Origin of the sequence: Salegentibacter lacus, assembly GCF_020164555.1 — a bacterium.
In the GTDB taxonomy this organism is placed as follows: domain Bacteria; phylum Bacteroidota; class Bacteroidia; order Flavobacteriales; family Flavobacteriaceae; genus Salegentibacter; species Salegentibacter lacus.
Window position 1 is genome coordinate 57,672 of sequence record NZ_JAIQZB010000017.1, and the last position, 42,311, is coordinate 99,982.

The 42,311-nt window shown below is 35.0% G+C and carries 46 protein-coding genes (1 of these 46 only partly in view); 34 read left to right on the forward strand and 12 right to left on the reverse strand.

The features are described 5' to 3' along the window. The 3 genes in view from LB465_RS13870 to LB465_RS13880 are tightly spaced (at most 22 nt apart) and all read left to right on the forward strand, a layout consistent with a single transcriptional unit that may run on beyond the window. Positions 1 to 165, forward strand: the final stretch of a protein-coding gene (locus LB465_RS13870; RefSeq protein ID WP_224470465.1) for a hypothetical protein. Its footprint begins 288 nt before the window's first position; the window shows 165 of its 453 coding nt (coding positions 289-453); its start codon lies beyond the left edge, outside the window; it ends in the stop codon at positions 163 to 165. Between the two features lie 3 nt (positions 166 to 168). Next, positions 169 to 696, forward strand: coding sequence for a DUF4252 domain-containing protein (locus tag LB465_RS13875; protein WP_224470466.1), 528 nt, complete (start codon positions 169 to 171; stop codon positions 694 to 696). Between the two features lie 22 nt (positions 697 to 718). Further along, positions 719 to 1,264: a DUF4252 domain-containing protein gene (locus LB465_RS13880; protein ID WP_224470467.1), complete on the forward strand. Its 546-nt coding sequence runs from the start codon at positions 719 to 721 to the stop codon at positions 1,262 to 1,264. Between the two features lie 95 nt (positions 1,265 to 1,359). Here LB465_RS13880 and purB read toward each other — a convergent pair whose 3' ends face one another. Both purB and LB465_RS13890 read right to left on the reverse strand, forming a co-directional pair. Then, entirely contained in the window at positions 1,360 to 2,697 is a 1,338-nt protein-coding gene (gene purB / locus LB465_RS13885) for an adenylosuccinate lyase (RefSeq protein WP_224470468.1), read from the reverse strand. Between the two features lie 97 nt (positions 2,698 to 2,794). Continuing rightward, entirely contained in the window at positions 2,795 to 3,478 is a 684-nt protein-coding gene (locus LB465_RS13890; protein WP_224470469.1) for an SIR2 family NAD-dependent protein deacylase, read from the reverse strand. A 148-nt stretch (positions 3,479 to 3,626) separates the two neighbouring features. Between LB465_RS13890 and LB465_RS13895 the strand changes: the two genes are divergently transcribed. From LB465_RS13895 to LB465_RS13905, 3 genes are all read left to right on the forward strand, one after another. Further along, positions 3,627 to 5,606 (forward strand): superoxide dismutase family protein, encoded by a 1,980-nt coding sequence (locus LB465_RS13895; RefSeq protein ID WP_224470470.1) that lies wholly within the window; start codon positions 3,627 to 3,629, stop codon positions 5,604 to 5,606. Positions 5,607 to 5,786: 180 nt separating this feature from the next. Next, a complete protein-coding gene (locus LB465_RS13900) occupies positions 5,787 to 6,446 on the forward strand; it encodes a TrmH family RNA methyltransferase (protein WP_224470471.1) in 660 nt (219 codons plus the stop codon). Positions 6,447 to 6,468: 22 nt separating this feature from the next. Beyond that, the gene (locus tag LB465_RS13905) at positions 6,469 to 7,011 is read left to right on the forward strand and encodes an SRPBCC family protein (protein ID WP_224470472.1); all 543 of its coding nucleotides are present in this window, start codon (positions 6,469 to 6,471) and stop codon (positions 7,009 to 7,011) included. Here the strand turns inward: LB465_RS13905 and LB465_RS13910 are convergent. The 4 genes from LB465_RS13910 to rlmH all read right to left on the reverse strand — a co-directional run bounded on the left by LB465_RS13910 (position 7,008) and on the right by rlmH (position 10,753). After that, entirely contained in the window at positions 7,008 to 7,763 is a 756-nt protein-coding gene (locus LB465_RS13910) for a carboxypeptidase-like regulatory domain-containing protein (protein ID WP_224470473.1), read from the reverse strand. The genes LB465_RS13905 and LB465_RS13910 overlap by 4 nt on opposite strands. A 76-nt stretch (positions 7,764 to 7,839) precedes the next feature. Then, positions 7,840 to 9,633 (reverse strand): DEAD/DEAH box helicase, encoded by a 1,794-nt coding sequence (locus LB465_RS13915; protein WP_224470474.1) that lies wholly within the window; start codon positions 9,631 to 9,633, stop codon positions 7,840 to 7,842. 63 nt (positions 9,634 to 9,696) lie between these two features. Next, the gene (locus LB465_RS13920) at positions 9,697 to 10,269 is read right to left on the reverse strand and encodes a non-canonical purine NTP diphosphatase (protein WP_224470516.1); all 573 of its coding nucleotides are present in this window, start codon (positions 10,267 to 10,269) and stop codon (positions 9,697 to 9,699) included. A 10-nt stretch (positions 10,270 to 10,279) separates the two neighbouring features. Further along, positions 10,280 to 10,753 carry a 23S rRNA (pseudouridine(1915)-N(3))-methyltransferase RlmH gene (rlmH, locus tag LB465_RS13925; RefSeq protein WP_224470475.1) on the reverse strand — a complete coding sequence of 158 codons (474 nt, stop codon included), beginning with the start codon at positions 10,751 to 10,753 and terminating at the stop codon, positions 10,280 to 10,282. A gap of 51 nt (positions 10,754 to 10,804) precedes the next feature. Here rlmH and nadC point away from each other — a divergent pair, with 51 nt between their 5' ends. From nadC to priA, 5 genes are all read left to right on the forward strand, one after another. Continuing rightward, entirely contained in the window at positions 10,805 to 11,662 is an 858-nt protein-coding gene (gene nadC / locus LB465_RS13930; protein WP_224470476.1) for a carboxylating nicotinate-nucleotide diphosphorylase, read from the forward strand. A gap of 3 nt (positions 11,663 to 11,665) precedes the next feature. After that, on the forward strand, positions 11,666 to 12,583 hold the full coding sequence (locus tag LB465_RS13935) for a YihY/virulence factor BrkB family protein (protein ID WP_224470477.1): 918 nt from the start codon (positions 11,666 to 11,668) through the stop codon (positions 12,581 to 12,583). A gap of 26 nt (positions 12,584 to 12,609) precedes the next feature. After that, positions 12,610 to 13,173, forward strand: a complete 564-nt coding sequence (locus tag LB465_RS13940; RefSeq protein WP_224470479.1) for a chalcone isomerase family protein — start codon at positions 12,610 to 12,612, stop codon at positions 13,171 to 13,173. 12 nt (positions 13,174 to 13,185) lie between these two features. Then, on the forward strand, positions 13,186 to 13,623 hold the full coding sequence (locus LB465_RS13945; protein WP_224470480.1) for a DUF2147 domain-containing protein: 438 nt from the start codon (positions 13,186 to 13,188) through the stop codon (positions 13,621 to 13,623). A gap of 165 nt (positions 13,624 to 13,788) precedes the next feature. Continuing rightward, complete coding sequence (priA, locus tag LB465_RS13950; protein ID WP_224470481.1) at positions 13,789 to 16,242, forward strand: replication restart helicase PriA; 2,454 nt, start codon at positions 13,789 to 13,791, stop codon at positions 16,240 to 16,242. Between the two features lie 187 nt (positions 16,243 to 16,429). Here the strand turns inward: priA and LB465_RS13955 are convergent, their stop codons facing one another. Then, positions 16,430 to 17,143, reverse strand: coding sequence for a LytR/AlgR family response regulator transcription factor (locus tag LB465_RS13955; RefSeq protein ID WP_224470482.1), 714 nt, complete (start codon positions 17,141 to 17,143; stop codon positions 16,430 to 16,432). A gap of 269 nt (positions 17,144 to 17,412) precedes the next feature. Here LB465_RS13955 and rpsF point away from each other — a divergent pair, with 269 nt between their 5' ends. The 4 genes from rpsF (at position 17,413) to LB465_RS13975 (ending at position 19,219) form a co-directional block, all read left to right on the forward strand. Then, on the forward strand, positions 17,413 to 17,754 hold the full coding sequence (gene rpsF, locus LB465_RS13960) for a 30S ribosomal protein S6 (protein ID WP_224470483.1): 342 nt from the start codon (positions 17,413 to 17,415) through the stop codon (positions 17,752 to 17,754). A 2-nt stretch (positions 17,755 to 17,756) separates the two neighbouring features. Further along, positions 17,757 to 18,056 carry a 30S ribosomal protein S18 gene (gene rpsR, locus LB465_RS13965; protein WP_075327082.1) on the forward strand — a complete coding sequence of 100 codons (300 nt, stop codon included), beginning with the start codon at positions 17,757 to 17,759 and terminating at the stop codon, positions 18,054 to 18,056. 12 nt (positions 18,057 to 18,068) lie between these two features. Further along, on the forward strand, positions 18,069 to 18,518 hold the full coding sequence (rplI, locus tag LB465_RS13970; RefSeq protein WP_224470485.1) for a 50S ribosomal protein L9: 450 nt from the start codon (positions 18,069 to 18,071) through the stop codon (positions 18,516 to 18,518). Positions 18,519 to 18,742: 224 nt separating this feature from the next. Continuing rightward, entirely contained in the window at positions 18,743 to 19,219 is a 477-nt protein-coding gene (locus tag LB465_RS13975) for a DUF6495 family protein (protein WP_224470486.1), read from the forward strand. Positions 19,220 to 19,291: 72 nt separating this feature from the next. Here the strand turns inward: LB465_RS13975 and LB465_RS13980 are convergent, their stop codons facing one another. Then, positions 19,292 to 20,539, reverse strand: coding sequence for an ABC transporter permease (locus LB465_RS13980; protein WP_224470487.1), 1,248 nt, complete (start codon positions 20,537 to 20,539; stop codon positions 19,292 to 19,294). Between the two features lie 168 nt (positions 20,540 to 20,707). Between LB465_RS13980 and hisS the strand changes: the two genes are divergently transcribed. Further along, complete coding sequence (gene hisS / locus LB465_RS13985) at positions 20,708 to 22,078, forward strand: histidine--tRNA ligase (protein ID WP_224470517.1); 1,371 nt, start codon at positions 20,708 to 20,710, stop codon at positions 22,076 to 22,078. A 172-nt stretch (positions 22,079 to 22,250) separates the two neighbouring features. On the opposite strand, the gene LB465_RS13990 is transcribed toward hisS, so the two are convergent. From LB465_RS13990 to LB465_RS14000, 3 genes are all read right to left on the reverse strand, one after another. Continuing rightward, positions 22,251 to 23,207 carry an aldo/keto reductase gene (locus LB465_RS13990; protein ID WP_224470488.1) on the reverse strand — a complete coding sequence of 319 codons (957 nt, stop codon included), beginning with the start codon at positions 23,205 to 23,207 and terminating at the stop codon, positions 22,251 to 22,253. A 142-nt stretch (positions 23,208 to 23,349) separates the two neighbouring features. Then, entirely contained in the window at positions 23,350 to 23,559 is a 210-nt protein-coding gene (locus LB465_RS13995) for a hypothetical protein (RefSeq protein WP_224470490.1), read from the reverse strand. 676 nt (positions 23,560 to 24,235) lie between these two features. Continuing rightward, positions 24,236 to 24,898: a haloacid dehalogenase type II gene (locus LB465_RS14000; protein WP_224470491.1), complete on the reverse strand. Its 663-nt coding sequence runs from the start codon at positions 24,896 to 24,898 to the stop codon at positions 24,236 to 24,238. 299 nt (positions 24,899 to 25,197) lie between these two features. Here LB465_RS14000 and LB465_RS14005 point away from each other — a divergent pair, with 299 nt between their 5' ends. From LB465_RS14005 to LB465_RS14090, 18 genes are all read left to right on the forward strand, one after another. Then, positions 25,198 to 26,403, forward strand: a complete 1,206-nt coding sequence (locus LB465_RS14005; RefSeq protein WP_224470492.1) for a tyrosine-type recombinase/integrase — start codon at positions 25,198 to 25,200, stop codon at positions 26,401 to 26,403. Positions 26,404 to 27,272: 869 nt separating this feature from the next. After that, positions 27,273 to 27,452 (forward strand): tyrosine-type recombinase/integrase, encoded by a 180-nt coding sequence (locus tag LB465_RS14010; protein WP_317198442.1) that lies wholly within the window; start codon positions 27,273 to 27,275, stop codon positions 27,450 to 27,452. Positions 27,453 to 28,016: 564 nt separating this feature from the next. Further along, entirely contained in the window at positions 28,017 to 28,535 is a 519-nt protein-coding gene (locus LB465_RS14015) for a hypothetical protein (RefSeq protein WP_224470493.1), read from the forward strand. 188 nt (positions 28,536 to 28,723) lie between these two features. Beyond that, on the forward strand, positions 28,724 to 29,671 hold the full coding sequence (locus tag LB465_RS14020; protein ID WP_224470494.1) for a hypothetical protein: 948 nt from the start codon (positions 28,724 to 28,726) through the stop codon (positions 29,669 to 29,671). A gap of 179 nt (positions 29,672 to 29,850) precedes the next feature. Beyond that, entirely contained in the window at positions 29,851 to 30,084 is a 234-nt protein-coding gene (locus tag LB465_RS14025) for a hypothetical protein (RefSeq protein WP_224470495.1), read from the forward strand. A 199-nt stretch (positions 30,085 to 30,283) separates the two neighbouring features. Then, positions 30,284 to 30,913 carry a DUF2306 domain-containing protein gene (locus LB465_RS14030; RefSeq protein ID WP_224470496.1) on the forward strand — a complete coding sequence of 210 codons (630 nt, stop codon included), beginning with the start codon at positions 30,284 to 30,286 and terminating at the stop codon, positions 30,911 to 30,913. Positions 30,914 to 31,046: 133 nt separating this feature from the next. Further along, complete coding sequence (locus tag LB465_RS14035; protein ID WP_224470497.1) at positions 31,047 to 31,739, forward strand: hypothetical protein; 693 nt, start codon at positions 31,047 to 31,049, stop codon at positions 31,737 to 31,739. A gap of 170 nt (positions 31,740 to 31,909) precedes the next feature. After that, entirely contained in the window at positions 31,910 to 32,650 is a 741-nt protein-coding gene (locus LB465_RS14040; RefSeq protein WP_224470498.1) for a hypothetical protein, read from the forward strand. Between the two features lie 153 nt (positions 32,651 to 32,803). Continuing rightward, a complete protein-coding gene (locus LB465_RS14045; RefSeq protein ID WP_224470499.1) occupies positions 32,804 to 33,946 on the forward strand; it encodes a DUF3800 domain-containing protein in 1,143 nt (380 codons plus the stop codon). Positions 33,947 to 34,103: 157 nt separating this feature from the next. Then, positions 34,104 to 34,394 carry a hypothetical protein gene (locus tag LB465_RS14050; RefSeq protein ID WP_224470500.1) on the forward strand — a complete coding sequence of 97 codons (291 nt, stop codon included), beginning with the start codon at positions 34,104 to 34,106 and terminating at the stop codon, positions 34,392 to 34,394. A gap of 628 nt (positions 34,395 to 35,022) precedes the next feature. Next, positions 35,023 to 35,511: a hypothetical protein gene (locus LB465_RS14055; RefSeq protein WP_224470501.1), complete on the forward strand. Its 489-nt coding sequence runs from the start codon at positions 35,023 to 35,025 to the stop codon at positions 35,509 to 35,511. Positions 35,512 to 35,751: 240 nt separating this feature from the next. Beyond that, positions 35,752 to 36,126: a PadR family transcriptional regulator gene (locus tag LB465_RS14060; protein ID WP_224470502.1), complete on the forward strand. Its 375-nt coding sequence runs from the start codon at positions 35,752 to 35,754 to the stop codon at positions 36,124 to 36,126. Beyond that, on the forward strand, positions 36,123 to 36,542 hold the full coding sequence (locus LB465_RS14065) for a hypothetical protein (protein WP_224470504.1): 420 nt from the start codon (positions 36,123 to 36,125) through the stop codon (positions 36,540 to 36,542). The genes LB465_RS14060 and LB465_RS14065 overlap by 4 nt, the downstream gene beginning before the upstream one ends. 153 nt (positions 36,543 to 36,695) lie before the next feature. Next, positions 36,696 to 37,799, forward strand: a complete 1,104-nt coding sequence (locus tag LB465_RS14070; RefSeq protein ID WP_224470505.1) for an LEM-3-like GIY-YIG domain-containing protein — start codon at positions 36,696 to 36,698, stop codon at positions 37,797 to 37,799. Between the two features lie 228 nt (positions 37,800 to 38,027). Then, positions 38,028 to 38,915, forward strand: coding sequence for a hypothetical protein (locus LB465_RS14075; protein ID WP_224470506.1), 888 nt, complete (start codon positions 38,028 to 38,030; stop codon positions 38,913 to 38,915). Between the two features lie 163 nt (positions 38,916 to 39,078). Continuing rightward, positions 39,079 to 39,669, forward strand: coding sequence for a hypothetical protein (locus LB465_RS14080; RefSeq protein ID WP_224470508.1), 591 nt, complete (start codon positions 39,079 to 39,081; stop codon positions 39,667 to 39,669). Positions 39,670 to 39,901: 232 nt separating this feature from the next. Beyond that, on the forward strand, positions 39,902 to 40,444 hold the full coding sequence (locus LB465_RS14085) for an outer membrane beta-barrel protein (protein ID WP_224470509.1): 543 nt from the start codon (positions 39,902 to 39,904) through the stop codon (positions 40,442 to 40,444). A 259-nt stretch (positions 40,445 to 40,703) separates the two neighbouring features. Further along, positions 40,704 to 41,546, forward strand: a complete 843-nt coding sequence (locus tag LB465_RS14090; RefSeq protein ID WP_224470511.1) for an alpha/beta hydrolase — start codon at positions 40,704 to 40,706, stop codon at positions 41,544 to 41,546. Positions 41,547 to 42,209: 663 nt separating this feature from the next. Here the strand turns inward: LB465_RS14090 and LB465_RS14095 are convergent. After that, entirely contained in the window at positions 42,210 to 42,278 is a 69-nt protein-coding gene (locus tag LB465_RS14095; protein ID WP_237690532.1) for a hypothetical protein, read from the reverse strand. Positions 42,279 to 42,311: the final 33 nt, after the last annotated feature.

A 42,311-nucleotide genomic window follows, 5' to 3' on the forward strand; every position in this document is an offset into this window, starting at 1 on the left:
ATGAATCAAAGCGATCTTGGCACTATTCAGGATAAAGAAGAAGCATTGCAAAAAAGTATGGAGGCTTTAAAAATGGTTTCCGAATTAATGAACGAGGGCAAAGAAAACCTTATTTACCTAAAAGAATTTAATAACACCAAAGATAAATTTATCAAAACTGAATAACCCATGAGAAAGATAGCAATAGTTATTATTATTGGACTTTTACCAATAATAACGCAGGCCCAGTCGTTTGCCAAGTATGAAAACATGAAGGATGTTGATGCGATGGTGATGACCAGCAAGATGTTTAAAATGCTTGCTAAAGTAGATTTAAGTGAAGATAATCCTGAAGCCCGGGAATATCTAAAGCTTATAGAAAACCTTGATGAGATTAAAATGTTCACCAGTACCACGGCGTCGGTTAGAAGTGAGATGCAAAAAGACGTAGAGAGCTATTTAAGCTCAAATTCTTTAGAGCAGTTAATGCGGATAAATGAAGACGGTAAGAACATTCGGTTTTATTCAAAAGGAGGAAAAAACGATAATTATGTAAGCGAGCTGTTTATGTTTATGGAAGGTGAAAAAGAAGGAGAACTAATTTCTGTGATCTTGAGTATTACCGGGGAAATAGACCTTTCGCAATTATCGCGCTTAACATCAGACCTTAAAATTCCCGGTGCTGAAGAGCTTAAAAATGTAGAAAATAAATCTTAGAATAACTTTTAATTCATATAAAATGAAATCAATAAAAATTTTAGGTCTGGCTCTGGCTGCTGCTGCATTTGTTTCCTGTGCAAACGAGCCGAGTTTACAGGAATACTATGTAGAAAATCAGCAGGATAATAAGTTCATAGCTTTAGACGTCCCTACCAGTATGTTTACAAATACTGAAGAGCTGGATGAAAATCAAAAAGCAACACTGGAAAGTGTGAAGAAGATAAATTTGTTGGCTTTACCGGTGAAAGAAAACAAAGAAGAATATGAAGCTGAAAAAACAAAATTAAGCAGTATTCTTCAGGATGAAAAGTATCAGCTTTTAATGAAATATGGCTCAAACGACCGTAGAGCGGAAATCTATTTTACCGGAAATGAAGATGCGATAGATGAAATTATCGTATATGGTTATGATGACACCAAAGGAGTTGGAGTAGCCCGTGTTCTAGGTGAAGATATGAATCCACAGAAACTAATGGAATTAATGAAATCCCTGGATAAAGGAGATATAGATGTAAACGGCCTTAAGGGAATTACAGGAATGTTTAAAACTGAAATTGAAGAATAGTTTTTTAGTTGAAAACTATTGAAGAGGTTGTTTAATGGAGATTCGTCACCCTCATCTTGTTTCAGGGTCTACCTTCAAACAACCTCTTTTTAATTTTAAATCCCCGTATAATTCTGTGGGGTGATTTTTTTAAGTTCTTCTTTTACAGATTCAGAAACATCTAAGGTTTCAATAAAATCTGCGATGCTCTTTTTATTGATTTTTTCGTTAGTTCGTGTTAGACCTTTCAAGGCTTCATATGGATTTTTAAATCCTTCCCGGCGCAGAATTGTCTGAATAGCTTCAGCAACCACAGCCCAATTCGCTTCCAGATCTTCATTCAGCTTTTCTTTATTAAGTAATAATTTATCCAGGCCTTTTAAAGTGCTTTTAAAAGCGATACTGGTATGTCCCATTGGTACGCCAATATTTCTTAGCACCGTACTGTCGGTAAGATCACGTTGCAGACGGCTAAGTGGTAATTTTGCTGAAAGGTGTTCAAAAATAGCATTGGCAATACCTAAATTTCCTTCGCTGTTTTCAAAATCTATAGGATTCACTTTATGCGGCATTGCCGAAGAACCTATTTCACCTTCTTTTATTTTCTGCTTAAAATAATCCATAGAAACATAAGTCCAGATATCGCGATCTAAATCTATTAAAATGGTATTTATCCTTTTTAAGCCATCAAATAAAGCGGCCATATGGTCGTAATGCTCAATTTGGGTAGTGGGAAAAGAATGGTGTAAACCGAGTTTTTCCTGAACAAAATTACTTCCGAATTCTTTCCAGTCAATATTTGGATAAGCCACTTTATGTGCATTGAAATTTCCCGTGGCACCTCCGAATTTCGCCGCGTGTGGTACTTTATTTAAAAGATCTAATTGAGACTCTAAACGGGTGATAAAAACTTCTATTTCTTTACCTAAACGGGTAGGGGAAGCAGGTTGGCCGTGGGTTCTTGCAAGTAAAGGTACGTTAGCCCAGTCTTGAGAAAATTGGGTTAATTTCCTGATAATCTGTTCTATTTCCGGAATATATTCGGCTTCAATTGCATCTTTTAAACTTAATGGAACGGCCGTGTTGTTAATATCCTGGGATGTGAGTCCAAAATGAATAAACTCTTTGTGAGCTTCCAGGCCTAATTCATCAAACTTATTTTTTATAAGATATTCTACCGCTTTTACATCGTGATTGGTAGTTTTTTCAATCTCTTTTACCGCTTGCGCATCAATCGTAGTAAAATTTTCATAAATAGCTCGCAAGTCACTAAAAACCGAATGATCTACGTCTTTGAGCTGAGGTAGCGGCAATTCGCAAAGTGCGATAAAATATTCTACTTCAACCTTTACACGATACCTTATCAGCGCTTCTTCGCTAAAATAAGCTGAAAGTTGTTTGGTTTTGGAATGATATCTTCCATCTATTGGGGAAATGGCGGTTAGCGGTGTCATGTATTTGATTTATAAATTAAAAGCCGTAAAGATACTGCTTCCAAATAATCTTTAAAACCGCAGCGGCATTTCTTTTTCTATCATTACCCTCAATTTTTTATGCCGAATTTATTAAATCCTGAACGAGTTTAGGCACGCCTACTGAAGCTTTTTCTACAATGATATGTAAGTTTCCTTTTTCTGAAATATTTGGTTTCGGATCTATAAAATAAACAGGTATTCTATTTGGCGCAAAATCTACCAGGCCTGCCGCGGGATAAACCTGCATGGAAGTTCCTACAATAATAAGTATTTCAGCTTCTGCAACAATTTCCATCGCTTTTTCAAACATTGGTACAGCTTCTCCAAACCAAACAACGTGTGGCCTAAGCTGATAATTAAACTCGCAGAAATCTCCCGGATTAATATCCTGCTTCCAGTCCATTACTAGTTTTTCATTAAAAGTGCTTCTTGCTTTTAAAAGCTCGCCGTGTAAATGGGTGACATTTGTACTTCCGGCTCTTTCGTGCAGATCGTCTATGTTTTGTGTAATAATTTCTACATCATAAATTTTTTCTAAATCGGCTAAAGCATTATGTGCAGCATTGGGTGCTACCGTTAATAATTGCCGGCGTCTTTTATTGTAAAAATCCAAAACTAACTCCTGGTTGTTTTCCCACCCCATAGGGGAAGCCACTTCCATAACATCGTGACCTTCCCAAAGGTTATCGGCATCCCTAAAGGTTTGGATACCGCTTTCGGCACTAATCCCAGCACCGGTAAGAATTACTATTTTTTTCATATTAACATAGTTTATGAGTCATTTTTATAAACCTTAACATCCGTTAAAACCTGGTAGCCCGTATCTATAGATAGATTAGATAACGGAAGCGAAAATTAATTGCGTCTTCCAAACTCTAAATTTACTAATAACTTAAATTTTTAAACTTATGAAAAAATTTTTATTGGCTATGTTTTTAGCCTTACCGTTTATGATTATGAGCTGTAGCAGTGATGATGATGCAGTAGATCCCGATGGGGATGGCGACGATTTCGAAGGAGAAACAAAATCTTTCGAACTTTATTCGGTTGCCGATCCTTCAATCTCCGGTACAGCTACCTTTATGGAGAATGAAGATAATAGCACAACCGTTGAACTTGAACTAGACGGTACTCCGGACGGAGGAATGCACCCGGCACACATTCATTACAATACTGCTGCCGAAGGTGGTGATATCGCAGTTTCTTTTGAGCCTGTTGATGGATCTACCGGAATGAGTACTACAACATTTTCTACCTTAGATGATGGAACAAGTATTACTTATGAAGAAGCTATTAATTTTGATGGATATATCAACGTGCATATAAGTGCCGACGATCTTGGTACTTTGGTAGCACAGGGAGATATCGGTGTAAATGAGCTTACGGGAGAATCTAAAAACTACATGCTTGAAGAAAGAGCTGTAGAAGGAATTTCTGGAAATGTAATGTTTCAGGAGAGAGTAAATGGTGAGGCTTTAGCAACCATTATGCTTGAAGGAACTCCGGAAGACGGTGAGCACCCGGCACATATCCATATGGGTTCTGTTGCTGAAGCTCCGGGAAGTATTGCTTTCAGCTTTAATCCGGTTAACGGAGCAACAGGAATGAGTAAAACCAATGTTGCTGCATTAGACGATGGTACCACATTTATGTATAGCGATGTACTTAGTTACGATGGTTATGTAAATGTACACCTAAGCGCAGATGAACTTGGAACTCTAGTTGCCCAAAATGATATTGGTGGTAACGAACTTACAGGTGAGACTAAATCTTACGAGCTTGATGAAAGAGCTGTTGAAGGAATTAGCGGAACAGTGATGTTTGAAGAACGTATGAGCGGTGCTGCTCTTGCAACGATCATGATTGATGGTACTCCGGAAGATGGAATGCACCCGGCTCATATTCATATGGGCTCTTTTACTGAAGGTCCAGGAGGTATTGCTTTTACTTTTAATCCTGTAAATGGAGCAACCGGAATGAGTATGACTCAGGTTGAGATGCTAGACGATGATACAGAATTTGGTTACGAAGAAGTGCTGAATTATGATGGTTACGTTAACGTTCACCTAAGTGCAGAAGAACTTGGTACGGTCGTAGCTCAGGGAGATATAGGAGCTAACGAATTAACCGGTGAAAGCAAAACTTACGAATTAGGTGAGAAAGCTGTTGATGGAATTAGTGGTTCTGTAATTTTTGAAGAAAGAATGAGTGGAGAAGCTTTAGCAACTATTATGTTAGATGGAACTCCGGAAGATGGAATGCATCCGGCTCATATTCATATGGGAACTGCTGCTGAAGGTCCAGGCGGAATTGCTTTCACTTTTACTCCAGTAAATGGAGCAACAGGAATGAGTATGACTCACGTAGCTATGCTTGATGATGATACTGAATTCGGATACGAAGATGTATTGAATTATGATGGTTATGTAAATGTTCACTTAAGCGCAGATCAACTTGATGTTCTTGTAGCACAGAGTGATATCGGTCAAAACGAATTGACTGGAGAGTCAGCTTCTTATAACCTTGGGACTGCAGATGTTGATGGAATAATGGGAACAGCAATGTTTGAAGAACGTGTAAATGGTGAGACTTTGGTAACTATTATGCTAGAAGGAACACTTGATGGAGGAATTCACCCTGCACACATCCACATGGGATCTGTTGCTGATGCTCCTGGAGATATCGCGATCTCTTTAAATTCAGTTAATGGTGATACCGGAATGAGTATGACCAATGTTTCCGCCTTTAATGATACTGAAGAAGGAGAAGATGGAGAAATGATAGATTATAATGAGCTTTTAGAATATAATGGTTATCTAAACGTGCACTTAAGTGCAGAAGATTTAGGAACTCTTGTAGCTCAGGGAAATGTAGGTTCTAATTCTTAGAATTTGTAATTTCATTAAAATTAAAAACCCGGTCTCGATGAGGCCGGGTTTTTCTTTGTTATTAATGATCCGAGAATTAATAAGATCAGTATTATAGAGCCTAAAATTTTTAGCTGAAAAATTTTAAAATATTCCTCCTGAAAACGCCCGACTTCGAGTCGGGTTTTATAATTTTAGCCTATGCAAAAAACTACCCTGTTAAACCATCTTGAAACTTTTCTCACACCAAGACGAATCGGTTTGTTTGATAAAGTTATTCGGCAGCGCACCAATCATTTTACGGTTGCAACGCAAGACGTTTACCAGCTGCATAATACCAGTGCTGTAATTAGAAGTTGCGAGGTTTTTGGGATTCAGAACATTCATGTGATAGAGGAGCGCAAGCCTAAAAGAATAGACAGAGAGATTGCAATGGGGGCTCAAAAATGGGTAGATGTTAATCGGTATTCTACTTCAAAAGCATGTATTAAAGAATTACGAGCTAAAGGCTATCAAATTGTAGCCACCACACCTTACGGAGAAAGTACAACACTTAAAGATTTTGATATTGAAAAGCCATCAGCTATTTTCTTCGGAACTGAAAAAGATGGTCTAAGCGAGGAAATATTGAAAGAAGCCGATTGTAGATTGCATATTCCTATGGTTGGATTTACCGAAAGCCTTAATATATCGGTTTCTGCAGCTATAATTTTACAGAGCATTACTTCTCGTTTAAAAAACAGTGAAATTGCCTGGCAACTTTCTGAAGAAGATAAAATTAGTCTTAAATATGATTGGCTGAAGAAATGTATTAAGAATTCAGATTCAATTATAGCGCAATACGATACAGAAAATCCTTAAATTAGTTGAATAATTTTAACGAATGACCCTTTTCTTCTACCTACTTATAGCGTTTATTACTTTTATTGCTTTTTTGCACGCCTGGGCAAAGAAAAAATATGACATAAGCCGAACTATGGTTATTAATGCTCCACGCGATGTAGTGTTTAGTTATGTAAGGCAATTAAAAAAACATCCGGTTTGGGTACCGTGGTTTTCAAAACATCCTAAGGCTGTTTTAAAACACAAAGGGGAAGATGGTAAACTGGGGGCGGCTATTTACTGGAGGAGTAAAAATAATGAAATAGGGGAAGGTCTTCAAAAGATTATAAAAGTAAAACACCCAAGAGTTTTTGAAACAAGAGTGTTATTTGTAAAACCGGTGAAAGTAAGTTTGCTAACCTATTTCGCAGCAAAAGAACTGGAACCCGGAAAATCTAAAGTTGTTTGGGGAATTCGTGGTAATTTACCTTTTCCACTTTCAGTGATGAGCTTGTTTTATAGCCCCGATAAATTAATGGGACAGGACCTTGAAAAAGGTTTGATCAAATTAAAAACTAGAATGGAAAAAGGGGTGAAGATTTAATTTCGTTGCAGCACTCGATATTCTTCATAACAACCACTTAAAGCATCCAAAATTTGCAGATCGTTGGCCGATCTTAAAAAATCTTTAGAATAGCTGCAGCGTTGCAGAATTTCATCAATCTCTACTTTATTAATTGGTAGTAGGGCGATAAGCGTTTCCCGGTCAAATTTATTTCTAAGCAGCGTTCTAATTTCGTCATCTTCTTTCATCTGCCTTAGTTTTCGCATTTGTTTCGGCTTTTTACCAAAAATATTATGCATTAAATCGGCAGGATTAAAGATTGCTCCTAATGTACGGGAAATCGCGCTAGTTGAATTATCTCCGCCTTCATAACCGGCATTTAATCCGGAGATGCTGTAACGGTTATTTTCATAAATAGGAATATTCCTGGCATCAATCTCAAGATAACCAGTAAGTGTTACCGGTTTTAAAACTACTTCTTCCAGGGCAATTCCTAACTCGGTCATTTTTACTTTTACACTTCCATATTTAAGCCAGTCGTTTGTGACTCTAACTTTTATAGATCTAAATCCCAGGTACGAAAAATACAGCGTATCGTTAACCGTGGCCTGTAGTTCAAAAGTTCCATCTTCTTCACTAACGGCACCTTTAACCTGGTTGAGGTTTACGATATGTACTTTTTCAATAGGTTTATCATCGGCCGCATTCATAACGGTTCCTGATACGACATCCTGTGCGAATGCCTGGAGAGATAAAATAAGTAGTAAAAAGGTAAAAAGGAATTTCTTCATAACAATTGGCGCCTAAATTATAAAATACTTATAAAAAACAATGCCATAATTGAAAATTTAGGCGCCAGATGTGAATTTAATTTTTACTGCGTCTTCTTTTTAAAGAGCTTTCAATGTTACCGCTTCGGTTACCGGATTTTTTTCCTCTTCCCGAATCGCTACTTTCTGAACGCCTGCGGCCTCCGCCACCTCCTTTAAAGTCAGATTTTCCTCCGCCTTTATTGAATTTGCCTCCTTTGCGACCGCCACCGCCACCGCCGCCGCGTTTTCCACGTCCGCCGGTATCTGTAGTTTCTTCAACATTTATAAATCTACCCTGATGTTTAAAGTCTTTAAATGTACTTAAAACACTTTCGGTATTTTTTGCATCAGTATTAAAGAAAGAGAAGCTATCTTTTACATCAACTTTGTAAACATCGTCACGTCCAAGGTCCAGAGTTGCCTTAAGGAAATCCTTTAAGCTCATCCAATCGAATCCATCTTTGGAACCAACATTAATAAAGTAACGCGTAGAGTCTCCAGAGCCACCACCATCTGCCGGAGCGGAAGGAGAGCTTAAACCTTCAGAATTTTTGTAATAGTTGAAGAATCGGGTGAATTCTACAGAAAAGAACTTTTTAATAAGCTCCTCTTTGGTAAAATCTTCCAAAACCTCATTAATACTGGGTAGATAAGCTTCTATCTCGGGATTAATCTTTGTTTCCTTGATATCGTTGGCAAGGTGAAACAACTGAACACGACAAATTTCCATTCCGTCAGGAATATCTTTTTGCTCGAATTTCTGCTGAATAATACGCTCAATACTTTTGATTTTACGCATTTCACTTTTAGTAACAATTACCATAGAAACTCCACTTTTCCCTGCACGACCGGTACGGCCACTACGGTGAGTGTACGTTTCAATCTCATCAGGAAGCTGGTAGTTGATTACATGAGTAATATCATCTACGTCAATTCCACGGGCAGCAACATCTGTAGCGACCAACATCTGGATTTGTTTGCTTCTAAAACTTTTCATCACCAAATCACGCTGGTTCTGACTAAGGTCTCCGTGCAATGCTGCAGCGCTGTACCCGTCTTCGATAAGTTTTTCAGCTACTTTTTGAGTGTCTCTTTTTGTTCGACAAAAAATCACCGAAAAAATATCTGGATTGGCATCTGCCAGTCTTTTTAAAGCTTCGTAACGTTGTCTTGAATTTACAAGGTAAAACTCATGAGAAACATTAGATGTTCCCTGGTTTTTAGATCCTACGGTAATTTCAATAGGAGTACGCATAAATTTCTTGGCGATTATTGCAACTTCTTTTGGCATAGTTGCAGAAAATAACCAGGTATTCTTTTCTTTTGGTGTATGCGAAAGAATTGCTTTAATGTCTTCAAAGAAGCCCATATTAAGCATCTCATCGGCTTCATCTAAAACACAATATTCGATTTTAGTAATATCTACCAGGTTACGATTAATCATATCCTGCATACGTCCCGGAGTAGCTACAATAATTTGAGCTCCACGTTCAATTTGACGTGCCTGATCTGTAATACTGGCGCCACCATAGATAGCAACCGGATTAAGACCTTTTTCAAATTTAGAGTAATTCTTTAATTCGTTGGTAATTTGCAGGCAAAGTTCACGTGTTGGTGAAAGAATTAATGCCTGGGTATGTTTTTTACTTACGTTTATTTTCTGGATAAGCGGGAATCCAAAAGCAGCTGTCTTTCCTGTACCGGTTTGGGCTAATGCCACCATATCGGTATCTTCGTTTAGTAAAACAGGAATTGCTTTTTCCTGTATTTCACTGGGGTCTGTAAAACCCATTTCTTCGACTGCTTTAAGAATAGAAGGGTTTAAACCTAATTGTTCAAATTTGTTCATATAAAAAATTAAATAAGCGGCAAAGGTACGGCTTAGATAGCAATTAACACCTATCTACTTGCTTTATTTTGAAAGATAGGCGATTAGCTCTCTAAAGGCTATTGAGCGGTGGCTTATTTTAGATTTTTCGCTTAGGCTCATTTCTGCAAAAGTCTTTTTGAAGTTCTCAGGTTTAAAGATAGGATCGTATCCAAAACCTTTATCGCCGCGCTGCTCTTTTATAATTTCTCCCTTGCAAATTCCTGTAAACAAGTTTTGCCTTTCGTTTAAATTTAAAGCTATTGCAGTTTTAAATTGCGCATTTCGATTTTCTTTATCTTCTAATTGACTAAGCAATTTCCTCACATTTGCGGCATCATTTTTATCATCGCCTGCATACCGGGCAGAGAAAACGCCAGGTTCACCGTTTAGTGCTTCCACTTCGAGACCTGTATCATCGGCGAAACAATCGTACCCATATCGATTTCTCACATGTTCTGCTTTTAAAATGGCGTTACCTTCTATAGTGTCGGCAGTTTCCGGGATTTCTTCATCACAACCTATATCATCCAGAGATAAAAGTTTGATGTAATGTGGAAACAGAAATTTAATTTCCTCAAGCTTATTCTTATTGTGCGTAGCGAATACAAGTTCCATAGGATGTGTTTTAGCGGTGGTGGTAAGGTTCATTTTTTAAAATTGTAAAAGCACGGTATAATTGCTCGGTAAAAAATAATCGCACCATTTGATGGGAGAAAGTCATTTGTGAAAGGGCAACTTTTGCGTCTGACCTTTGATAAACTGCTTCAGAAAATCCATAAGGGCCACCAATTACAAAAATAAGCTGCTTGAGACCGCTATTTAATCGCTTTTGAATATATGCTGAAAATTTTTCTGAAGAAAATTCTTTTCCATTTTCATCTAAAATCACCAGGTAATCAGAATTCTGCACTTTACCCAGAATTAATTCTCCTTCCTTTTCTTTTTGCTGATTCTCATCGAGATTTTTCGTCTTTTTAAGATCTGGAATAATTTCAATTTCAAATTTATTATAAAACTGAAGTCGATTTTTATAAACCTCAATAAGCTGTTTTAGCTCCCTGTTATCGGTCTTTCCTATGCAGAGTAATTTTATGGTCATTCGGTATATTTAACGCAGACTTTGCTACATTTACAAAAATAAGTATTGCAAATGATCTCAAAAGAACAATTTAAAAAAGAAATAGATCTAATAATAGAAAATGCGCTTAGGGAAGATGTAGGAGATGGTGATCATAGCTCCTTAGCCTGTATTCCTGCTAATGCTAAAGGAAAAGCCAAGCTTCTGGTGAAGGATAAAGGAATTTTAGCCGGCGTGGATTTTGCTTTAAAAGTTTTTGAAAAAGTTGATCCAGAATTAAACGTTGAAGTTTTAATTAAAGACGGGAAAACTATTGACCGTGGAGACATTGCATTTTTTGTTGAAGGAAGCTCCCAATCAATACTAAAGGCTGAAAGACTGGTATTGAATGCGATGCAAAGAATGAGTGCAATTGCAACAAAAACCAACACTTTTGCACAAAAATTAGAAGGTACAAATACCAAAATTTTAGATACCCGAAAAACTACTCCAGGAATACGGGCTTTAGAAAAATGGGCAGTAAAAATTGGAGGAGGGGAAAATCATAGGTTTGCTTTGTATGATATGATCATGTTAAAGGACAATCATATAGATTTTGCGGGTGGAATTACTAAGGCAATTAACAAAACTAAAGATTACCTTAAAAGCAATCAACTTGATCTTAAAATTATTGTTGAGGCAAGAAATTTAAAGGAAATTGAAGAAATCCTTGAAAGTGAAGGTGTGTACCGTATTTTAATAGATAATTTTAATTATGAAGATACGCGCCAGGCTGTAAAGCTTATTAATGGTAAATGCCAAACAGAATCCAGTGGTGGAATTACGCTGGATACCACACGTAAATATGCAGATTGTGGGGTAGATTATATTTCCAGCGGTGCTTTAACCCATTCGGTTTACAATTTAGATCTTAGCTTAAAAGCAATATAATGTATGGCTCCAAAGAAAGCCTTTCTATCTAAACTAGAGCAATTTTCAAATTGGTGGGAGAGAAAAACCAAAGGAATAATTTTGCCCGGTTTTGATGGTTTATCGCTTTACGATCTTTGGGAAATCTATTCTGGTGGAATTATAAAAGGAACTTTTTCTACAAGAGCAAGCGCTATTGCATTTAGTTTTTTTATGGCACTGTTTCCGTTTTTGTTGTTTATGCTTAACCTTATTCCCTATGTTCAATTTATAGATGATTTCCAGCTGCAGTTCCTGCTATTTATGGAATCCTTATTGCCGCCCGATACCCAGGAATACTTTAATGATATTTTACTTGATATTGCCAATACACCTCGTGGTGGTCTACTTTCAATTGCCTTTATCGTATCCATTTTTTTAATGACAAATGGAATAAATGCAATTTTTACCGGTTTTGAGTTTTCATATCACACTAATGCCAACAGATCTATCGTAAGGCAATACCTTGTAGCTGTGGGTATTTCCCTTATTATGGCATTGTTGTTGCTCCTTACTATAATACTGGTTGTCTATTTAACTTATGCAATAGACGATTTACAAAATTTGGGATTGGCCACAGAAGGAGGTTCCGCTTTTATAAAATATGCCGGATTTGTGCTATTAGTGTATATTGCTGTAGCTACACTTTATTACTTTGGAACAAAAGAGGCGAGACAGGCAAAGTTCTTTTCCATAGGAGCCCTTTTTACTACATTATTGATCATTATAACTACCTATTTCTTTGGCTTATATATTGAAAATTTTTCAGCTTATAATGAATTATATGGTTCTATTGGAGCATTGCTAATTTTAATGGTGTATATCTGGTTGAATTCTAATATATTGCTCTTAGGATTTGAATTAAATGCATCTTTAATAAAAATGAAGAAAAAAATTAAATAACTTAACAACCTAAAACCAAATTAAAAATGAAAAAACTATTAGTCCTTTTAGTGGCCATTTTTGGCTTAAACCTAACTTCAGCCCAAACCGAAATAGGTGGCGCTACATTACCTCAAACCTTAGAATATGGTTCTGAAGAAATGACGCTTAATGGAGCCGGAGTTAGAGAAAAGTTTTGGATGGATATGTATGCAGGCGGACTTTATCTTAAAAATAAATCTGAAAATGCATCAGAAATCATGAATAAAGATGAAGCTATGGCAATAAGATTGCATATAGTTTCAAAAATGATTACCAGCGATAGGATGATTGATGCAGTAACTGAAGGTTTTGAAAATTCAACCAATGGAAACACCGCACCAATTTCAGCAGAAATCAAAAAATTTATAAGTTTTTTTAAGGATGAAATAAATAAAGAAGATGTTTTCGATATCGTATACCTGCCAAGTAGAGGTTCCGTAATTTACAAAAACGAAAAAGAAAGTGGCTCAATCCAGGGAATGGAGTTTAAAAAAGCTCTATTCGGAATATGGCTTTCTAATGAACCCGCAGATGACGACCTTAAAGAAGGTATGCTGGGTAAACAATAAAATATAGAGATAATGAAAACCAAATTCAACTTACTTAACCTATTACTTTTTGGATTTATCCTGATTTCCTCAGGAATCCAGGCGCAAGGGGTATTTGGTAAATGGAACGTAGTTAACGATGCGGGTCGTGTAAATTCTATAGTAGAGATCTACGAGAAAAATGGAGCTGTTCACGGTAAAGTGCTGAGAATAACCAAAGAGGAACACCGCGATCGTAAATGTACCGAATGCCAGGGTGAACTTAAAGACAGACCTATAGAGGGCCTGAATGTGATTCGTGATTTTGTAAAAGAAGGCGATGAATATGTTGATGGGACTTTAATTGATCCAAAATCCGGAAAAGAATATGATGGAAAAATTTGGGTTGATGATAACAATCCCGACAAGCTAAATGTGAGAGGTTATATCGCTTTTTTCTATAAAACGAAAGTTTGGGAACGAGCCGAATAAAACTTTCTAAAATTTAAAATACTAAAACCATTCTTTTTTAAGGATGGTTTTTATTTTTGAACAAACTTACTTATTAAGTAAGTCAAAAAGTGCTCTGGCGAAAAAGCCGATATATTAAATTTTTATCAACTTAATACGCTGGGATAAGCAGCTTACCTCATTAATATGGCATATTTTATAGATGTTATTTTACCACTTCCTTTACAGAAGCGTTTTACTTATGCAATAACTAAGGATGAAGCCGGTTTTTTGGAAGAAGGTATGCGGGTTGCAGTTCCATTTGGAAAGTCTAAAGTATATACCGCTATAACAGCTAAAATTCATCAGAACCCGCCACAGGTTTACGAAGCGAAACCAATAAATCAGATCCTTGATAAAAGTCCTTTGGTGACCAAACATCAACTAAAGTTTTGGGCGTGGATCGCTTCCTATTATATGTGTGCCGAAGGAGATGTACTAAAGGCCGCATTACCGGGAGCGTTTTTATTAGAAAGCGAAAGTATAGTTCAGCTAGTTAAAGATGTTGAAATTGATGAAAACGAGCTTAAAGACGAAGAATATTTAGTAATTGAAGCTTTGCAGCGCCAGTTTTCGCTAAAGATTCAGGAAGTGATGAAAATCCTGGATAAAAAAGCTGTTTTACCTGTTATTAACGCTTTGGTGGAAAAAGGTTTGGTAGTGCTCAATCAGGAGATTTATGAGCAGTATAAACCGAAAAAAATACGCTTTGTAAAACTCAATCCTGTTTACGATAATGAAGCCGAAATGCACCAGCTTTTAGATGAACTGGAAAAAGCACCAAAGCAGAAAGAAGCTTTATTAAGTTTTTTCAGCATAAAAGCCCAACATAAGAAACCATTAAAGGTAAAGGAGCTCAGCGAAAAATCTGGGGTTTCAGCAGCCATTATAAAAAGCCTGGTTAAAAAGAAAATTCTCGAGGAATATTATGAGAAAACCGACAGGGTAACTTTTAGCGGAGATGCTTCGGAAACAGGAATTCAATTAAGTGAAATTCAGCAACAAGCTTTCTCAGAAATAGAGAACGGGCTAAAAGAACAGGATGTTTGTTTATTCCACGGAATTACTTCTTCAGGAAAAACCGAAATCTATATTAAACTTATTGAAAAAGTTATTGAACGTGATGAACAGGCACTTTATGTTTTGCCTGAAATCGCATTAACCACACAATTAATAGAGAGGCTGCGAGTTTATTTTGGGGATAAAGTTCTGGTGTATCACAGTAAATATTCGGTAAATGAAAGGGTAGAAGTATACCGCCATATTTTAGAAGATTCAGAAAAAGCGAGAATTGTAATTGGGGCGCGATCTTCAATTTTTCTTCCTTTTGCAAATTTAGGCTTAGTGGTGGTAGATGAAGAACACGAAACTTCCTTTAAACAATTTGATCCCGCGCCGCGTTACCACGCAAGAGACGCCGCAGTTGTTTTGGCGAATTTATTTAAAGCGAAAACAATTTTAGGATCGGCTACTCCTTCCCTGGAATCTTATTTTAATGCGCAGCATCATAAATATGCTTTGGTGGAATTAAACCGAAGATATGGTGATGTTTTACAACCGGAAATTGAAATTGTTGATATAAAAACCAAATATAAAAAGAAGGAAATGAAAGGGCATTTTTCTGACAGGATGCTCGCTGAGATTAAAGATACATTGAATGGTGGAGAGCAGGTGATTTTATTTCAAAATCGAAGAGGCTTTTCTCCTGTGTTGGAATGCAATACCTGCGGCCATTCACCACAGTGCCCCAACTGTGATGTGAGTTTAACTTATCATAGCCATAACAACCAGTTGCGCTGTCATTATTGCGGTTATCATATTGCGATGCAAAAAAAATGTATGGCTTGCGACAGTACTGAAATTACTACTAAAGGCTTTGGAACCGAACAAATTGAAACCGAATTGAAAGCTATTTTCCCTGAGTATAAAACTGCGAGGATGGACCAGGATACGACCCGCGGAAAATATGCTTACGAAAAACTGATCAATGCTTTTGAACAACAGGAAATAGATATTTTAATCGGAACCCAGATGCTTACCAAAGGACTTGATTTTAGGAAAGTGAACCTGGTAGGAATTATGAATGCCGATAATTTGCTGAATTTTCCCGATTTTAGAGCGCACGAGCGTAGTTTCCATTTAATGCTTCAGGTAGCGGGTAGGGCAGGAAGAACCAAAAAACGTGGGAAAGTATTAATCCAAAGTTATAATCCTCATCACCAGATTATTCAGCAGGTTTCCATGGGGGATTATTTCGGAATGTATAAAGACCAGTTAGAAGAGCGCTATAATTATAAATATCCGCCTTTTTACCGTTTGATAAGGATAACATTGAAATGCCGGGATTACTCCAAAACCAATGAAGCTGCTGACTGGTTGGCGGTAGGAATGAAAAATGTTTTCAAAGAAAATGTGCTGGGACCGGAGTTTCCACCGGTCGCCCGTATCAGGAATGAATATTATAAAAATATACTGCTAAAAATTCCACAACAACAATCTTTAGGGAAAACAAAAGAAGTGCTGCAACGAATTATGGGAAGTTTTAATGCTATTGGCGCTTTTAGAAGTGTAAAAGTAGTAATTAATGTAGACCCTATTTAGATTTTAAGTCAAATGAAGCGGTCGATTTTATAAGAGAAGGTTACAGACACTGTGTTCGTGGTTCCGATAGTATTTATTATCGAGTGCGTGCAGAAGAAGTAGAAATTATGGCAATAATAGGAAGACAAGATTTAAGCAAATTCCTTTAATGAGTAATTTAGAATAAATTCCTGTCGCAAAAAATTAATTACTGAATAGCACTTAAAGCCTCAACCAGGTTAGTTTTCTTGTGGCGACTAAGGGGCAGTTTCTGTTTGTCGATCTCAATATTCTTGGAATTGTAGCGCTCAATTTTATCGAGGTTTACAATATAAGACTTATGGGTTCTTAGAAATTTATCGTTAGGTAGTTGCTCTTCAAAAGATTTCATCGTAGCGAGAACCACAAAGTTTTCTTTTTCGGTCACAAATTTTACATAATCTCCCAAAGCCTGGATGTATTTAAGCTTATTCAGAAAAACCTTTCGATTTTTAAGATTGCTTTTCACGAAAATATAGTCTTCATCCTCCGGTGGAGTGGCGATTTGATGTTTTAATTTATAAAGATTTATCGCTTTATTTACGGCGTTATTAAAGCGTTCTTTAGTTACCGGTTTATGAATATAATCTACAGCATCATAATCAAAAGCTTTAAAAGCATATTGCGTTTTTCCGGTTACAAAGATAATCTGTGGTTTATTGGGAAGATCGTCCAAAAGTTCAAAACCTGTTAAAACCGGCATTTCAATATCGAGAAATATTAAATCGATTTCATTATCGAGAAGGCCGTTTTTTGTTTCAATAGCGTTATTGTATTCGGCAACTAATTTAAGATTAGAATGGTCTTTAATCAACTTTACGATAGATAATCGTTGTAAGCTGGAATCATCAACAACAATACATTTGAGTAAAATTTCTTCCACAATAGTTAGGTTAAGTAATAACAATATTAAACATAAAATACCTAAATCACAAGATAAAGTTTATATTCATAGGCCAAATTTAAATTTTATCCTCTCTTTATAAATAAATCTTTATAAATAAAGTAAAGTGCTTTAGCCTTAGCATTGGAGTATTTTAAATTTTCATTTCAATTACTGTTTAATAAGCATAACCTTAGTTTACTTTTAAGCTTTGAAAATAGAAATAAATAAGCTACTTTTGCAGCCAAATAAATTTAAAGTAAATTTTTATGAACACTTATGAAACTGTTTTCATCTTGAATCCCGTTTTATCTGATGAGCAGATAAAGGAGACAGTTCAGAAATACGAAGAATTTCTTGTTTCTAAAGGGGCCGAGATGGTATCGAAAGAAGATTGGGGGCTTAGAAAATTAGCCTACCCAGTTCAACACAAAAAAAGCGGGTTTTACCACCTGTTTGAATTCAAAGCTCCAGGAGAGGCTATAGAGCCGTTGGAACTTGCTTTTAGAAGAGACGAGCGTATGATGCGTTATTTAACTGTGAGGTTAGACAAACACGCTATCGCCTGGGCTGAGAAAAGAAGAAATAGAAGACAACAAGAAAAAGCGTAAGTATGGCTACATCTATTGAACAACAAGCAAAAGGAAAAAAAGACGGAGAGATCAGGTATCTTACTCCTCTTAATATAGAGACCAGTAAAACGAAGAAGTATTGTCGTTTTAAAAGGTCTGGAATTAAGTATATCGATTATAAAGATCCAGATTGGTTAATGAGTTTCGTGAACGAGCAGGGTAAATTGTTACCTCGTCGTCTAACTGGTACTTCTTTAAAATACCAAAGAAAAGTGGCTGTTGCTGTAAAAAGAGCACGTCACCTTGCGTTAATGCCATATGTTGGTGATTTACTAAAATAAAAAGAGGCAATTATGGAATTGATACTTAAACAAGACGTAGATAATTTAGGCTTTAAAGATGACCTGGTAAACGTGAAGAACGGTTACGGTAGAAATTATCTTATTCCTCAGGGATATGCACATCTTGCAACTCCTTCAGCTAAAAAAGTATTGGCTGAGACCCTGAAACAAAGAGCTTACAAAGAACAGAAACATATCGATGAAGCTAAGAAGCAAGCTGAAAAACTTAATAACGTAGAGATTAAGTTAACTGCTAAAGCTGGTGCCGGAGACAAATTATTTGGATCTATCACTAACGGCGATTTAGCTGACGCTTTTGCAAAAGAAGGCATTGAAATCGATAAGAAATATATAAGCATCGCAGGTGGAAACATCAAAAGATTGGGACAGTACGAAGCAACTTTGCGTTTTCACCGTGAAGTAGTGACTACTTACAACTTTGATGTTGTAGCTGAAGCTTAATTTATTTTATTACAAAGTTAAAAGCCCGCTCCAGTAGTGGGCTTTTCTTATTTTAGTGAGCCCCTGATTTACAAGAAGTGTTTCAGAATCATTATTTTTGTCAAGCTGAATTGGTTTCAGTTTCTGACGTGTTTGGGCTTTTTTACAATTTAGATCCTGAAATAAAATCAGGATGACGATTTTGGCACATTTGCAATTCGATCTTATTTTAATTTTTACCAAAAATGAAATATTCCAGATTAACAAAAGAACAGTTTGAAGAAATGAAGCAGGAATTCATCAATTTCCTGGCTGCACAATCAATAACTGCTGAAGAGTGGGATGGTATTAAAAAGAATAAGCCAAAAGCCGCAGAGCAAGAGCTTGATGTTTTTAGCGACCTAATTTGGGAAGGTGTTTTAAATAAAGTGGAATTCCTGGAGCATTTTTCAGCCAATCAAATTTATTTATTTCATATTACCGAAGTTACCATTCATCTTATTGCTATTAAAATTGAGCATGAAGGAGTAGATCTAACCACAAGAAAAGGTTACAGCTGGTTACAAACTAATTTGCTGGATGAATCTGTGAATATTTACACGTCCTCTAAAGTTTTAAGTGACGATAGGAATAAGGATATTTTTGCGCTTATAAAACAAGGTGCAAATATCACTAAAGGAGATCTTTACCGCTATTTCGACAATATGGTTGAAAGTAAATAATTACGACTGAAACTTTATTTCACGAAATTTGGAGTTTAAGTTTAACAGCCACCTATTCATTAAATAGAAAAATTATTCATACCTAAGCGATTCGATAGGATCTTGTCTGGCTGCTTTGGCTGCGGGATAACTTCCGGCGAGAATAGCTACTAAAATGGTAATAGCAGTTGCCCAGATCATTGCAACCCAGGGCGTGGTAAAGTCAAAATCGGCTGCTGCAGAAACGGCCATTCCGATTAATATTCCAAAGATAATACCTACGATGCCACCTATCTGACCAATAATAAGAGTTTCCATAAAGAACTGGGTGGCAATTGTTTTCCGCTTTGCGCCCAGGGCTTTTCTCACCCCAATTTCACGGGTTCTTTCGGTTACACTTACCAGCATAATATTCATTAAAGCGATAGAGGAACCAAAAATGGTAATTATAGAAATAATCCAGGCTGCAAAATTAAGATAACTGGTAATGGAGAATATTCGGTTAATAAGATCGTCGCTGCGTTCCAGTCCAAAATTATTTTCCTCTATAGGATTAAGTTTCCTAATGTTCCTAAAAGTCAGGATCGCTTCATCTTGTGCACCTTCCAGTAATTCTTTATCATCAACCTTAACGCTAACCGCATAATTTATTTGTGGTTGGGTAAACATAGACCGCGCCACCTGTATGGGCATCAGAACACGTAGATCCTGGTTGTTTCCAAATGTTGAACCTTTGGATTCCAGAACTCCAATAACCCTGAATTTCCCTCCTCTAATACTAACAATTTTATCAATGGGATTTTCGCCTTTAAAAAGTCCTTCAGGCTTAGCAAAATCGGCTCCAAGAATTACAACGTTATTGTTATTCTGAATATCAAAAATGTTGAATTCGCGTCCTTCTTCAACATCTAAACCAGAATTTTCCATAAAATTTTCGTTCACGCCAAGCACACGTACTTCAGGATCGGTTTTTTCGTTGATGTATTTTACTTCAGCGCCTGCAGTCCCGGTAAAAGAAACCGCAGTTTGCGCTTGCGGATATTGATAATTTTCTTCAAATTTCTTTACTTCCCGGTAAGTGATGATCGGGTTAATTTTTTCAACTTCCCCGCCGCCTTGCCGCTGCGAATTGAAATCATATCGCTGAATATTAAAAGTATTAGCCCCCATAGAGGCAAAATCGCTACTAATGGTGTTTTCCAGCGCGGTTACCGCACTCAAAATTCCAACCAGCGCAGTGATTCCAATAGCGATGATTAATACGGTAAGTATGGTTCTAAGTAGCTGACTTTTAATGGAATTAAAAGCGATGCTTATATTTTCTTTTAATAACCCGAACATAAAATGTTTTTTCAGTGCTATTTAATTAGACTTCATAAGTCCTATAATGTTACTTAAAATATGAAATTTGTTTGGGTTCGGGTAAAATTTAAGATATTTGCAGCATTGTTTCAGCCGGTTTTCGGCGCTAACTTTAAACCAAAAACGGAAAGTATACCCAAAGATTTTATGGCACAAAAACCTTCTATCCCAAAAGGAACTCGAGATTTTAATCCAGCAGAAGTCGCTAAAAGAAATTATATTTTTGATGTGATCAAAACTGAATTTAAAAAATTCGGCTTTCAGCCTATCGAGACACCGAGTTTTGAGAATTCTGATACCTTGATGGGAAAATATGGAGAAGAAGGGGATCGTTTAATTTTTAAAATTTTGAATTCCGGGGACTTTCTAAAAAAAGCAAATTCGGATGCTTATGAAGCTAAAGACAGTTTAAAAATAACTTCTTCCATTAGCGAAAAAGCTCTTCGTTATGACCTGACAGTGCCTTTCGCGCGTTATGTGGTACAGCACCAAAACGAGATAGATTTTCCGTTTAAACGGCACCAAATTCAGCCGGTTTGGCGAGCCGACAGGCCACAAAAAGGACGCTTCAGAGAGTTTTTTCAGTGTGATGCCGATGTTGTTGGGAGCAAAAGCCTGTGGCAGGAAGTAGAGTTTGTGCAACTATACGATGCGGTTTTTTCGGCTTTAAAATTAGAGGGTGTCACTATAAAAATCAATAATAGAAAGGTGCTTTCTGGTTTTGCCGAAGTGATTGGCGAAAAAGATAAACTTATAGATTTTACTGTTGCCCTGGATAAACTGGATAAAATAGGGGAAGAGGGCGTGAAAAAGGAAATGCTACAAAAAGGTATTTCTGAAAGCGCTATCGAAAAGATTCAGCCTATTTTTGGCTTACAGGGAGATTTCCCTGAAAAGATCGCCGGGATTAAAGAAATCCTGAGCACTTCTGAAACTGGAATGGAAGGAATTAAAGAGCTGGAATTTGTCGAAAAAGCTATCAAAGAAATGCCTTTGCAAACCGCAAAGCTGGACCTTGATGTAACCCTGGCGCGCGGACTTAATTATTACACCGGGGCAATTTTTGAAGTTTCAGCACCTGAGAATGTGAAAATTGGGTCTATTGGCGGCGGTGGCCGTTACGATGACCTTACCGGAATTTTCGGTTTAAAAGATATGAGCGGTGTAGGAATTTCTTTTGGATTGGACCGAATTTATCTGGTACTGGAAGAACTAGGACTTTTCCCAGAAGCCGTAACTCAAAATACCAAGGCACTTTTTATCAATTTTGGAGATGAGGAAGCACTGTATGCATTAAAAGCAGTGAATAAATTAAGAACCGAAAATGTTACGGCTGAATTATTTCCGGATGCAGCCAAGATGAAGAAGCAAATGAATTATGCAAATAAACGCGAAATTCCATTTGTTATCCTGGCGGGAGATGAAGAGATGCAAGCTGAAAAATTCACGCTAAAAAATATGAAATCTGGTGAGCAACAAAAAGTTGATTTTACTGAGTTGGTAAAAGCTTTAGGTTGAAATTCGTCATTATGACGTGGTAATCTTTTTCGAGATATACTAGATAAATGGGAAGAGATTGCTTCAGCCGCCAAAAAAAAGTGGCTTCGCAATGGCGTTCAGGTTTTTTTATAATTTCTAAGCTTTTAGTTGAAGCAATTATCTCTCAGCAGATCATCTCTCGGCAGTATTTTTACTCAGTTTCACTGGCTTTATTTAAAACATCCATATCTTCACTAAAAAGCGAAACTTTAACTGCTTCGGTAAAAGATTTAAGATGGGAAGATTTAGTTGCGCTGGCAATTGGAGCGCTTACTCCGGGTCTGTTCATTAGCCATGCAAGAGCAACGCCGGCTTGAGAAATATTGTGTTTTTCTGAAATCTCATCAAGGCTTTTTAAAACTTTTTCGCCACGATCGTTTAAGAATTTATCAGCGAACATTTTTCGCTCTTTGCCTTCAAAATCTTCCTTTTTCCGGTATTTACCGGTTAGGAATCCGCTGGCCAACGAGAAATAGGGAATTACTCCTAAATTATTCTTAGTGCAAATTTCTTCGATTCCCCCTTCAAATTTATCCCTTACCATCAAGTTATATTCAGGTTGAAAAACTTCGTAAGCCGGTAAATTATTATCAGCGGCAACATCTAACGATTTTTGTAATCTTTCTGCAGAAAAATTTGAAGCGCCAATATGTTTTATTTTCCCGCGATCCAGAAGTTTTTGATAAGCTTCCAGGGCTTCGGTTACAGGGGTTTCCTCATCATCAAAATGTGTGAAATAAAGGTCTATATAATCGGTTTGTAGTCGCAAAAGCGAATCTTGTACCGCACCGGTAAGATAATCGCGTGAATTATTTTTAGGTCCGCCGGGCTGTAAACTAGAACCGCCTTTGGTGATTAAAGTGATTTTATCACGTAAATTGCGTTCTTTCATCCATTTACCAATAATTCTTTCTGAAGTTCCGTGTGGAACTCCATCTGCCCATCGGGAATAAACATCGGCTGTGTCTATGGTAGTAAAGCCAAGCTCAAAAAGCTTGTCTAGCATCTTGAAAGATTCATTTTCATCTAAAGTCCATCCAAAAACATTACCGCCAAAAATAATTGGCGCCGATTTTAAGCCTGATTTTCCTAATATAACTTTTCTCATTATTAATACCTTTACCTTAAAATTAGGCATCAGTTATAAGAAAGGCGAATTTTAATAGAGCTTTTAGACAGATTTAACTTTGTATAGGATGGAACTTTAAGTAAGAAACTTATAAAGGAGAGATAACTTATAAATCGAAACCCTAAAAATCTGTGTTTTCTTCTTCGGTGGGATTGCTTTTTCTACGCCATATCACGAAAATTGCTGCTATTGTTCCCAGTCCTAAAACTAAAGCAAATAATTTAGGAGGGGCATCAAGAGTATTTTCCTGTTCAAAGACAAAGGAACCAACCAGCACAAAACTTCCCAGTAAAACCCCAAGGGTCATTAATATTTTTCCCAATACTTTCATTCACTTGCAATTTTTATAACGCTATTAATGGTAGATTAAAACCTCCTTTCTGAAATAGAACTACCTGTTTATATTTGTTTTTTCAGACATGATTAATTTAAATGATATGAATTACTGGAAGGTTAATTTAAAGTCAACTAATCGTTAAGCCTGATTTTAAAATTTTGGTAAAAAGAAATTCAGGTAACTAATTAAAAGTTTGAAGCCGGTTGGATTTTATTATATTTATTGGGTTGGTAGCAAGGATAAAAGAATGGAGGTTTTTACAATTTTTATGTCAGGATTGGTTGCTACTACTGTAATGACACGATTTAGTTATTTGTTTTCCAACAATTCAGGGAGCCCGAGTTGTTAAATAATTTAATTTTAAGATCTGAAAAGATTAATCTTAAAACTTCAAAATACCATTTTTTGGGCTGGTTTATACACTATTTAATCGGTTGGTTCTTCGTTGTGATTTTTAGTTTAATATGGAAAATAGACCCCAATTTTAAGCAGGAATAATTTCTGGAACTGTTCTTGGTTTTATAGCTGAAATTATAAGGATATTAGGATGGAAAATAATGCTCAGGCTTAACAGAAATTCTCCCGAATTAGATTTTAGTCAATTCTACTTCCAACTTATCATCATCCATATTTTATTCGGAAAAAGTGCGGCTATGGTTTATTCTTATTTTTAACCTATTTGCTCTAAAATTTCAGTAATTCCGGTTACCGAAATATCAGGTTTTTCGGCTAATTCATATAAAGTTTTCTCGGGTCTCTCAACAAAACAGGTTTGAAGTTTGGCCCTTTTTGCACCAATAATATCCCAGCTGTGCGCTGCCACCATCATTGCTCTTTTAGGAGTTACCTGGTATTTTTTAAGAATATACCTGTAGCTCTCAGGATGTGGCTTATATTTTTTTACTTCTTCTACGCTGTGGATTCCTACAAAATAAGAATCAATCTCAGCAAATTTCAGCTGTGCTTCTAAAACATCGGGTTTACCATTGCTAAAGGCAATAAGCTTGTAACCTTCATTTTTCAATTGTTCTAAACCCGGCTTTACATCGGGATAGGGTGGGAGATTGGTGATTTCAGAAAGAATATTTTGAATTTCATAATCAGAAAATTCTTTATCAAATTTATCTGAAATCATTTTAAAAGTAGCCGCGGCAATTTCACTAAAATTACTATAACCTCCGGTAGTGGTTTCCACCAGAGAATAGTGCAACAACTTTGGAAACCAAACATCAAAACCCATTTCGTTTTCCAGCGCAGCATTGATTTCTTCCTTTAGCGGAATTAGGTTTAGGAGGGTTTCATTTACATCAAAAATTATGATTTTGGGTTTCATTATTAATTAATGTTTAGAAAAGGAAAGATAGGTTTTCTTTAGATAAAACATAAAAAAATCCCTCCTGAAAAAGAAGGGATTTCTAGTAGCGAGACCGAGATTTGAACTCGGGACCTCCGGGTTATGAAAATTCAAAATGGCAAATTAAAACACTCGTAATTACTTCAAAATCAATTAAATATGAAAATTTTAATAGCATTTGATATCAAAAAATATTGTTAAAATAGCCAAAATGTTGTACCTATGTTGTACCTAAAATTTGTATCTTTAAGTATTATTTTTATCTAAAATAATTATTAATGTCGTCGGTAAATGTAGTTTTAAGAAAAAAAGCAAATAAATTTGGTCAATTTCCAATTGCCGTTAGAATTACTCGAAATAGACGTTCGATTTATTTGTATACAGGGCAGTATATTGAAAAAAAATATTGGGATAGTAAAAAACTTAACGTTAGATCCTCCCATCCTAATTCTGCACGATTAAATCATCTTATTCTTACTAAGCTTACAGAAGCCAGTGAAAAACTTCTTGAGAATGAATCTGCTAAGAGAAAGCTGTCAGTAGGAAAACTCAAGGAATCTATTCAAAGGCAAAATTCTTGTGATTTTAAAACTATGGCTGATGTCTATTTAAATAATATTAAAGCCAGAAAGAAATCTAATCAATATATCACCGAAAAAAATAGGGTTGATCTATTTCTGAGTTTTGCAGGAAATGGAATTGAATTTCACGAGATCGATGTTCCCTTACTTAAAAATTTTGCTGCTTATATTGAGTTCAAAAGGAAAAGAGCTAAGCGCACTGTGGTTAATTATATGATATGTATTCGTGCTATTTATAATTTAGCATTAGCCGCCAACAAAGCCGACCGTAATGATTATCCATTTGGAAAGGGTAAATATCAGATTAAAATTCCTGACGCTAAAAAAATAGGCTTAACAATCGAAGAATTGAAGAAGTTGGAAAACGCCCAAGATTTAAATGAGGCTAATCAACATGTTTTAAATGTATGGTTACTGAGTTTTTATTTTGCCGGTGTCCGAATAACAGATATTATTCAATTGAAATGGACTGACTTAAAGGATAACCGATTATATTACCGAATGAGAAAAAATGATAAGCTGGTTTCTTTGCAAATTCCTACTAAAGCTCAGAAAATTTTAGACTTATACCTTCCGAAGAAAAGTAAAACCAGTGATTTAGTTTTCCCGGAATTAAGATGTACTAATCTAGATGACGAAATAGAAGTGCGTACTCGAGTAAAAACGATAACGCGTAATTTTAATAGACAATTAGGCCGAATTTCTGAAAAATTAAAAATTGAAAAAAAGCTTACCATGCACATAGCTCGGCATAGCTTTGGAAACATTTCCGGAGATAAAATCTCTATTCAATTATTACAACAACTTTATCGGCATTCTTCGATCACTACCACTATGATGTATCAATCTAATTTTATAAATAAGCAGACAGATGATGCTTTAAATAACGTGGTGGATTTTTAAATTCGGTATTATTTTATCCACGTTGTACAGTATACTTATCATTGGAAATTTTTGAGACAATTGTAAAATACCTTTAGGATAGTTACAATAGTTCCGGTATTTGTACCATTTCTGGAAAATCATAAAATACTTTGATATTATTTTTATTTCCTCTTAAATATACCCAGTAGAATATACTTTTAAAAGCAAAAGATCATAATGCTGTAGGTTATGAAAAATGTTGAATCCAGACTCTATCAGGTTTTTCCATTTTATAGAATTAGCCAAATCAAAAAAAGAGATTAACCCTTTAAGGACTTAAGTGGAAAACCAGAACCGGAAATGAAGCGTTTCCGCCATTTGTACGGAAAAAGTGAAATGGGAGTTGCCGGTTTTTTACTTGTTTCCGGTGTTTGTTAATGAAGCTCTTTAGCCTGGAGGTACGAAAGGCTAAAGTGCTGAATGGGTTATTGGATATTTCAACTTATTCTAATCTTTTAAAGCTTTAAGGGTTTACTGCTGAATGTATATTGAAAATTTTAATAAGGTAAAAAATCAAGGTATTATGTAAACCGTACAAATAGTACGGTTTAATTTCATCAGGAATTCCTGAAAAAAATTATTTTTGGGTTATTTAAGGAAAATTTAAGATATCAATGTGATTGACGGCGGCGAAGCCATGTCGTTTTTGATTGGAGATAAAGTGGAAAGAAAAAAACGTCTATTATTCGTTTAATATACGACTATTGTTTTTATTCCTTTTATTTTTAAATGTCTAAATTATTAAATACCAGCCTGATAAGTAGGGACTATAGGCAACCTTTTTTTTGAAGGAACGTTTGGATAAAAATATGCGGCTGAGAGTTAGTAATGGAACCAGCTAAAGGGCCTTGTTCATTAAGAGAATAAAGTCACACATGCTTCAACATCCGTTTGACACCAATTTACTGGAAAGTGGTAACGATTTAAGATATTTACAAATAATGGGACATAGAAGCACCAAGACTACCGAAATTTACAAGCACGTGGCCACAAATATCTTTTTAAAGATCAAAAATCCGCTAGATTAGCTGAAGTAAAGGCATAATAGATATAAATGTAATACTGCATTTATATGTACGTTGTATGCAATTTCTTGTCGCGAAGGGTCATCTTTTGAAAGTCCTGGGCTGATTTTAAATAGGAGTACAGGTAATGGAAAGCAAAGGATATGACCATAGGAAGTATCCCCAAGTATGTTGCGATGAGATCGTGGAGAGTTTTTTAACTATCCAAACGTTATCACGTTACCAATACTTGAGGTTAAGGTAGTTTAAATTTGAGGTATAATCAATAGGGGAAACTCCCTTAATTTTTCCTTTACCTGGACGTATAATTGATTGACGCCCACCCCTTATTCCACGGATGTTTAGATCTACTTCTAAACACAATGTAAACGGGGCACGGATCTCAAAAGAAGGATTTTAAATGTTTCCGCTCCAAGCAACAGTTCCTTTTATACTTATCTTAGAATGCAGATAACCAAAAAAGCAGACAACACCATCTAACTGCAATAGCCGCGAAAATGCGACTACAACAGTTAGATCTACGTTGTGCATAATATCTCACTGGATACAAAAACCTATAATTGACCTATGAAACATTTTGCTTTTTTATTAATTATGCTTGTCTTTATTAGTTGCAAGGAATCAAAAAAAACTAATGATGCTATTGTTTTCCACAGTATGTCAACGGACAAAAACTTCGAATATTCTGTAAATTTTCCTGACACCGTCTATGTGAATGAACCCAATGACGGTGAATTTCAATACAAAAGCCCACTCGACACTATAACCAAAAACTTTTCTGATCCACGACAGAATAGATATGTGGTTTTTAGGACTCTTCCAGATAATACGTATGATTTCCACAGGGATTTTTTTAATGATTCCCTCCAAGAATATCGGATAGGTGCAACTGATAATAGATCTATTCCATTCTATGATTTATCTTTTAAGACAACAGGAGTTTTTGAGATAAACGGATTAATCAATGATCTTGTACTTATAGAACCGCAAACAGAAAATAACCAGGATAAAACTAAGATTAGATTGATAGAGGAAGATTTCCCAGTATCTTTTAAAGTTGTTGTAATTGATAGAATTAGCAATTAATAAAATGCGGATTTAACCTCGTAGATAATTAAAACTATGCACAACAACATATAAAAACAATGCTTAAATCAGTCTCGAATCGAAACTCGTTGCCCGCTTGCTCAGCGGATTGTCCTGCGGACAATCACGCCCGCCCGCTCGCACAGTTTTTATACGAGACGTTGGCAAACATTTAAAAAAATAATTCAATGAAAAGAATATTTATCATTCTTACAATATTAATTTTTACAGGATGCAGTAAAGATCCTTTAGAGGATTATGATATAAATAATAAAGAAAGTTCCAATTCGATTTTTAAACCTTATTTAAATCAGTTTAAAAAAGAAGCTGAAAAACGTGGTTATGATTATACAGACTATGAAATAGAATTTTATTTGGCTGATATAGACGGTAAACCCGCAGGAGGTGTAGCTAATTTTTCTAATAACGAAATTTTTATAGACAGAGATAATTGGTCTGCTATTCATCCAACTCGAAAAGAAGAACTAATTTTTCACGAACTAGGGCATTCAATCCTAAAAAGGAAACATACAAATAAGCAGACAGAAAATGAAGGGTGTTTAAGTTATATGATGGAAAATTCTTACGAATGCCAAAAAAACTCTTATTCTCTTTTATGGAGAGAGTATTATTTTGATGAATTATTTGACGAAAGCACATCTCTTCCGCTTTGGTATAGGAAAAATAACAAGTATAACTTCAACTACGAAAATAAAGAGCTTTTAGTTCAAGAATTAGATAATGATAATAGATCTTTTCAATTTGATATAGATACAGATACCATTTCGAATTTTGTTTTGGAAGTAACATTCAAAAACTGGCAATCAGCTTCAGAAAGAGATCCATTCAGGAACACTAAGGTCAATTTGAACGGAATTAATTATGAAAGTAACCCTAATCGCAATTCGATTCATATTTCTGACAATGAATATTCAAAACGATATTGGTCGAAATGGGATTACAATTATGAAGAAGATATCAAGTTAACTGTAAGAAGATACGATGGAATTTATTCTTTCTTTATAGATGAAAAGTATATACATGCTACAGATATTGAATACTTCGAGACTCAAAGCATAAATATTAGTTTTAGTCAGGGAGTAAATAAAGATATAGTATTATTCAAATTTGACTAATAAACGTTTGCCAACAGTATATAAAAACAATGCTCAAACCTGTCTCAAATCAAAACTCCTTGCTCGCTTCCAACGCTTGATTGTCCGCAGGACAATCAAGCTCGCCAGTTCGCACAGTTTTTATACGAGACGTTGGCAACAAGTAGAAAAATCAATGGTAAACTTAAGTTGATTGTAGTATGAATTTTATCGCATCTAGCGCACTTTATTATCCTATTGGTTGGCTTTATTTATGGGTAAGGTATCGGAAAAAGGAAAAGGTTAAAAAGGTCCTTAAAGAAGAATATGACGGAAGATATTACAATGCAGGCGCACAATTAATTATCGGCAGTTTCGGAATTATTTTAATCGGTCTTTTAAGTGTCTTTCTGATTCTGGTAATTGGACGGATCATATTTGATATTTTCACCTGACTCATAAAACCAGTTGCCAACATTATATAAAAACAATGCTAAAACCTGTCTCAAATCGAAACATCGTGCTCGCTTGCTCAGCGGATTGTCCTGCGGACAATCACGCACGCCAGCTCGCACAGTTTTTATACGAGACGTTGGCAACAAGCTGAGCTAACTCTAATATCAATATGTATATTTTTTAGATATTTAAAATTAAATGAAAAAAGCTTCTTGGGTTATAATTGGACTGCTATCGATAATTATCGGCTTATATCCCGTTATATATTTGTTTATTGACAGGAAGTTTGGATTACTAGGCACAAAATCAGTAGAACTTTTAAGTAACAATGTATGGAACATTATGTTTTACGCTCATATTTTTCTTGGAGGGCTTGCTTTGTTAATTGGATGGCTACAATTCAGCAAAAAATTGAGAAATAAATATATGACGCTACATAGAAGAATAGGGGAAACATACATTATTTCTGTTCTTATAAGTGGAATTTGCGGATTGTATATAGCCTTTTTTTCGACAGGAGGTGCCACAAGTGTTTTTGGCTTTGGTTCGCTTGCACTGATTTGGTTAATTTCAACTTTTCTCGCTTATAAAAGTATAAGAAATGGTAAGATTCGGCTACACGAGAATTTAATGATTTATAGTTATGCTGCCTGTTTTGCGGCAGTTACTTTAAGGATTTGGCTTCCCCTTCTGACAATAGTATTAAACGATTTTATTTTTGCATACCGTATTGTTGCGTGGTTATGTTGGGTGCCAAACTTATTTGTAGCTTATCTAATTATTAAAAATAAAAGCCAGTTGCCAACAATATATAAAAACAATGCTTAAACCTGTCTCAATTCAAAACTTTTTGCTCGCTAGCATTGCGAATTGTCCTGAGGACAATCACGCTCGCCCGCTCGCACAGTTTTTATACGAGACGTTGCCAGTAATTTAAGAAAATCGTCCTAAAAAATATAACATGAAAGAACTCGAAATATCTACTATCGGAAAATCTATAAAATACTTTATGGTTATTTTCCTTTGCTTAAATCTTACATCCTGTTATTATGGATTAAATGATGATGATGACCCGTCAGTAATTGGTCAGAACTCATATAAAGGAGTTTTAATTGATTTAAATGGTAATCCTCTTAAAAATATGACAATCGTTCTGAGAAGCAACTTTGATCAACATATTGCTGAATTTATTACCGATGAAAATGGTGTATTTGAGGGGCAAGGAAATATTTACAACACAGGTCTTAAGGTCGGTATTAAAGAAGAAGGTAACAAATATTTGACAGAATACATATTTGATTATACCGAGTATCCTATCGATGAAACAATAGAATTTCCGCCGCTTATTAACACACCAACTTCTTCAGTTTCGATTAAAATTATGAATAATTCTGGGTTAGATTATAGTGTAGATTATCAATACATAATCGGTATTTGTCAAAAGTACTTCGAAGATAACCTTGAAGTCGACTCTTTATGTTATGAAGAATATCATGATACGATTAATTTTGATAGCGATAATTCAAAAAGTTTTAGTATTGGAGCTGTAAGGGGCACTACAATTTCTCTTACAGTTAGTAATTCCGACAATTCTTTAACTCAAACAATTACAGTTGACGAGCAAAATCAAGTAGAAACAATCGTTTTTGAATAAAACTTTGAAACCTGAATCACAACAATAGAAAACTACTGGCAACAAAATATAAAAACAATGCTTAAATCAGTCTTGAATCGAAGCTCCCTGCTCGCTAGCTTAGCGGATTGTCCTGCGGACAATCACGCTCGCCCGCGCGCACAGTTTTTATACGAGACGTTGCCACACATATGAGAGAAAAACTTGCGATCATAGTTCTAGCGTTAATAATCACTTCAATCTTTCAAAATTGTAAAGAAGATAAAAAGTTGTCTGTAACTGAATTTGAACAATCTGTATTTTATGAAATATTCCCTTCAATAATCGATTCTATTCATTCCGATATGAGATTGATTCCACCACCGCCACCGCCGCCAAACGTTTTAAAAGAAAAAGGTTATGATATAAATAATAAATCGGACCCTTACAACAAAGCATATGAAGAATGGTTAAGGTCTGATGATTATAAACAGACAATGAAAACCTGGGAAAAGGTAAGAGATTCTATTGTGAAAGATACAACTTCTTATTTTTTAGTAGTCCAAGATTCAATTTCTTCTATTGAAAAAGATACTAAACCTCAATTTGCGGAACATTTTAAAGAATACAATATCGCACCAGACACATTAGACCACAGAAAAAATTTCGCTCTAGAATTAAATAAACTTAAAACAAATCATAAAAAAGTCAAATTCAAATATCGGACTGAATTTCCTGAAGGACGAGAATTCTGGAGAAATAAATATAAATATAATGTGGTTGCATACGTCGGATTTTCTAGAATATTATTTGATAAAACAAGAACTTTTGGAGTTCTTGATGGTAGTTATTCTATGGCACCTTTGAATGGTTCTGGTTACCGCATTTTCATTAAAAAAACCAAAGACGGTAAGTGGATTATAGATGAAATTATTGGAACTTGGATATCATAAATTACGTGTGGCAACAATGTATAAAAACAATGCTTAAGCCTGTCTCAATTCAAAACTCCGTGCTCGCTAGCCCAGCGGATTGTCCTTCGGACAATCACGCTCGTCCGCTCGCACTGTTTTTATACGGGACGTTAGCGCACATTTGAAAACAAAATGAAAAAAGTAATTGCATTTGCAGATGAATTTGGAAATAATTCCTTTGAGTTTAACACTCAGGGAAGCCATTTCATTATTGCCAGTGTTATAATGAACCAAGATGAATTAGACGAAATACAAATTCAACTTGAAGAAATTCGAAAAAAATTCTTTCAAACTGGAGAAATAAAGTCCAGTAAAGTTAAAAACAATCATAACCGAAGAATCTTAATCTTAAGGGAGCTTAAAAAGGTGAATTTTTCTGTTTATGCTGTGGTCATCGACAAAAGAAAACTTTACGGTGAAGGTTTTAAATATAAACAATCTTTCTACAAATATCTTAATGGAATTTTATACAAAGAACTTTATCGGACTTTTCCTCAACTTGAATTAAAAGTGGACGAACACGGAGGAAACGATTTTATGAGAAGTTTCAAAAAATACGTTGAGAAAAATCATATTAGAAACCTATTTGCCGGTTCTGATTTTCATATTCAAAAAAGCCATAATGATCTGGGAGTACAATTAGCGGATTTTATGGCTGGCACTTTAGGTTACATTTTCGATGAACTAAAGAAATCCTATAAATCAAGCGAATTTGCGGACTTGATAAATGAAAAACTAATTAGTTTAAACCAATTTCCAAAAGCCTACAAAATTGAAAAATTCAATGAAAAGGATACCTTCAATGAATATGATGAAACCATTGCAACCTTAAGTTTAAACAGAGTATTCGATTTTATTGATAAAGCCACAGGAAATACACAAGATAATCGTGACAGAATTAATTTTCTAAAACTTTTACTTCTATATCATCAATCAAACCACCCAAGAAAATATACCACATCAAATGAATTCGTAAAACACTTGAGTGTAAATAGACAAAAACAACTAAGTAAAGAGCAATTCAGTTCTAAGGTAATAGGATATTTGAGAGATAAAGGAGTTTTGATTGCAAGCAGTAGAGACGGTTATAAGATACCAACTTCAGCAACCGATATGAAAAAATTTATAAATCACGGCAATAGTATAATTTTGCCTGTGCTTCGCCGAATTGAGGAATGCCGTAGTGCAATTTTACTTGCGACGACAAATGAATACGATATTTTAGATGACCCTGCTTATGGCCAATTAAGGGAACTAATAGAAAACGTGCGCTAACAACATATAAAAACAATGCTTAAATCGGTCTTTAATCGAAACATTGTGCTCACTTGCTCAGCGGATTGTCCTGCGGACAATCACGCGCGCCAGCTCGCACAGTTTTTATACGAGACGTTGGCAACAAGCTCAAACATTAATTAACTAACCATTAAGAATGAAAAATTTCTTTGAAAAATACACGGAAAAGCCGTCTTCAACCTTTAGCCGACTTTTTATTACCTTTCTTTTCGGATTTTTACCCTTTGCGATCATTTTTGGTTTGCTGACCATTGCAGGAATTGAACCTGTTACTTTCAATGGAGAGGATTATTATGGATTTGCGGGATTATTAGTGTTACTGATCGCTACCCCAATTACCGCACTGGTTTTTGCGATTTTTATCTATCTATACTTATTGATCGGGTTTTTGATGTTGAGTGGATTTAAAAAACTTTTGGTACGGTAAAAAGCCAGTTGCCAACAAAATATAAAAACAATGCTTTAACCTGTCTCAAATCCAAAGTCTGAGCTCGTTTGCAACGCCTGATTGTCCTGCGGACAATCACGCACGCCAGCTCGCACAGTTTTTATACGAGACGTTGTATGCAATTTCTTGTCGCGAAGGGTCATCTTTTGAAAGTCCTGGGCTGATTTTAAATAGGAGTACAGGTAATGGAAAGCAAAGGATATGACCATAGGAAGTATCCCCAAGTATGTTGCGATGAGATCGTGGAGAGTTTTTTAACTATCCAAACGTTATCACGTTACCAATACTTGAGGTTAAGGTAGTTTAAATTTGAGGTATAATCAATAGGGGAAACTCCCTTAATTTTTCCTTTACCTGGACGTATAATTGATTGACGCCCACCCCTTATTCCACGGATGTTTAGATCTACTTCTAAACACAATGTAAACGGGGCACGGATCTCAAAAGAAGGATTTTAAATGTTTCCGATCCAAGCAACAGTTCCTTTTATACTTATCTTAGAATGCAGATAACCAAAAAAGCAGACAACACCATCTAACTGCAATAGCCGCGAAAATGCGACTACAACAGTTAGATCTACGTTGGCAAATATTAAAAAACAAAACTTATGAGATTGACATTTATTTTTATGCTTTTTACCTCGGCATTACTTGCGCAAAAAAACCGGATTGATGTTGGAGGTGGAGATTCTGACAAGGTAAAACTAGCTATTTCGATTTTGAATAAAATTGAAAAAAATCAAGAATTAGAGATTGGTAACTATTTCCTCAACGAGGGAGATTTTCAGGAAAAGGAATGGGATAAGTATATTAAGCTAATTCAATCTGACTTCCCCAATAGTGACAATTCTCTTCCTACTTCTGATGTCACACCTGGTAAGAAACTTTGGTATGAAAGAACTTACTTTGAGGAAATGAATAATGAAATTAAGTATCACTTCCAAATCTACTTCGAGCTTATAGAATCCAATAACAAGATCAAAATCAATAAATTAATTTTTAAAGAAGGTGACGAAATAATCAATAGGGATAAAGAAATAGAAAGACTCGGAGATAGATCCGTTCCTCCACCACCTCCTGCATTTTCAGATTTTTAAAAAGAACATTTGCCAACAGTATATAAAAACAATGCTCAAACCAGCCTCAAATCGAAACTCCCTGCTTGTTTGCTTTGCGGATTGTCCTGCGGACAATCACGCACGCCCACTCGCACAGTTTTTATACGGGACGTTAGCTACAATTTGCCGATAAATCCTGAAACCTTTAGATCTATTTGTCAAAACGAAAAACATAACTATATTTGTATTATTCAAGTTGTATAATACAAATAGAAAATAATGAAAAATGAGGACAATTTAAATGAACTATTGCTTTCTTGGGAAAACACATATAAAAAAGGTCAATTGACACTTTGGATTTTTATGGCACTTCAAGAAAGCAGAAAATATGTTGATGAAATTAAAAGTTTTATTGAAAAGAAATCTAACGGAACAATAAGTTGCGAAGAACAAAGCTTATATCGGGCGTTAAGAAAATATGAACATATTAATGTTTTAACTTTTGAGTTAAAAGAAGGAAATAAAGGTCCTGAAAGGAAATATTATTCTTTGACAAATTTAGGACAAGAACTCTTCAAGCAGTTTGTGAATAGAAACATTAAACTTTTCTATTCAGAAGAAATTAAAAATATTCTAAAATTAAACGACCAATGAAAACCATCACACTTTATTTAATGAGATTTGCATTAACTGTAACTATTCTAACTATATTATTTAGATATTTTTTGAGTTACGGTATAGAAAATCTATCAGGAATTATAATTACTTTATCCGCAGGAATTTATGGGATTTTAACGTTTGTTGCTGGTTGGTATTTTGGACGAAAGGATGGAGAATATTTACCAATATTTGATGTCGGATTTAGATTTCACCTAACAACATTTTTAATTCATAATGGGATTTCATTATTGTGGATTGGATTTGGATTTGGCTCAAAAAGTGAAAATCTGAATGCTCCTATTATGGGTGCTATTATTTGGAGTGTTTTTCTATTAATACATTTCATCTTTTACCTTTGGGCAAGAAGAAATTCCATTCATAATTTGAATAAAGAAGACATATTTGAATAATGAAAACAGTAGCTAACAGCATATAAAAACAATGCTTAAATTTTGCTCAATCCATATTCCGTGTTCGTTTGCTTAGGTGATTGTCCTACGGACAATCACGCTCGCCCGCTCGCACAGTTTTTATACGAGACGTTGTAAATAATTGTTAAAGATTTGAGTAATAATAGATACTATGTTTACGGACTTATAGATCCTCGGGATAACCAAATATTTTATATTGGAAAAGGAACTGGTAAAAGATATTCTTCTCATTTAAAGAAAAATAGACTTGATTTTAATTCAGGTAAAATCGATCAAATAATAGAAATTCAAAATTCCGGATTAGAAGTTAAAATAGAAATCTTATTTCAAAACCTTGATGAAGAAACGGCTTACGATTTAGAGAAAGTAATAATTTACAAATTAGGACGTAAAGTTTTTTCGGAAGGAACATTAACTAATCTTATTCCAGGTGGAAGATGGAAAACAGGCGATCCAATTTTTTATGATAACTCTTATACACCTGCTTTCGATTCAAATAGATTAGGTCTTTTTGGAGAAAATGAATTTCTAAGAATTAAAACAAAATCAACTTTTGATTATTTAAATACGAATAAAGAAAGGCAAATAGTTTATAGGTATAACTGGGATGGTAGTTTTGATAAAGAAAAAACTCTAAATGAGCTTTTTATAGAAGGTGTTAGAGAGGTGGAAATGAATATACTTAAGTTTTTAAGAATTGAAAACTTGCCAATTTATGGTAGAGGAATTCATTCCAAATTCTTTTATGAGAATATTTATATTTCAGAAAAAATTCCGACCTGTGATTATGATATAATTGATCAGGATTTTCATAAAGAGTTTGATTTAAAATTTGGTATGGAAGAAGATTTCACAATTCATAGTTACGAAAATGATATCTTAAGACTGGAGTTATGTAAAAACAAAACTACGATTGATTACCAATCTTATTATATAACGGGGCAGAAAAAATCCTTCCGAAGAACAAAATATGGCAGACCCTACGAATTAGCTTTAGAGTGGTTTGAAAATGGGAATTTAAGCGTTAAAGAAGAATTAATAGATGGTTATTCAGAATATATAAGGACCACATATTACGAAAGTGGTGAAAAATATATTCGCATAAGTCGAGGAAAAGGAAAGAAAGAGTATGATAGATGGTTCAAAAATGGAAAGAAAGAAGTAGAATTTATAGATAACGGTTACAACTATTATAATGAGAGCGGAGAATTGGTCAAAATTATAAAGCCGGAATAAACAACTATTTACAACAATATATAAAAACAATGCTCAAACCTGTCTCAATTCAAAACTCCGTGCTCGCTTGCTCAGCGGATTGTCCTGAGGACAATCACGCTCGCAAGCTCGCACAGTTTTTATACGAGACGTTAGGCACAATAAAAATTTACTCTTTTGGAAGATAATATTAGAAAACTGGAAAAGGAATTACAAGAGGTGTTCTTTATTAGGTTTAATAATAAAGATTTGGAAGAAAAACTTAAGGTTTACCATAATTCAAAATTAGATGAATTACAAGAAGTTTATTTAGCTTTTAAAGATAACATCAATTCTATAGTTTCGACTGCAACTATCCCAGATATAATGGCGAGAGGTAAAGCAAATCTCGAAATCTTTAATAGTATTCGGACCCAGGAGTCTATTCTTTCAATGCGAGATGACATTGATACGGAAGATCAAAAAAAAGATGAAAAAGCTGCCGCAAATAAATTACATAAAAAAGTTCACGAGAGGTTTTTGGCTGAACGCGAGACTCTGAAGGGTAAAAATCAATTTCGGCTAATTTCGGCGATTTTTCTAAAAGATTTATCTGACTCTGAAACTTTTGAAGTTGCATCAAAAAATCTTCTGAACCAATGCGCTTTATCCACCTGGGCAGCCTTTGAAATTTTTTGCCGGGACTGTTTTATTGTACTTTTAAATAAGAACAGCCAATTAGTGGAAAACCTCTCCGCAAAAGCAGAACTAAAGCAAAAGTTTAACTTGAAAAATATACCTGTACAAAAATTGATAGAGTTTGATTTTAATCTGTCTAATAGTATGGGGACTATTTTAATTGAAAATTTTGAGTTCAGTAACCTCCGTACAATTAAAACGATTTATAAAACCATATTTACCAGCGACGATTTAAGAGAAAAGTTAGATGATGATAAACTATGGTCGCTTTTTCAAAGAAGAAATTTATTAGCACATAAAAGCGGAATTGTTGACACCCAATATCTAAGATCAACTAATGAATCTTTACCTCTAAAAAGTAAAATTTGGACTAGACCAAACGAATTGATGGAATATTTAGAATTAGTAATAGAGACTTCAAAGGAAATCAGAATGGAAATAGAAAATTACTGTGCCTAACAATATATAAAAACAATGCTAAAACCAGTCTTGAATCGAAATTCCGTGCTCGCTTGCTCAGCGGATTGTCCTGCGGACAATCACGCACGCCAGCTCGCACAGTTTTTATACGGGACGTTGTAACCAATGGCTCCAAAAAAAATACTAATCAAAAAGATCAAATTTGAAATTTGCCAAAAATTTATATTATATAAAAAGTGTAGTTAGGGTAATTTCTGTAATTATCCTGTTGATTAGCGGAAATAATATCATAGCACAAAATGATGAACAAAAAATTCCTATTGTATACTTAGAATCTTTTCTAGGTGGATACACTGGAGAGAATGGCGGTTTATTATGGGGTGGAGTATTGAATTATCAGTTTAGTAAAAATCTTCTGAGTTTAAGATATTCAAAAATAAATGACATAAGTGTTAGTTCAGTAGTGCTTATTCCTGTTTCTAATACAAATGCATTTGCTGATGAAATAGCAGTACTCTATGGGAGAAGAAAGATTAATGACGGTCATTCTTTGAGTATATCGCTCGGACCTTCATACACTATTTACGCATCTAATAGTTTAAATGATCTAGAAAGAGAAAGAATCCGGGCTTTCGGCGCAGCATTTGAAACAAATATTAAATGGTTTAAAAAACAAAAAAGGAATCCTTTTGGTTTCAGTTATGGTATAAAATTATCAGGAAATGTTTCAAAAAATTACTATTTCGGTTTATCTTTTATGTTGGGGATAGGTTGGCATAAATTATACAATTAAACACACATACTCGAACGTGTCGCCACTGTTTACAACATTATATAAAAACAATGCTTAGACCAGTCTTAAATCGCAACTCTGTGCTCGCTTGTTTAGCGGATTGTCCTGCGGACAATCACGCTCGCCGGCTCGCACAGTTTTTATACGAGACGTTGGGCACAATGCAATCATTTAGAAAAGATAAAATTATTAATTAAATAAATTCGTATTCTAAAAACTCCTATTTACAAATATGAAAATAAACACTTTATTTTTCTTATTGGCACTTGCTTTTTCGATGCCCACTAACGCACAAATAACCAAAAACAATTGGCTGGTTGGCGGGGATGTTGCATTTTCTTATTCTAAAACCAAACCTGAATCTACAGTTGATTCCCAATCATTCACCATAAACTTGACTCCAAATGTGGGTTACTTTTTTTTGGATAAATTAGCTTTAGGTACGAGAGCTGAATATACTCTTTCTCGTTATAAAAGCGACTCAGGAACCTCCAAGTTTGACCGCTTTCTGATATCCCCTTTTGCAAGATATTATTTACTGAATATAGACAAAATGGTTAATCCATTTTTAGAAAGTTCTTATCGATTTAGCCTTATAAATGAGAATAATTCTAGAGAATTTTCCGCTAAGGGTGGTGTTGCAATATTTTTAAACAATAGTGTGGCTTTTGAGGCATCTCTAATTTATTTTAATTCAACATCAAACAACACTTACGTAGGGAACCACACCTTGCTGTTGGGGTTTGGAATCCAGGTGCATTTAGAAAAATTATAATAGGCTTCATAATGACACATACGCCGATTAGTGGCAGATTATTGGATATTCTAGTATTCGGACATTAATAATGGTTAAAATAATCGAAATTCAACAAGCGTAGTAAGCACAGTGCCCAACAGTGTATAAAAACAATGCTTAATTTGTTCTTGAATCGAAACTCTGTGATCGCTTGCTCAGCGGATTGTCCTGCGGACAATCACGCACGCCAGCTCGCACTGTTTTTATACGGGACGTTGTGAATAATGCATAGAAAAATATGAACAAAATATATAAAATTGTGTTTCTAGCATTGTTAGGATCAGTCTTTTTTTCTTTCCAGATAGAAAAGACAAATACCCTGACCGATTCTCAATTTTATATAGATTCGATTTTCAGCAAAAGTTTGGGAGAATATAGAAAACATACTGTTTATCTCCCCAAAGGGTTTAATAAGCAACATAATTATCCAGTAATTTATGCAACCGACGGATCTACTTCATTAGAAAACAACTTCTATAAAATTACTTTGGATTCCCTAATCGACAATAAGATTATAGAGCCCACAATTTATATCGCCAGTCATTCGAATCGTAAAATTGCTTATAGCACTACAAATGCTCTTGATGGGGAGAAAATTTTAATTGATTATAGAAATCTGGAATATGTAGAGACTTTCCAATTTGGAACATCTGACCCAGATCTTTCCAATAGATTTAAGAACCATTTATTTTATTTTAAAGATGAATTGATTCCTCAAGTTGAAAAGGAATTGAATCAAGGCCTTCAAAAAAGTGATAGATTTTTCTATGGATTTTCTAATGGAGCCGGATTTGGTGTGAATCTACTCAACAAATATCCCGATGTAATAGGAACCTATATTTGCTATTCTACATTAGGTTCTAATGTCAAAGGAAATAAATGGCACAGTGAAGAAAAATATCCAGATTTATATTTACAATATGGAGATGAAGAAAGCTTTGTTTACAAACGGGAAGCAGAGGATCTTGTAAGAAATTATAAAAACTCAAACTCTTTTGTCGAAGTGGAAATATTCAAGGGAGGACATAATTACAAGAAATGGAATGAAGGTTTTATAAGAACGATTAGTAAATTGTTATAGGCGGCCTAAAAGCACTATTCACAACAACATATAAAAACAATGCTCAAATCAGTCTTGAATCCCAAATCCTTGCTCGCTTGCTTAGCGGATTGTCCTGCGGACAATCACGCTCGCCAGCTCGCACAGTTTTTATACGAGACGTTGGCGGTAATTTTCAGCAATTCGTTAGCACAAAACGACATTTCAGAAAAACAAATTGCAGATAGTGTGAATTTTTTTGGAAACTTTATTTATCTAACCAACCATACAAATTACAAAAAATGAAATTTTTTAAAGTTTTAGGAAAAACTCTCTTAGTACTATTGGTATTAAACCTCCTAATCATTGCATTCTTTTGGATCAAAAATGAAAACTATTTAGAATCTACGAATGAGAAAAACTTATCGTATTTAGGAAATAATAAAAAAATTATATTTGAAAAAGAGGAAAATCAGTATAATTTAAATGGATTTTTTGACCAGGATTTTTACGATTCAGATGTTTTCTTATTGGGAGAAAATCACGGGTTTGAAGAAGTTCAAAAGATAGATTTTGAATTATTTAAACATCTTAACCAGAAAATCGGATTGAAATATTACATCGCAGAAATGGATAGTATTAGATCAAAAAGACTAAATCAATATTTAAATGATTCAATTGTATCCGTCCGAGCAACTGCACTCACTACCCCTTCTGATAGCCGGGCAATAACTCCTCCAATTTTTGGATGCTATGATCGGGTATTTTTTGCAGGGTATCCTCTAACCACTGCTGGGGATTAACACC

Excerpts from the sequence above, each read along its gene's own strand:
- LB465_RS13905 (WP_224470472.1), top strand. The coding sequence starts at position 6,469 with ATGACCCTTTTCTTCTACCTACTTATAGCGTTTATTACTTTTATTGCT.
- purB (WP_224470468.1), bottom strand. The coding sequence starts at position 2,697 with ATGACACCGCTAACCGCCATTTCCCCAATAGATGGAAGATATCATTCC.
- LB465_RS13975 (WP_224470486.1), top strand. The coding sequence starts at position 18,743 with ATGAAATATTCCAGATTAACAAAAGAACAGTTTGAAGAAATGAAGCAG.
- LB465_RS14060 (WP_224470502.1), top strand. The coding sequence starts at position 35,752 with ATGAAAAATGAGGACAATTTAAATGAACTATTGCTTTCTTGGGAAAAC.
- LB465_RS14000 (WP_224470491.1), bottom strand. The coding sequence starts at position 24,898 with ATGAAACCCAAAATCATAATTTTTGATGTAAATGAAACCCTCCTAAAC.
- LB465_RS14025 (WP_224470495.1), top strand. The coding sequence starts at position 29,851 with ATGAATTTTATCGCATCTAGCGCACTTTATTATCCTATTGGTTGGCTT.
- LB465_RS14015 (WP_224470493.1), top strand. The coding sequence starts at position 28,017 with ATGAAACATTTTGCTTTTTTATTAATTATGCTTGTCTTTATTAGTTGC.
- LB465_RS14005 (WP_224470492.1), top strand. The coding sequence starts at position 25,198 with ATGTCGTCGGTAAATGTAGTTTTAAGAAAAAAAGCAAATAAATTTGGT.
- priA (WP_224470481.1), top strand. The coding sequence starts at position 13,789 with ATGGCATATTTTATAGATGTTATTTTACCACTTCCTTTACAGAAGCGT.
- LB465_RS14050 (WP_224470500.1), top strand. The coding sequence starts at position 34,104 with ATGAAAAATTTCTTTGAAAAATACACGGAAAAGCCGTCTTCAACCTTT.
- LB465_RS14085 (WP_224470509.1), top strand. The coding sequence starts at position 39,902 with ATGAAAATAAACACTTTATTTTTCTTATTGGCACTTGCTTTTTCGATG.
- LB465_RS13940 (WP_224470479.1), top strand. The coding sequence starts at position 12,610 with ATGAAAAAACTATTAGTCCTTTTAGTGGCCATTTTTGGCTTAAACCTA.
- rpsR (WP_075327082.1), top strand. The coding sequence starts at position 17,757 with ATGGCTACATCTATTGAACAACAAGCAAAAGGAAAAAAAGACGGAGAG.
- LB465_RS14090 (WP_224470511.1), top strand. The coding sequence starts at position 40,704 with ATGAACAAAATATATAAAATTGTGTTTCTAGCATTGTTAGGATCAGTC.
- LB465_RS13915 (WP_224470474.1), bottom strand. The coding sequence starts at position 9,633 with ATGAACAAATTTGAACAATTAGGTTTAAACCCTTCTATTCTTAAAGCA.
- LB465_RS13880 (WP_224470467.1), top strand. The coding sequence starts at position 719 with ATGAAATCAATAAAAATTTTAGGTCTGGCTCTGGCTGCTGCTGCATTT.
- LB465_RS13895 (WP_224470470.1), top strand. The coding sequence starts at position 3,627 with ATGAAAAAATTTTTATTGGCTATGTTTTTAGCCTTACCGTTTATGATT.
- LB465_RS14035 (WP_224470497.1), top strand. The coding sequence starts at position 31,047 with ATGAAAGAACTCGAAATATCTACTATCGGAAAATCTATAAAATACTTT.
- LB465_RS14045 (WP_224470499.1), top strand. The coding sequence starts at position 32,804 with ATGAAAAAAGTAATTGCATTTGCAGATGAATTTGGAAATAATTCCTTT.
- rplI (WP_224470485.1), top strand. The coding sequence starts at position 18,069 with ATGGAATTGATACTTAAACAAGACGTAGATAATTTAGGCTTTAAAGAT.
- LB465_RS13990 (WP_224470488.1), bottom strand. The coding sequence starts at position 23,207 with ATGAGAAAAGTTATATTAGGAAAATCAGGCTTAAAATCGGCGCCAATT.
- LB465_RS13935 (WP_224470477.1), top strand. The coding sequence starts at position 11,666 with ATGGCTCCAAAGAAAGCCTTTCTATCTAAACTAGAGCAATTTTCAAAT.
- hisS (WP_224470517.1), top strand. The coding sequence starts at position 20,708 with ATGGCACAAAAACCTTCTATCCCAAAAGGAACTCGAGATTTTAATCCA.
- LB465_RS13910 (WP_224470473.1), bottom strand. The coding sequence starts at position 7,763 with ATGAAGAAATTCCTTTTTACCTTTTTACTACTTATTTTATCTCTCCAG.
- rlmH (WP_224470475.1), bottom strand. The coding sequence starts at position 10,753 with ATGACCATAAAATTACTCTGCATAGGAAAGACCGATAACAGGGAGCTA.
- LB465_RS14030 (WP_224470496.1), top strand. The coding sequence starts at position 30,284 with ATGAAAAAAGCTTCTTGGGTTATAATTGGACTGCTATCGATAATTATC.
- LB465_RS13945 (WP_224470480.1), top strand. The coding sequence starts at position 13,186 with ATGAAAACCAAATTCAACTTACTTAACCTATTACTTTTTGGATTTATC.
- nadC (WP_224470476.1), top strand. The coding sequence starts at position 10,805 with ATGATCTCAAAAGAACAATTTAAAAAAGAAATAGATCTAATAATAGAA.
- LB465_RS13995 (WP_224470490.1), bottom strand. The coding sequence starts at position 23,559 with ATGAAAGTATTGGGAAAAATATTAATGACCCTTGGGGTTTTACTGGGA.
- LB465_RS13890 (WP_224470469.1), bottom strand. The coding sequence starts at position 3,478 with ATGAAAAAAATAGTAATTCTTACCGGTGCTGGGATTAGTGCCGAAAGC.
- LB465_RS14040 (WP_224470498.1), top strand. The coding sequence starts at position 31,910 with ATGAGAGAAAAACTTGCGATCATAGTTCTAGCGTTAATAATCACTTCA.
- LB465_RS13900 (WP_224470471.1), top strand. The coding sequence starts at position 5,787 with ATGCAAAAAACTACCCTGTTAAACCATCTTGAAACTTTTCTCACACCA.
- LB465_RS13920 (WP_224470516.1), bottom strand. The coding sequence starts at position 10,269 with ATGGAACTTGTATTCGCTACGCACAATAAGAATAAGCTTGAGGAAATT.
- LB465_RS13875 (WP_224470466.1), top strand. The coding sequence starts at position 169 with ATGAGAAAGATAGCAATAGTTATTATTATTGGACTTTTACCAATAATA.
- LB465_RS14055 (WP_224470501.1), top strand. The coding sequence starts at position 35,023 with ATGAGATTGACATTTATTTTTATGCTTTTTACCTCGGCATTACTTGCG.
- rpsF (WP_224470483.1), top strand. The coding sequence starts at position 17,413 with ATGAACACTTATGAAACTGTTTTCATCTTGAATCCCGTTTTATCTGAT.
- LB465_RS13980 (WP_224470487.1), bottom strand. The coding sequence starts at position 20,539 with ATGTTCGGGTTATTAAAAGAAAATATAAGCATCGCTTTTAATTCCATT.
- LB465_RS14020 (WP_224470494.1), top strand. The coding sequence starts at position 28,724 with ATGAAAAGAATATTTATCATTCTTACAATATTAATTTTTACAGGATGC.
- LB465_RS14065 (WP_224470504.1), top strand. The coding sequence starts at position 36,123 with ATGAAAACCATCACACTTTATTTAATGAGATTTGCATTAACTGTAACT.